Annotated in this window: 55 protein-coding genes and 2 riboswitches (2 of these 57 cut by a window edge); of the genes, 27 read left to right on the forward strand and 28 right to left on the reverse strand. The window is 71.4% G+C overall.

Translation table 11 applies throughout. The features are described 5' to 3' along the window. The 5 genes from ftsR to KIP79_RS01330 form a co-directional block, all read left to right on the forward strand. A protein-coding gene (ftsR, locus tag KIP79_RS01310; protein ID WP_214102785.1) for a transcriptional regulator FtsR crosses the window boundary here: on the forward strand, positions 1-47 show its 3' portion. The gene continues 610 nt to the left of window position 1, outside the view; only the last 47 of its 657 coding nucleotides appear in the window; its start codon lies beyond the left edge, outside the window; it ends in the stop codon at positions 45-47. Between the two features lie 71 nt (positions 48-118). Further along, a complete protein-coding gene (locus KIP79_RS01315) occupies positions 119-589 on the forward strand; it encodes a bifunctional nuclease family protein (protein WP_214102786.1) in 471 nt (156 codons plus the stop codon). Between the two features lie 165 nt (positions 590-754). Continuing rightward, entirely contained in the window at positions 755-1,372 is a 618-nt protein-coding gene (locus tag KIP79_RS01320) for a MerR family transcriptional regulator (RefSeq protein WP_214102787.1), read from the forward strand. Between the two features lie 63 nt (positions 1,373-1,435). Then, positions 1,436-1,529: riboswitch (glycine riboswitch) on the forward strand. Next, positions 1,530-1,638: riboswitch (glycine riboswitch) on the forward strand. A 57-nt stretch (positions 1,639-1,695) separates the two neighbouring features. After that, positions 1,696-4,479 carry an aminomethyl-transferring glycine dehydrogenase gene (gcvP, locus tag KIP79_RS01325; protein ID WP_214102788.1) on the forward strand — a complete coding sequence of 928 codons (2,784 nt, stop codon included), beginning with the start codon at positions 1,696-1,698 and terminating at the stop codon, positions 4,477-4,479. 127 nt (positions 4,480-4,606) lie between these two features. After that, positions 4,607-5,107: a hypothetical protein gene (locus KIP79_RS01330; protein ID WP_214102789.1), complete on the forward strand. Its 501-nt coding sequence runs from the start codon at positions 4,607-4,609 to the stop codon at positions 5,105-5,107. 37 nt (positions 5,108-5,144) lie between these two features. Here the strand turns inward: KIP79_RS01330 and KIP79_RS01335 are convergent, their stop codons facing one another. After that, positions 5,145-5,483 (reverse strand): hypothetical protein, encoded by a 339-nt coding sequence (locus KIP79_RS01335; RefSeq protein WP_214102790.1) that lies wholly within the window; start codon positions 5,481-5,483, stop codon positions 5,145-5,147. Between the two features lie 92 nt (positions 5,484-5,575). On the opposite strand from KIP79_RS01335, the gene KIP79_RS01340 reads away from it, so the two are divergent. Beyond that, positions 5,576-6,208 (forward strand): alpha/beta hydrolase family protein, encoded by a 633-nt coding sequence (locus KIP79_RS01340; protein WP_214102791.1) that lies wholly within the window; start codon positions 5,576-5,578, stop codon positions 6,206-6,208. Here the strand turns inward: KIP79_RS01340 and KIP79_RS01345 are convergent. Both KIP79_RS01345 and KIP79_RS01350 read right to left on the reverse strand, forming a co-directional pair. Further along, the gene (locus KIP79_RS01345; RefSeq protein ID WP_214102792.1) at positions 6,162-6,362 is read right to left on the reverse strand and encodes a DUF5999 family protein; all 201 of its coding nucleotides are present in this window, start codon (positions 6,360-6,362) and stop codon (positions 6,162-6,164) included. The two genes, KIP79_RS01340 and KIP79_RS01345, sit on opposite strands and share 47 nt — an antisense overlap. A 257-nt stretch (positions 6,363-6,619) precedes the next feature. After that, complete coding sequence (locus KIP79_RS01350) at positions 6,620-7,195, reverse strand: TetR/AcrR family transcriptional regulator C-terminal domain-containing protein (RefSeq protein WP_214102793.1); 576 nt, start codon at positions 7,193-7,195, stop codon at positions 6,620-6,622. Positions 7,196-7,326: 131 nt separating this feature from the next. Here KIP79_RS01350 and KIP79_RS01355 point away from each other — a divergent pair, with 131 nt between their 5' ends. Together KIP79_RS01355 and KIP79_RS01360 are read left to right on the forward strand one after the other, a co-directional pair. Beyond that, on the forward strand, positions 7,327-7,704 hold the full coding sequence (locus KIP79_RS01355; protein WP_308169502.1) for a hypothetical protein: 378 nt from the start codon (positions 7,327-7,329) through the stop codon (positions 7,702-7,704). A gap of 82 nt (positions 7,705-7,786) precedes the next feature. Beyond that, positions 7,787-8,569 (forward strand): VOC family protein, encoded by a 783-nt coding sequence (locus KIP79_RS01360; RefSeq protein WP_214102795.1) that lies wholly within the window; start codon positions 7,787-7,789, stop codon positions 8,567-8,569. 1 nt (position 8,570) lies between these two features. Here the strand turns inward: KIP79_RS01360 and KIP79_RS01365 are convergent, their stop codons facing one another. The 3 genes from KIP79_RS01365 to KIP79_RS01375 form a co-directional block, all read right to left on the reverse strand. Continuing rightward, positions 8,571-9,929 carry an RNA polymerase sigma factor gene (locus KIP79_RS01365; RefSeq protein WP_214102796.1) on the reverse strand — a complete coding sequence of 453 codons (1,359 nt, stop codon included), beginning with the start codon at positions 9,927-9,929 and terminating at the stop codon, positions 8,571-8,573. A 182-nt stretch (positions 9,930-10,111) separates the two neighbouring features. Continuing rightward, the gene (locus KIP79_RS01370; protein WP_214102797.1) at positions 10,112-10,438 is read right to left on the reverse strand and encodes a hypothetical protein; all 327 of its coding nucleotides are present in this window, start codon (positions 10,436-10,438) and stop codon (positions 10,112-10,114) included. A gap of 52 nt (positions 10,439-10,490) precedes the next feature. Then, complete coding sequence (locus KIP79_RS01375; protein WP_214102798.1) at positions 10,491-11,579, reverse strand: AMP-binding protein; 1,089 nt, start codon at positions 11,577-11,579, stop codon at positions 10,491-10,493. A gap of 107 nt (positions 11,580-11,686) precedes the next feature. On the opposite strand from KIP79_RS01375, the gene KIP79_RS01380 reads away from it, so the two are divergent. The 3 genes from KIP79_RS01380 (at position 11,687) to KIP79_RS01390 (ending at position 15,134) form a co-directional block, all read left to right on the forward strand. Then, positions 11,687-12,742, forward strand: coding sequence for an o-succinylbenzoate synthase (locus KIP79_RS01380; protein WP_256447095.1), 1,056 nt, complete (start codon positions 11,687-11,689; stop codon positions 12,740-12,742). A 16-nt stretch (positions 12,743-12,758) separates the two neighbouring features. Beyond that, on the forward strand, positions 12,759-14,420 hold the full coding sequence (gene menD / locus KIP79_RS01385; RefSeq protein ID WP_214102799.1) for a 2-succinyl-5-enolpyruvyl-6-hydroxy-3-cyclohexene-1-carboxylic-acid synthase: 1,662 nt from the start codon (positions 12,759-12,761) through the stop codon (positions 14,418-14,420). A 96-nt stretch (positions 14,421-14,516) separates the two neighbouring features. Then, on the forward strand, positions 14,517-15,134 hold the full coding sequence (locus tag KIP79_RS01390; RefSeq protein WP_214102800.1) for a DedA family protein: 618 nt from the start codon (positions 14,517-14,519) through the stop codon (positions 15,132-15,134). On the opposite strand, the gene KIP79_RS01395 is transcribed toward KIP79_RS01390, so the two are convergent. From KIP79_RS01395 to KIP79_RS01405, 3 genes are all read right to left on the reverse strand, one after another. After that, positions 15,115-15,858, reverse strand: coding sequence for a GntR family transcriptional regulator (locus KIP79_RS01395; protein ID WP_214102801.1), 744 nt, complete (start codon positions 15,856-15,858; stop codon positions 15,115-15,117). The two genes, KIP79_RS01390 and KIP79_RS01395, sit on opposite strands and share 20 nt — an antisense overlap. Positions 15,859-15,943: 85 nt before the next feature. Then, a complete protein-coding gene (locus KIP79_RS01400) occupies positions 15,944-16,666 on the reverse strand; it encodes an SRPBCC family protein (protein ID WP_214102802.1) in 723 nt (240 codons plus the stop codon). After that, positions 16,663-16,968, reverse strand: coding sequence for an ArsR/SmtB family transcription factor (locus tag KIP79_RS01405; RefSeq protein ID WP_308169503.1), 306 nt, complete (start codon positions 16,966-16,968; stop codon positions 16,663-16,665). Before KIP79_RS01405 ends, KIP79_RS01400 begins: the two co-directional genes overlap by 4 nt. Before the next feature lie 78 nt (positions 16,969-17,046). On the opposite strand from KIP79_RS01405, the gene KIP79_RS01410 reads away from it, so the two are divergent. Continuing rightward, positions 17,047-17,676: an IMPACT family protein gene (locus KIP79_RS01410; RefSeq protein WP_214102804.1), complete on the forward strand. Its 630-nt coding sequence runs from the start codon at positions 17,047-17,049 to the stop codon at positions 17,674-17,676. Here KIP79_RS01410 and KIP79_RS01415 read toward each other — a convergent pair. Further along, a complete protein-coding gene (locus tag KIP79_RS01415; RefSeq protein ID WP_214102805.1) occupies positions 17,651-18,871 on the reverse strand; it encodes an isochorismate synthase in 1,221 nt (406 codons plus the stop codon). The genes KIP79_RS01410 and KIP79_RS01415 overlap by 26 nt on opposite strands. A gap of 159 nt (positions 18,872-19,030) precedes the next feature. On the opposite strand from KIP79_RS01415, the gene KIP79_RS01420 reads away from it, so the two are divergent. Continuing rightward, positions 19,031-19,855, forward strand: coding sequence for a GDSL-type esterase/lipase family protein (locus KIP79_RS01420; RefSeq protein ID WP_214102806.1), 825 nt, complete (start codon positions 19,031-19,033; stop codon positions 19,853-19,855). Positions 19,856-19,859: 4 nt separating this feature from the next. On the opposite strand, the gene KIP79_RS01425 is transcribed toward KIP79_RS01420, so the two are convergent. The 5 genes from KIP79_RS01425 to KIP79_RS01445 all read right to left on the reverse strand — a co-directional run bounded on the left by KIP79_RS01425 (position 19,860) and on the right by KIP79_RS01445 (position 23,810). Then, positions 19,860-20,465 (reverse strand): response regulator transcription factor, encoded by a 606-nt coding sequence (locus tag KIP79_RS01425; RefSeq protein ID WP_214102807.1) that lies wholly within the window; start codon positions 20,463-20,465, stop codon positions 19,860-19,862. Beyond that, entirely contained in the window at positions 20,462-21,523 is a 1,062-nt protein-coding gene (locus KIP79_RS01430) for a sensor histidine kinase (RefSeq protein ID WP_214102808.1), read from the reverse strand. The genes KIP79_RS01425 and KIP79_RS01430 overlap by 4 nt, the downstream gene beginning before the upstream one ends. 18 nt (positions 21,524-21,541) lie before the next feature. Then, positions 21,542-22,267 (reverse strand): ABC transporter permease, encoded by a 726-nt coding sequence (locus KIP79_RS01435; RefSeq protein ID WP_214102809.1) that lies wholly within the window; start codon positions 22,265-22,267, stop codon positions 21,542-21,544. After that, on the reverse strand, positions 22,264-22,989 hold the full coding sequence (locus KIP79_RS01440; protein ID WP_214102810.1) for an ABC transporter ATP-binding protein: 726 nt from the start codon (positions 22,987-22,989) through the stop codon (positions 22,264-22,266). Before KIP79_RS01440 ends, KIP79_RS01435 begins: the two co-directional genes overlap by 4 nt. A 104-nt stretch (positions 22,990-23,093) precedes the next feature. Continuing rightward, the gene (locus KIP79_RS01445; protein WP_214102811.1) at positions 23,094-23,810 is read right to left on the reverse strand and encodes an alpha/beta fold hydrolase; all 717 of its coding nucleotides are present in this window, start codon (positions 23,808-23,810) and stop codon (positions 23,094-23,096) included. Positions 23,811-23,875: 65 nt separating this feature from the next. Here KIP79_RS01445 and KIP79_RS01450 point away from each other — a divergent pair, with 65 nt between their 5' ends. After that, positions 23,876-24,826 (forward strand): helix-turn-helix transcriptional regulator, encoded by a 951-nt coding sequence (locus KIP79_RS01450; protein ID WP_214102812.1) that lies wholly within the window; start codon positions 23,876-23,878, stop codon positions 24,824-24,826. A gap of 43 nt (positions 24,827-24,869) precedes the next feature. Further along, positions 24,870-25,466 carry an ArsR/SmtB family transcription factor gene (locus KIP79_RS01455; protein ID WP_214102813.1) on the forward strand — a complete coding sequence of 199 codons (597 nt, stop codon included), beginning with the start codon at positions 24,870-24,872 and terminating at the stop codon, positions 25,464-25,466. Between the two features lie 36 nt (positions 25,467-25,502). On the opposite strand, the gene KIP79_RS01460 is transcribed toward KIP79_RS01455, so the two are convergent. From KIP79_RS01460 to KIP79_RS01475, 4 genes are all read right to left on the reverse strand, one after another. Continuing rightward, positions 25,503-25,793 (reverse strand): DUF3040 domain-containing protein, encoded by a 291-nt coding sequence (locus tag KIP79_RS01460; RefSeq protein WP_214102814.1) that lies wholly within the window; start codon positions 25,791-25,793, stop codon positions 25,503-25,505. A gap of 217 nt (positions 25,794-26,010) precedes the next feature. Further along, the gene (locus tag KIP79_RS01465; protein ID WP_214102815.1) at positions 26,011-27,621 is read right to left on the reverse strand and encodes a penicillin-binding transpeptidase domain-containing protein; all 1,611 of its coding nucleotides are present in this window, start codon (positions 27,619-27,621) and stop codon (positions 26,011-26,013) included. A gap of 63 nt (positions 27,622-27,684) precedes the next feature. Then, positions 27,685-28,332, reverse strand: a complete 648-nt coding sequence (locus KIP79_RS01470; RefSeq protein WP_372453506.1) for a lysophospholipid acyltransferase family protein — start codon at positions 28,330-28,332, stop codon at positions 27,685-27,687. A gap of 313 nt (positions 28,333-28,645) precedes the next feature. After that, the gene (locus KIP79_RS01475) at positions 28,646-29,491 is read right to left on the reverse strand and encodes a PHP domain-containing protein (protein WP_214102817.1); all 846 of its coding nucleotides are present in this window, start codon (positions 29,489-29,491) and stop codon (positions 28,646-28,648) included. A 169-nt stretch (positions 29,492-29,660) separates the two neighbouring features. On the opposite strand from KIP79_RS01475, the gene KIP79_RS01480 reads away from it, so the two are divergent. The 3 genes from KIP79_RS01480 (at position 29,661) to KIP79_RS01490 (ending at position 37,582) form a co-directional block, all read left to right on the forward strand. After that, positions 29,661-31,859 (forward strand): DEAD/DEAH box helicase, encoded by a 2,199-nt coding sequence (locus tag KIP79_RS01480; RefSeq protein WP_214102818.1) that lies wholly within the window; start codon positions 29,661-29,663, stop codon positions 31,857-31,859. Between the two features lie 41 nt (positions 31,860-31,900). Next, entirely contained in the window at positions 31,901-33,025 is a 1,125-nt protein-coding gene (locus tag KIP79_RS01485) for a winged helix DNA-binding domain-containing protein (protein WP_214102819.1), read from the forward strand. A 123-nt stretch (positions 33,026-33,148) separates the two neighbouring features. Continuing rightward, complete coding sequence (locus tag KIP79_RS01490; RefSeq protein WP_214102820.1) at positions 33,149-37,582, forward strand: NACHT domain-containing protein; 4,434 nt, start codon at positions 33,149-33,151, stop codon at positions 37,580-37,582. 10 nt (positions 37,583-37,592) lie between these two features. On the opposite strand, the gene KIP79_RS01495 is transcribed toward KIP79_RS01490, so the two are convergent. Then, entirely contained in the window at positions 37,593-38,342 is a 750-nt protein-coding gene (locus tag KIP79_RS01495; protein ID WP_214102821.1) for an ABC transporter permease, read from the reverse strand. Positions 38,343-38,364: 22 nt separating this feature from the next. Beyond that, entirely contained in the window at positions 38,365-39,384 is a 1,020-nt protein-coding gene (locus KIP79_RS01500) for an ATP-binding cassette domain-containing protein (protein WP_214102822.1), read from the reverse strand. A gap of 638 nt (positions 39,385-40,022) precedes the next feature. Between KIP79_RS01500 and KIP79_RS01505 the strand changes: the two genes are divergently transcribed. After that, positions 40,023-40,184: a hypothetical protein gene (locus KIP79_RS01505; protein WP_214102823.1), complete on the forward strand. Its 162-nt coding sequence runs from the start codon at positions 40,023-40,025 to the stop codon at positions 40,182-40,184. Beyond that, entirely contained in the window at positions 40,177-40,968 is a 792-nt protein-coding gene (locus tag KIP79_RS01510; RefSeq protein ID WP_214102824.1) for an MBL fold metallo-hydrolase, read from the forward strand. The genes KIP79_RS01505 and KIP79_RS01510 overlap by 8 nt, the downstream gene beginning before the upstream one ends. On the opposite strand, the gene KIP79_RS01515 is transcribed toward KIP79_RS01510, so the two are convergent. Beyond that, entirely contained in the window at positions 40,969-42,039 is a 1,071-nt protein-coding gene (locus tag KIP79_RS01515; protein WP_214102825.1) for a TetR/AcrR family transcriptional regulator, read from the reverse strand. A 100-nt stretch (positions 42,040-42,139) separates the two neighbouring features. Between KIP79_RS01515 and clpX the strand changes: the two genes are divergently transcribed. The 3 genes from clpX to KIP79_RS01530 all read left to right on the forward strand — a co-directional run bounded on the left by clpX (position 42,140) and on the right by KIP79_RS01530 (position 45,862). Further along, positions 42,140-43,408: an ATP-dependent Clp protease ATP-binding subunit ClpX gene (gene clpX, locus KIP79_RS01520; protein ID WP_214102826.1), complete on the forward strand. Its 1,269-nt coding sequence runs from the start codon at positions 42,140-42,142 to the stop codon at positions 43,406-43,408. A 19-nt stretch (positions 43,409-43,427) separates the two neighbouring features. Next, positions 43,428-44,675, forward strand: a complete 1,248-nt coding sequence (locus KIP79_RS01525) for an RNA polymerase sigma factor (protein ID WP_308169506.1) — start codon at positions 43,428-43,430, stop codon at positions 44,673-44,675. Positions 44,676-44,953: 278 nt separating this feature from the next. Beyond that, the gene (locus tag KIP79_RS01530) at positions 44,954-45,862 is read left to right on the forward strand and encodes a helix-turn-helix domain-containing protein (RefSeq protein WP_214102827.1); all 909 of its coding nucleotides are present in this window, start codon (positions 44,954-44,956) and stop codon (positions 45,860-45,862) included. Between the two features lie 9 nt (positions 45,863-45,871). Here KIP79_RS01530 and KIP79_RS01535 read toward each other — a convergent pair whose 3' ends face one another. Continuing rightward, entirely contained in the window at positions 45,872-46,489 is a 618-nt protein-coding gene (locus KIP79_RS01535; protein ID WP_214102828.1) for a mycothiol-dependent nitroreductase Rv2466c family protein, read from the reverse strand. 73 nt (positions 46,490-46,562) lie between these two features. Between KIP79_RS01535 and pdxR the strand changes: the two genes are divergently transcribed. After that, positions 46,563-48,005, forward strand: a complete 1,443-nt coding sequence (gene pdxR / locus KIP79_RS01540) for a MocR-like pyridoxine biosynthesis transcription factor PdxR (RefSeq protein ID WP_250212488.1) — start codon at positions 46,563-46,565, stop codon at positions 48,003-48,005. Here pdxR and KIP79_RS01545 read toward each other — a convergent pair. Further along, the gene (locus tag KIP79_RS01545) at positions 47,982-48,890 is read right to left on the reverse strand and encodes a siderophore-interacting protein (protein WP_214102829.1); all 909 of its coding nucleotides are present in this window, start codon (positions 48,888-48,890) and stop codon (positions 47,982-47,984) included. The two genes, pdxR and KIP79_RS01545, sit on opposite strands and share 24 nt — an antisense overlap. Positions 48,891-49,040: 150 nt before the next feature. Between KIP79_RS01545 and KIP79_RS01550 the strand changes: the two genes are divergently transcribed. Further along, on the forward strand, positions 49,041-50,006 hold the full coding sequence (locus tag KIP79_RS01550) for a tyrosine-type recombinase/integrase (RefSeq protein ID WP_214102830.1): 966 nt from the start codon (positions 49,041-49,043) through the stop codon (positions 50,004-50,006). Between the two features lie 3 nt (positions 50,007-50,009). On the opposite strand, the gene KIP79_RS01555 is transcribed toward KIP79_RS01550, so the two are convergent. Then, positions 50,010-50,975: an ArsR/SmtB family transcription factor gene (locus KIP79_RS01555; protein WP_214102831.1), complete on the reverse strand. Its 966-nt coding sequence runs from the start codon at positions 50,973-50,975 to the stop codon at positions 50,010-50,012. A gap of 137 nt (positions 50,976-51,112) precedes the next feature. On the opposite strand from KIP79_RS01555, the gene KIP79_RS01560 reads away from it, so the two are divergent. Next, on the forward strand, positions 51,113-52,282 hold the full coding sequence (locus KIP79_RS01560) for an MFS transporter (RefSeq protein WP_214102832.1): 1,170 nt from the start codon (positions 51,113-51,115) through the stop codon (positions 52,280-52,282). A gap of 31 nt (positions 52,283-52,313) precedes the next feature. Here KIP79_RS01560 and KIP79_RS01565 read toward each other — a convergent pair whose 3' ends face one another. Next, complete coding sequence (locus KIP79_RS01565; RefSeq protein ID WP_308169507.1) at positions 52,314-52,733, reverse strand: pyridoxal-dependent decarboxylase; 420 nt, start codon at positions 52,731-52,733, stop codon at positions 52,314-52,316. Positions 52,734-52,963: 230 nt separating this feature from the next. On the opposite strand from KIP79_RS01565, the gene KIP79_RS01570 reads away from it, so the two are divergent. Further along, a complete protein-coding gene (locus KIP79_RS01570) occupies positions 52,964-53,761 on the forward strand; it encodes a putative protein N(5)-glutamine methyltransferase (protein ID WP_214102833.1) in 798 nt (265 codons plus the stop codon). Here KIP79_RS01570 and KIP79_RS01575 read toward each other — a convergent pair. Further along, a complete protein-coding gene (locus tag KIP79_RS01575; protein WP_214102834.1) occupies positions 53,742-54,404 on the reverse strand; it encodes a response regulator in 663 nt (220 codons plus the stop codon). The two genes, KIP79_RS01570 and KIP79_RS01575, sit on opposite strands and share 20 nt — an antisense overlap. Next, positions 54,401-54,596, reverse strand: partial view of a sensor histidine kinase gene (locus KIP79_RS49145; RefSeq protein WP_214102835.1) — the end only. Its footprint extends 935 nt past the window's final position; only the last 196 of its 1,131 coding nucleotides appear in the window; its start codon lies off the right edge, out of view; its stop codon occupies positions 54,401-54,403. The genes KIP79_RS01575 and KIP79_RS49145 overlap by 4 nt, the downstream gene beginning before the upstream one ends.

Consider the following 54,596-nt stretch of genomic DNA (forward strand, 5'->3'; position numbering starts at 1 on the left):
ACGCGGCTTTGCTGAATGGCGGTGTTCGCAACGTTCTTGGCCGCTGACAACGCGTGTCGCTCTCGGGTGTTACGTTGAAAGCCTGGTGATATGCCGCATCCCGGAGAGTGAGTCGCCCGTGTTGCAGATGCAGGTCGTGGGGGTCCGTGTGGAGATGCCCTCGAACCAGCCGATCGTGCTCCTGAAGGAGGCGAACGGCGATCGGTACCTGCCTATATGGATAGGCATGACCGAGGCGACCGCCATCGCGCTGGCACAGGCCGACGACCCGCCACCCCGGCCGCTCACGCACGACCTGTTCAGGGACGTGCTCAACGCGCTGGGCATCGAGTTGCGCACAGTGAACATCGTCGCGCTCCGTGACGGGATTTTCTTCGCCGACCTGGTGTTCTCCAACGGCGTAGAGGTGAGCGCCCGGCCCTCCGACTCCATCGCGCTGGCCTTGCGCACCGGCGCCCGGATCTTCGCCAGCGAGGAGGTGGTCCGGGAGGCGGGCGTCAGTATGCCCGATGACCAGGAGGATGAGGTGGAGAAGTTCCGAGAGTTCCTGGACAACATCACGCCAGAGGACTTCGGGCGCGCTGGCTGAGCCGGGTTAACATCGGGGGATTTTTCGGCTTCATGAGCTTCACGACGCGCCGGTGCCGGTCGTTGACTGAGACTGGCGCCGGTCCTACGGTGCAAGGGAAACCACGGTTGTAGTTCATGAACCCCCAGATCAGGCCGTGGGATGAGAGAAAGCCGGAGGTCCGCAGTGGCGGTCAGCAGCGGCGAGGGTAAGACGGTCGGACCTGATCCGGCTCAGCGCGAGTCGGCCCGGGAACGCGCCGGTGAGCAGGGCTTGCTGTTCGACGAGCGCCCGGCGGCGGTCTCCGAGGACATCGGGTACCGCGGCCCCACCGCGTGCGCCGCGGCCGGGATCACCTACCGTCAGCTCGACTACTGGGCCCGCACCGACCTGGTCGCGCCGACCATAAGAGCCGCGCAGGGGTCCGGCTCCCAGCGGCTCTACAGCTTCCGCGACATCCTCGTGCTGAAGGTCGTCAAGCGCCTCCTCGACACCGGAGTCTCACTCCAGCAGATCCGCACCGCCGTCCAGCACCTGCGCGACCGGGGGGTCAACGACCTGGCCCAGATCACCCTGATGAGCGACGGGGTGAGCGTCTACGAGTGCACCTCGGCGGACGAGGTGATCGACCTGCTCCAGGGCGGGCAGGGCGTGTTCGGCATCGCGCTCGGCCGGGTCTGGCGCGAGGTCGAGGGCAAGCTCGCGGAGCTGCCGGGGGAACGCGCGGAGGTCGGCCTCCCCGCTGAGACCGACCACCCGAGCGACGAACTGGCCCGGCGCCGCAAGGCCCGGCGTATCGGTTAACGCAGGCTTTACCCCCACCTCGGTGGGATGCCCGTGGGGTGGCGGTAAAGTTAGTTTCGCCGACGACCTTGTGCGGGAGAGTCCCCTTCGTACCGAGGGGGCGCCGAAGGAGCAAACCTCCCCGGAATCTCTCAGGCACCGGTACCGCATGGGCGAGGCGACTCTGGAAAGCGGGCCACCCGCCACGTGGTCTCACCGAAGGGGAAAACCGGGCGCCTCATCAGGCTCCGGTGAAGCTCTCAGGTTCAGATGACAGAGGGGGAGACCGCGGAGCGGCCGGAATTCACCGCCGCGCCGGTCTCGACGCCCTGGAGGCCCCTGTCATGACGAGCTTCGCCACCCGCCACATCGGCCCCTCCGACGCCGACCGGGCCCGCATGCTGGCCGTGGTCGGCTACCCCACCACCGAGGACCTGGTCGCCGCCGCGGTGCCCAAGGCGATCCGCACCGTGGACCCGCTGAACCTGCCGCCCGCCGTCGGCGAGACCGAGGCGCTGGCCGAACTGCGCGCCCTCGCCGCCAGGAACCGGGTGCTCACCTCGATGATCGGCGCCGGGTACTTCGACACCGTCACGCCCGGCGTGGTGCTGCGGAACGTGCTGGAGAACCCGGGGTGGTACACCGCGTACACGCCGTACCAGCCGGAGATCTCGCAGGGGCGGCTGGAGGCGCTGCTCAACTTCCAGACCGTGGTCACCGACCTGACCGGTCTGGACGTGGCCGGGGCCTCGCTGCTGGACGAGGCCACCGCCGCCGCCGAGGCGATGACGCTGGCCCTGCGGGCGTACAAGGGCAGGAGCAGGGTGTTCGCGGTGGACGCCGACGCGCTGCCGCAGACCAAGGCCGTGCTGGCCACCAGGGCCGAGCCGCTGGGCATCGAGCTGGCCGAGATCGACCCCGACGGGGAGCTGCCCGACTGCTTCGGGGTGCTGGTGCAGTACCCGGGCGTCTCCGGCCGGGTGGCCGACTTCCGCGCCCTGGCCGAGGCCGCGCACGCCCGGGGCGCGCTGGTGGTGGCCGCCGCCGACCTGCTGGCCCTGACCGTGCTGGAGAGCCCCGCCGCGCTCGGCGCCGACATCGCGGCCGGCTCCGCGCAGCGCTTCGGCGTGCCGTTCGGGTACGGCGGGCCGCACGCCGCCTACCTGGCGGTCCGCGACGGCCTGCAGCGGCAGCTGCCGGGCCGTCTGGTCGGGGTCTCGGTGGACGCCGACGGGCGGCGGGCCTACCGGCTGGCCCTGCAGACCCGCGAGCAGCACATCCGCCGCGAGAAGGCCACCAGCAACATCTGCACCGCCCAGGTGCTGCTGGCCGTGCTGGCCGCCATGTACGCGGTCTACCACGGCCCGCAGGGGCTGCGCGGCATCGCCGAGCGGGTGCGCGGGCACGCCGCCACGCTGGCCGCCGGGCTGCGCGCGGGCGGGGTCCGGGTGGTGCACGAGGGGTTCTTCGACACCGTGCTGGCGGAGGTGCCCGGCCGGGCGGCGCAGGTCGTCGCGGCGGCCCGCGAGCGGGGCGTCAACCTGCGCCTGGCGGGCGAGGACCTGGTGGGGGTGTCCTGCGACGAGAAGACCACCCGCGCGCATCTGGAGGCGGTCTGGGCGGCCTTCGGGGTGGCCCCCGTCGAGGACGTGACGCCCGGCGCGCCGGCGCTGCCGCGGACCTCGGACTACCTCACCCACCCGGTCTTCCACCAGTACCGGTCCGAGACCGCGATGCTGCGCTACCTGCGCAGGCTCCAGGACAAGGACATCGCGCTGGACCGGTCGATGATCCCGCTCGGCTCCTGCACCATGAAGCTGAACGCCACCACCGAGATGGAGCCGATCACCTGGCCGGAGTTCGCCGGCATCCACCCGCACGCCCCCGCCGACCAGGCCGAGGGGTACGCCGAGCTGATCGCCACCCTGGAGGGCTGGCTGGCCGAGGTGACCGGCTACGACGCGGTCTCCCTGCAGCCCAACGCCGGGTCCCAGGGCGAGTTCGCCGGGCTGCTGGCCATCCGCGCCTACCACCGGGACCGCGGCGAGCACGGCAGGGACGTCTGCCTCATCCCGTCCTCGGCGCACGGCACCAACGCGGCCAGCGCGGTGATGGCCGGGATGCGGGTGGTCGTGGTGGCCTGCGACGACGACGGCAACGTGGATCTGGCCGACCTGGACGCCAAGATCGCCAAGCACCGGGACGCGCTCGCCGCGATCATGGTCACCTACCCGTCCACGCACGGCGTCTACGAGGAGGCCATCATCGACATCTGCGCCCGGGTGCACGAGGCCGGCGGCCAGGTGTACGTGGACGGCGCCAACCTCAACGCGCTGGTCGGGCTGGCCAAGCCGGGCGAGTTCGGGGCCGACGTGTCCCACCTGAACCTGCACAAGACCTTCTGCATCCCGCACGGCGGCGGCGGCCCCGGGGTGGGCCCGGTGGCGGTCAAGGCCCACCTGGCGCGGTACCTGCCGGGCCAGGGCACCGGGGAGGTCAGCGCGGCGCCCTTCGGGTCGGCGGGGATCCTGCCGATCTCCTGGGCGTACGTGCGCATGATGGGCGCCGACGGGCTGCGGGCCGCCACCGAGCAGGCCATCCTGTCCGCCAACTACCTGGCCGTACGGCTCGCGCCGCACTACCCCGTGCTCTACACCGGCCGGGACGGGCTGGTCGCCCACGAGTGCATCGTCGACCTGCGGCCGATCACCAAGGCCACCGGGGTGACCGTGGACGACGTGGCCAAGCGCCTGATCGACTACGGGTTCCACGCGCCCACCATGTCCTTCCCGGTGGCCGGCACGCTGATGATCGAGCCCACCGAGAGCGAGGACCTGGCCGAACTCGACCGCTTCGCGGACGCGATGATCGCGATCAGGGGGGAGATCGACAAGGTCGGTTCCGGCGCGTACGACAAGGTGGACAACCCCCTGCGGAACGCCCCGCACACCGCCGAGAGCGTCACCGCCGACGACTGGAGCCACCCCTACACCCGGGCCGAGGCCGCCTACCCGGTGGCGTCGCTGCGGGAGGCGAAGTACTGGTCGCCGGTGCGCCGGATCGACCAGGCGTACGGGGACCGGAACCTGGTCTGCGCCTGCCCGCCGCTCGACGTTTACCAGGATTGAAATGCGACCCGTTTACGCATGTCTCCCGCGCCGAAGGGGCCCGAATAGTTAAGATCTCGGAGATCCTTTCCGACTCGTACCGATCTCAGGCCGGCTTCGGAGATCGGACCTTGGAGGCGCCCCCCTCATGACCGCCATCGATCCCCGGGCCGGCGCGGCCGGGCAGCTGGAGGAGGCTCGCCGGCTCTACGAGTCCGGGGAGCTGGACGCCGCCGCCGCGATCTTCGCGGCGGTGGCCGCCGACGACCAGGCGCCCGACCAGGCGCAGGCGGCGGAGGGGCTGTCGGTGACCGCCGAGCGCATGGCGGGGATCCTGCTGGAGGAGGGGGAGCCGGGGGAGGCGGCCGATCTGCTGCTCCAGGCGCTCAGCGTGCCCGCGGTGGCGGAGGCGCCCCGGCTGCGGGTGCTGCTCGGCATCGCCCATCTGGAGCTGGCCTGCGCCGAGTTCGCGGGCGCCATCGAGACCGGCCCGGACTCCGACACGGCCGCCCTGGCGATCGAACTGCTGGCCCGCACGCTGCCGCTGCGCGGCCGCGACGGCGACGCGGAGACGGTCTGGCGCTACGGCCTGGACCACGAGGACACGGTCCTGGCCGCCCAGGTGAGGGAGCGGCTGGACCGCCCGTGACATTGGCCGATCCTTCGGATCGGCGGGCTTGCCGCCCCTAGCGTCGGCGGCGGCTCAGTGCGTACGCCACGTTGATGACGACGATGCCGCTCCAGGCCAGGAAGAGGCCTGCGGCGCCCGCGAAGTTGGCGGCGATGGCGGTCAGCGGGATGCCGATGCCCATCGAGCCGAGGGCTATCGGGATGTGCGTCATGTCGGGCTTGGGCTGGACCTTGGGGCTTTGGCTGGCCACCTCGGCCTGGACCCGTGCGGTGATTTCCCGGTCCAGCTTCTCCAGGAACGACTCGACGAGCGCGTCCTCGTAGTCGGGACCGAGGTCCCGGCGGGCTTCGAGGGTGGCGCGCAGGTCCTGACGAGGCAAAGATGAGTCCGGCACGTAGTCAAATCTGGCACAACACTCTCCGGACGTCATCCTCCATTCGGACGACGCGGGCGTAGTGCCTCAGGTGGACCCGTTAACGTCACCGTATGGAAGTGGAAACCCCGCACGGGCCGGGGCGGGTCGAGTTGGACGAGGTCGCCGGGCCGTGGGGGCTGCTGGCGCTCACGCACGGGTCCGCCGGAGGCGTGGACGCGGTGGATCTGGTGGCGGTGCGGGACGCGGCGCTGGCGCTGGGGATGAGCGTGGCCCGGGTGGTGCAGCCGTTCCGGCTGCGGGGGGCGCGGGCGCCGGGGTCCGCCGAGAAGCAGGACGCGGCCTGGGTGGCGCTGATGGCCTGGCTGGGGGACCGGTATCCGGGGCTGCCGCTGGTGCAAGGAGGGCGGAGCAACGGGGCCCGGGTGGCCTGCCGTACCGCGCGGGAGACGGCGGCGGTCGGCGTGGTGGCGCTGGCCTTTCCGCTGCACCCGCCGGGGCGGCCGGAGCGGTCGAGGGCCGATGAGCTGCGCGGGGCGGGGGCGCCGGTGCTGGTGGTGAACGGCGACCGGGACCCGTTCGGCGTGCCGGCGGCGGCGGACGCCGACCGGCTGGTGGTGCTCCCAGGGGAGGGGCACGATCTCAAGCGGGACCCGGCCGGGGTGGGCGCGGTGGTGGCCCGGTGGCTGGGAGAACGGGTCAGGCCGCGCTGCTTGCCAGGTCGGTCGGCCGGTGCGGAGCGATGATGGCGCCGTTGGGGAGCAGTTCGCCGGTGTCCTCGAACAGCACCACACCGTTGCACAACAGGCTCCACCCCTGCTCGGGGTGGCACGCGATGGTACGCGCGGCTTCTCGGTCCAGCGCTTCCGCGCTGGGACAGGGCGTGTCGTGAGGGCACATCGCCGGGGCTCCGTGTTTGCTCTGGTCGCTCGTTCGGGGACGGGTCCCTCGCGGTAAGGGGGACGAGCGCTGGTTGACTCTGACAGTGGACTACACCAGTGTGCGGTAGGTCACTCTCGGAGGACATAGCCCGTTAGGACGATTTTCAACCGGTCCAGCTGGTTGGAGCCCCCGAGTGGTGTGATCTGCGACACAAGAGTGCCCCATGGACGATAACAGCCCAAGCGCGACACGCCGTCGTTCCGGTAAATGAGTGGTTACATGCCACCCGGGTGGGCCAGTCCGGTCAGCACCGCGTCCAGCCCCCGCTCGAAGTCCGCGTCGCCCGATTCGACCCGGGCGTGCTCGACGGTGGCGTCCGGGTCCGCCCAGCCCGAGCGCTGCATCTCCACCGCGACGCTGCCGAACACGTACGCCCGGAGCGTGCGCGCCGCGCCGGCCGGGTCGGGCAGGCCGGCCTCCCGCAGGTGCTCCACCTGGGCGGCGATGCTGGCCAGCGCCCTGCCCTTGGGCGGCTTGGTGAGCGCCAGCGAGAGCACCCCCGGGTGTGCCAGCAGCGCGGCCCGCCCGGCCCGCGCCCAGGCCCTGGCCACCTGCTGCCAGTCGCGCCCGTCCGCGTCCACCTCGACGGCGGTGACGTGCTCGGCCAGCGCGTCCATCAGCGCCTCCTTGCCCCGGGGCAGGTGATGGTAGATCGCCATCGCCTCCACCTGGAGGGCGTCGCCCAGGCGGCGCATGGTCAGCCGCCGCAGCCCCTGGCCGTCGGCGATGTGCAGGGCCGCGTCGATGATGCGCTCCCGGGAGAGCGGGACGGGTGGTCGCTTGGCGGGCATGTACGAACCTTACTTCGTACAGGGCGCCACCCGCGGGCTCGATGACAGAGTGTCGCAGGGAGCGCGTACGCTACCGGAGGACACGACGCACGACCTGGAGGGGCTGAGCAATGGCGTTTTTCCGTCCGCGTGTGAGCCGGGAGGCGGAGGTTCGCTACCACGCCGACCAGGAGGCCGCCAAGACCTATCCCGCGCTGCTGGAGACGGCCAGGGAGGCGGAGCGGGCGCTGCGCGCCAAGCAGGCCGCGCACGCCTCCGGGGTGGAGCTGCGTGAGGCGGGCGTGGCGCTGGACAAGGCCATCTCCGCCGTGCTGCGGGCCGCCGAGTCCGCCCAGCGCGCCACCTTCGGCGTGAAGGCCTACGACGACCGCATCCGCCGCCGCAAGGGCCGCGCCACGCCCGAGGGCGCCCGCTGGACCGACGAGGTGAACCGGCTGCGCACGCTCCGCGAGGAGCACCGGCTGACCGGCGTCGTCCGGCTGCCCCGCCAGTCCGCGATCCCCGGCTAGATCCGGCCATTCCCAATCGGTAAAGATCTGTTCACGCCGCGACGCCGGGGGCTTACCGTGAGCTGAGGGAGGCCGAGGCGCTATGGCACGGGTGCGGTACGCGGCGGGCAGGCTCTGCTGGGCGGATGTCGGGGTGGCCGAGCTGGCCGCCGCCGAGGAGTTCTACCGGCGGCTGTTCGGGTGGGAGTTCGAGCCCCGGGGGCGTACCCACTCCACCGCGTTACTGCGCGGGCAGCCGGTGGCGGGCCTCGGCCCGGCCAGGGACGGGACGCCGGCCTGGACCACCCATCTGGCGGTGGACGACCTCGACGAGACCGTCAAGGTGGCCGTGGACGCCGGTGGCCGGGTGGTGGCCGGGCCCGACCAGGTCTTCGACGAGGGCCGCGAGCAGGGCTGGGGCGCGGTGCTGGCCGACCCGGCCGGGGCGGCCTTCGGCGTCTGGGAGGAACGTGACTTCCCCGGCGCGGCGGTCACCGGGCTGCCGGGCTCCTTCTGCTGGCACGAGCTGGCCGTCCGGGAGGTGACCGAGGCGGCCGCCTTCTACGGGCAGGTCTTCGGCTGGAACGCGCGCACCGCGCCGCTGCTCCACGGCGACGGCAGCTACACCGAGTTCGACCTGCGCAGGTACCGGGGCGGCCGGGAGACCGTGGCGGGCATGGTGGAGATGACCGGGGTCTGGCCGCCGCAGATCCCGCCGCACTGGATGATCTACTTCGCGGTGGCCGACTGCCTGGCCGCCGCTGACCTGGTGGAGGAACTCGGCGGCAGCGTCGAGGTGCCGCCGTTCCAGCTCCCCACGGGCCGGACCACCGTGGTGGCCGACCCGCAGGGCGCCGTGCTGTCGTTGATCGAACTCGTCGGGTAGCTCAGCTGGCCCAGTCCAGCAGCGGGATCGTGTTGCTGGGGTGGCGGAGCTTGGACAGCGACTCCTTCTCCAGCTGGCGGATGCGCTCCCGGGTCAGCCCCAGGTGCTTGCCGATCTCGTCCAGCGTGTGCGGCTTGCCGTCGGCCAGGCCGAACCGGAGCGCCATGATCCGGGCCTCCCGCGGGGAGAGGTTGCCCAGCACGCCGCGCAGCTGCTCGGCCAGCAGCTGCCGGTCCACCACCTCGCTGGCCTCCAGCGAGTCCACGTCCTCGATCAGGTCGCCGATCCGGGTCTCCCCGTCCTCGCCGATGGTGGAGTCCAGGCTGATCGGCTGGCGGGCGGTGCGGAGCAGCTCCTCGATCTGGTCGGGGGTCTTGTCCAGCTCCACGGCCAGTTCCTCCGGCGTGGGCTCGCGGCCGAGCCGCTGGTGCATGTCCCGCTCCACCCGGGAGAGCTTGGAGAGCATCTCCAGCACGTGCACGGGCAGCCGGATGGTCCGCGCCGAGTCGGCGAAGCCACGCTGTATGGCCTGGCGGATCCACCACATCGCGTACGTGGAGAACTTGAAGCCCTTGGTGTAGTCGAACTTCTCGACCGCCCGGATCAGGCCCAGGTTGCCCTCCTGGACCACGTCCAGCAGCGCCATGCCGCGGTCGGTGTACTTCTTGGCCACCGAGACGACCAGGCGGAGGTTGGCCTCCAGCATGTGGTCCTTGGCGCGGCGGCCGTCCTCGATCACCCACTCCAGGTCCTCGCGGAAGCCCGGCGGCAGCGGGGTGTCGTTCTCCTCGGCCTCCTCCAGCTTGTACTCCGCGTACAGGCCGGCCTCGATGCGGCGGGCCAGCTCGACCTCCTGGGCGGCGGTGAGCAGGGTGCGCCGGCCGATGGACTTCAGGTACGTGTGCACCGAGTCGCCCATCACCGAGCTGTTGTCGTCGATGTCCACGGACGTGGCTTCGTCGGCCTCAGTGGCCTCGATGGCCTCGGGGGCCTCGACCTCGAGGTCCTTGAGGTCGCCGGGGTCGATCGTCTCGTCGTCCTCGGCGGCGACTTCGCTGGCTTCGTCGGTCTTCTTGCGGGTGGTCCCGGAAGTCTTGGCGGTCTTTCTGGCCGGCTTCTTCTTTGCCGTTCCCTTACCGGGGGAGGGGGCCTGGTCGGCCAGGCTCACCCCGGCGTCGGTGAGCTCGCGCAGTATCGCGCGGCCCTGCGCGGGGCTGACGCCCGCCTCGGCGAATGCCTGCCGTAGCTCGGTGAGGGAGAGGTGACCCTGCGTGCGCCCACGGTCCAGCAACTGGTCGAGCGTCGACGGGGTCGCCCCAGACGAGCGTGCGGACGGCGAGGCCACGGCGGTTCGGGGCATGAAGACACCTCCTCCTTGACGGCGCACATAAAGTGGGCACATAGCGTGGTTCTGGTAGCTGGGAATCTGGCGGCACGGAGTCGTCGGCGGGTGGCTTGACGCTCCGGCATGCCCTAGCAATAACGCCAGATACTGTGATTTGTTCCCGCGTTTAGCAAAGGACGGCGGGAAAACCTGAACCGCTAGTTCCGCGGCTTGATGCTGATCGACACCTCGGGAATGGGCATCGGCTCGGCGCCCTGGAGGCGCTCGGGGGTCCAGTACTCGCCGACCGCGGCGGGGTCCTCGGACATGTGCTTGGACACCACGTCCGGGTCCGGGCTGAAGCCGGGCGCGGGTCCTTCCTCGGGTTCGAGCGGGAGCGCCTCCGGGGTGGCCCCGGTGATCTGCTTCAGCTGGAGTTGCTCCTGGAGCCGGCCGGCCGAGGCGGTGTGGGCCACGGCCACCCCACCCACGAGGATGACGCCGACGACTCCGGCGGAGAGCAGCATCCTGGGCGTGGGGATCATGATGGCGTCCTCCCGAGTAGCCGCCTTCTTACAGACGTATGACGAGTGCTGGTCACATCTGGTTCCGCAAGGCGACCATATCGGGTTTGCCGTTGGGCAGCAGTGGCACCTGCCGAACGTGCATGACCGCCCGGGGTGCGGCATATCCCGGCAAACGTTCCTTTGCGTAGGCGCGCAGGTCGGCCAGGCTCGCCGTACCGGCGACCACGGCGACCACGATCTCGCCCCATTCGGGGTCGGGGCGGCCGAGCACGGCCACCTCGCGGACCCGGGGGTGGCCGGAGAGTACGGCGGCCACGGACCCGGCGGCGACCTTGTGGCCGCCGGTGTTGATCACGTCGTCGGCCCGGCCGAGCACGGTCAGCCGCCCGTTCTCCCAGGTCCCGAGGTCGGAGGTGACGAAGGGGCCGGTGGGGGGCGGGTCGAAGCGGTAGCCGGAGTAGAGCGTCGGGCCGTCGATCACGATCCGGCCGTCCGCCCGGATTTCGAGATCTACATTGTCAAGGGGGACGCCGTCGTACACGCAGCCGCCGCAGGTCTCGGTCATGCCGTACGTGGTGACGATCCCCGGATGCGCGGCCAGCAGGTCCGGGGGAGCCGCCGCGCCGCCGAGCAGGATGGTGCGGAAACCCGACAGATCGGCGTCGGCCAGGCGCCGCAGCTGGGTGGGGACCAGCGAGACGTGGTCGGCGCCGGACGCGGCCACCGCCGCCGGGTCGAAGCGTTCGTGGATCATCGGTTCTGTTCCGCCGAGCAGTGCTCTGAGCAGCACCTGCAACCCTGCCACGTGCGAGGTGGGCAGGCAGCAGAGCCAGCGGTCCCCGGCGCTCGCGCCGATCCGCTTGAGCGAGGCGGTGGCCGAGGCGATCAGGGCCGCCGCGCCCAGCCTGACCCCTTTGGGGGTGCCGGTGGAGCCCGAGGTCGCGATGATCACCGCCACCTCGCCGTCCACGCCTACGCCGTCGGGCAGACGCCGTACGCCGTCCGGAGTGACCAGGTGGGTGGGGCGCAGGTCCGCATACGACCCGCCGGGGGCCAGTGGCAGGATCGCGGGCCCGTCCTCGAACACGGCGGCCCGCAGCGCCTCCAGCAGCTGGGGACCCGGCGGGAGCAGCAGGGCGTGAACGGCACGATCAGGCACGGCCCTCAGCCTAACCGTGAAATTGGGCCCGCCTCCGGCAGGTCGGCCCGGCCGCTTCGGGCAAACCCCACATACGACTACGGAAGCCGGTTGCCGGGGTGAGGCCGATGTCCATGGCGGACCACGTGGGGATCGGCGCGGCGGCTCGGTGGGGTCGTCGGGGGAGTGCCAGGCTGGTCCTCGATGACCGCGCCCCCGGGAGGACAGCCCTGAACGACACGAACGTGGAGACGATCCCCCGGGTTTTCAGCATCCCGATGCGCCTGCGGTTCCGTGGCCAGACCGTAAGGGAAGGGATGCTGCTGCGCGGACCGGCCGGGTGGGGGGAGTTCTCGCCCTTCCCCGAGTACGGTCCCGCCGAGTGCGCCCGCTGGCTGGCCTGTGCCAGGGAGGCCGCGTTCGACGGCTGGCCGGAGCCGCTGCGTACCGAGATACCGGTCAACTCGACCATTCCGGCGGTGCCGCCTGAGCAGGCCTTCGAGCTGGTCAAGGCGGCCGGGGCGGGCACCGCGAAGGTGAAGGTGGCCGAGCGCGGGCAGTCCCTCGCCGACGACCTGGCCAGGGTGGAGGCGGTCCGGGACGCGCTCGGCCCCGGCGGCGCGCTCCGGGTGGACGCCAACGGCGCCTGGACGGTGGAGGAGGCGGTCCGCGCCATCGCCGAGCTGGACCGGTTCGGCCTGGAGTACGTCGAGCAGCCCTGCGCCACCCTCGACGAGCTGGCCAGGGTCCGGCGCCGGGCCGGAGTGCCGATCGCGGCCGACGAGTCCATCCGCCGCGCCGAGGACCCGCTCCGGGTGCGCGCCGCCGAGGCCGCCGACATCGCGGTGGTCAAGGTGCAGCCGCTTGGCGGGGTGCGCGCCGCGCTGCGCGTGGTGGAGGCGTGCGGGCTGCCCGCGGTGGTCTCCAGCGCGGTGGAGACCTCGGTGGGACTCGCCGCCGGCCTCGCCCTGGCGGCCGCATTGCCGGAATTGCCGTACGCTTGCGGCCTCGGGACCATGTCCCTCCTGACCGGGGACGTCGTCGCGGACCCACTGATCCCGGTGGACGGTGTGCTCACCGTACGGCGCCCGGAGGTGGACGAGGCCGCGCTGGCGGCAGTCGAGATCGAGTCGCCGCCGTGGTTTCGGCGGATGGAGGAAGCCGCCGCATGCCTGGCGCGCTGAAGGACGGAGGGGGCGCGTGAATCCCGCCACCGCGCTGGCGCAGGTGCTCGTGGACGAGTTGGTCCGCTGTGGGCTCACCGAGGTGGTGCTGGCGCCCGGGTCCCGGTCGGCGCCGCTGGCGCTGGCCGCGCACGCCGAGTCGCGGCTGCGGCTGCACGTGCGGATCGACGAGCGTTCCGCCGCCTTCCTGGCGCTCGGCCTGGCCAAACGCGCGGAGAAGCCGGTGGCGCTGATCTGCACCTCCGGGACGGCGGCGGTCAACTTCCACCCGGCCGTGGTGGAGGCGAGCGAGTCGGGGGTGCCGCTGCTGCTGCTCACCGCCGACCGGCCGCCGGAGCTGCGCGGCACCGGCGCCAACCAGACCATCGACCAGGTCAAGCTCTACGGCTCCGCAGTGCGCTGGTTCGCCGAGGTGGGGGTGCCCGAGGACCGGCCCGGCCAGGTGGCCTACTGGCGGTCGCTGGCCTGCCGGGCCTACCAGCGGTCGGCCGGGCCGATGGACCCGGGCCCGGTGCACCTGAACCTGGCCTTCCGCGAGCCGCTCATCCCCGACGGCGACGCCACCTGGTGCGAGTCGCTGGACGGCGACGTCACCGGGCCGTGGATCCGCGCCCGGGTGGCCCCGCCCTCGTCCGCCCTGCACATCCCGCCGACCCGGCGCGGCGTGCTGGTGGTCGGCGACGGCGCGGTCAACGTGCGCAGATACGTGGCGGCGGCGGGCATGGCCGGCTGGCCGGTGCTCTCCGAGCCCAGCGGCAACGGCCGGTACGGCGACCACGCCATCGCCGCCTACCACCACCTGCTGGGCGACCCGGGCTTCGCCGAGGCGCACCGGCCGGACGTGGTGGTCACCCTCGGCCGCCCGGGGTTGTCCCGGCCGCTGCTGTCCTGGCTGCGGCGGGCGCCGGAGCACATCGTGGTGGCCCAGGACCTGACCCGCTGGCCGGACCCGACCCGCTCGGCCACCCAGGTCGCCCAGGCCGTGGAGATCACCGGTACGGCGGGCGACGACGAGTGGCTGAGCTCCTGGCGGCACGCCGACCACCTCGCCCAGGGCGCCATCGACCGGGTGCTGGACGACGCGGCGCTGAGTGAGGGCCTGAGCGAGCCCCGGCTGGCCCGCGACCTGGCGGCGGCGCTGCCCAACGGCGCCCAGCTGTTCTGCGGCTCCTCACTGCCCATCCGGGACCTGGACCAGGCCATGCGGGCCCGCCGCGGCCTGCGGCTGCTGGCCTGCCGGGGGGCCTCCGGCATCGACGGCACGGTGTCGGCGGCGATCGGGGCGGCGCTGGCGCACAACGGCCCCTCCTACGCGCTGCTCGGCGACCTGACGTTCCTGCACGACCAGAACGGCCTGATCATGGGACCCCGCGAGCCCCGGCCGGATCTCTGCCTGGTGGTGGTGAACAACGACGGCGGCGGGATCTTCTCGATGCTGCCGCAGGCGTCGCTCGGGGTGCCCTTCGAGCGGATCTTCGGGACCCCGCACGGGGTGGACCTGGGGTACCTGGCGGCGGCCACGGGCACGCCGTACACACTGGTGGGGGAGGCCGACGAGCTGGCGCGGGCGATCAAGGGCGACGGGCTGCGGCTGGTGGAGGTGCGGACCGACCGGGCCGCCTCGGTGCGGGTGCGGGTGGCGATGCGGGAGGCCGTGCGCGAGGCCCTGGGGTATTGATACCGGTCTGCTGACAGTAGTCTGCAAGTCGGTTCTGACACGGTGTCCCTCGACGGCCGAGTCCCTTGACGTCCGACGCGATTACTGGGGTGAGTGATGCACGTAGACGAGTGGCTGCAGACGATTCCGTCTGTCTGGGTCTACGTGCTGGTGGGCGGGATCATCGGGCTGGAGAGCCTGGGCATTCCGCTGCCGGGAGAGATCGTGCTGGTGAGCTCGGCGCTGCTGGCGGCCAAGGGGGTGGTCAGCCCGCTGATGGTGGGGATCTGCGCCAGCGTGGGGGCCATCGTCGGCGACTCGATCGGCTATGCGATCGGGAGGAAGGGCGGCAAACCGCTCTTCGACCGGCTGGGGCGGCGCTTCCCCAAACACTTCGGCGAGGAGCACATCGACAAGGCCGTGGGCCTGTTCGCGCGGTGGGGCATGTGGGCGGTGTTTTTCGGGCGGTTCGTCGCGCTGCTGCGCATCCTGGCGGGGCCGCTGGCGGGGGCGCTGCGCATGTCGTACTGGCGGTTCCTGGTGGCCAACGTGCTGGGCGGCATCGTCTGGGCCGGGGGGACCACGGCGGCGGTCTACTACCTGGGGGTGGTGGCCGAGCGGTGGCTGAAGGGCTTCTCCTGGGTCGGCCTGGTGGCGGCCCTGCTGTTCGGCCTGGGCACCACCATTTTGGTGAAGCGGCGGATGAAGCGGGCGGTTAGCGTTCAATCAGGGTGACTTCCAGGGAGTAGTGCGAGGCGCGGTAGGAGTGCGAGCCGTGCTCGACCGCGCGGCCCTGGTCGTCGTAGGTGGTGCGGACCATGGTGAGCAGGGGGGCGCCGCGCCGTTCGCTGAGCAGCCGGGCCTCGGCCGGGGCGGCCGCGCGGGCGCCGATGCGCTGGTTGGCCACCCGCATCCGTACTCCGGCGGCGCGTAGCAGCTCGTACAGGCCGCGTTCGGTGAGGTCGTCGGCGGTCAGCGGGGCCAGGCCGAGGGGCAGCCAGTTGCGTAGCAGGGCCAGCGGCTCGCCGGCGGCGAACCGGAGGCGCTCCACGTGCAGCACCTCGGCGCCCACGGGCACGGCCAGTACGGCGGAGACCGTCTCGTCGGCGGCGACGGTGCCGATGGACAGCACCCGGGTGGCCGGGTTCTGGCCGGCGCGGCGCAGGTCGTCGTAGAGGCTGGTGAGCTCGACGGAGCGTTTGACCTGGCCGTGCACGACCTGGGTGCCGACGCCGCGCTTGCGGACCAGCAGGCCTTTGTCCACCAGGTACTGGATGGCCTGCCGGATCGTCGGCCGGGACAGGCCGAGGCGGTCGGCGAGCAGGATCTCGTTGTCCAGCCGGGATCCGGGGGCCAGTTCGCCGTTCCGGATCGCCTCCGAGATCTGCTCGGCCACCTGGAAGTAGAGGGGTACCGGGCTCGACCGGTCAAGGTCGATCTCCAGCCGAGTCGCGTTCACAGCGGCAGGTTAGCGGGGGCCAGAATGTCAAGACAAACTGCGCCCAGAAATATCGCGACTCGGCCAGATCCGCCGTTGCGCGGGCTCAGGTCAGGTTTCTGGCGAACTCCGCCAGCCGGGTCCGCCACACCGCCGCCTCCTCCTCGTCGGCGTCCTTGATGACGACGACCAGGCGGGCGCCGTGCCCGGTTCCGGATGACAGCTCCCATTCGATGGGCCAGCCGGTGGCCTCCAGGGCGGCCTGGACCTTCTCGATCGGCTTGGTCATCTGGCGTTCGAAGCGGACCCCGCCGGGCACGGACACGCCCTCGTCGAGGCCGAAGCGGGCCACGTAGTCCTCGTGCAGTTCGGCGAAGTTGCCCTCGATGACGGGGGCGGGGCGGCCGTCCAGCTGGGCGATCATCTTGTCCAGGCAGACCTGCCAGCCGGAGGCGTAGCTGGCGGCGCCGTACCGGTCGTCGAAGGTGTGGGTGAAGATGAGGCGGCAGCCGTCGTCCTCGGGGCGCAGCTCGAAGCGGACCAGGTCGTCGCTCTCCCGGTGGACCGAGGGCGGGGCGTGCTCACTGAAGGCGAAGACCCGGGGCGGGTCGAGCTCGGTGATCTCGGCCTTCAGGGTGGTGCCCGCGCCGTCGTCGAAGACGATCGTCCCGCCGGGGCGCAGGTCGAGTTCGACGGCGGTGAACGGGTACCAGCGGCTGAGGTGCTCGGGTTCGGTGATCGCGCGCCACACCTTGTCCACCGGGTGCGCCAGCAGGCGTTCCATCCTGAGCACGCTCCGCCCGTCCACCGTGTGCAGGGACTCGTTCATGGATCCTCCATCGTGTCGAGGTGCTTGGTGAGAGCGTCGAGGCTGCCCGCCCACAGTCGGCGGTAGGGAGAGAGCCAGGCGTCGATCTCGGCCAAGGGTTCTGGGCGCAGTTCGTACCAGCGGCGCTGGGCGTCGATGCGCACCCTGACCAGGCCGGCTTCGCGGAGCACGCGCAGGTGTTTGGAAGTGCCGGGCTGGGTCAGGCCGAGCCGGCGGGTCAGCTCGCCGACCGGGTGGGGGCGCTCCAGCAGCAGATCGAGGATCCGCCGCCGGGTTGGTTCGGCGAGTACGTCGAAGGTCACGTTCCTGAATATATCGAGGCAGGAATATTCCCTCAACCGGATATAAGACATACTTTGTAAAGGCGGTAGCCTGGACGGATGCCGTACAAGACCATCGACGAGGTCGTCGAGCACGAGACCGAAGTACGGCGCTCCCGGTTCATCTGCGCGCTGGCCCCCGCCCCCGACGAGGCGGCGGCCCGCGCGTTCATCGCCGAACGGCGCCGGCTGTACGGCGACGCCACCCACAACTGCACGGCGTACGTGCTGGGCACCCGAGCCCAGAAGGCCGACGACGACGGCGAACCGGGGGGTACGGCGGGCACCCCGATGCTGGAGGTGCTGACCCGGCGCGGGTACGCCGACATCGTGGCGGTGGTGACCCGCTACTTCGGCGGGATCCTGCTGGGCGCCGGGGGACTGGCGCGGGCCTACGGCGGGGCGGTCGGGGAGACCCTGGACCGGGTCTCGCCGATCACCATGGTGGAGGCGCGGCTGGTCACGGTCACCATCTCGCACGCGCACGCGGGCCGCCTGGAGAACGACCTGCGCGCGGCCGGGCACGCTCCCCGCGATGTCTCCTACGCCGCGGAGGTGGCGTTCCGGGTGGCGGTGGCCGATCTGCCGTCCTTCACCGAGTGGCTGGCCACGGCGACCGCCGGGCGGGCCGCGGCGTTCTCGGGCGAGGAGGTGTTCGTGCCGGTCAGCCCTCCAGCGCGTACCGCATGACCCGGAACTTGGCCTGGGCCTCGGCGAGCTCGCTCGCCGGGTCGGATTCGGCCATGATGCCGCAGCCGGCGAACAGGCGGGCGCGGTTGCCGCGGACCTGGGCGCAGCGCAGGGCGATGCCCCACTCGCCGTCGCCGCGCGCGTCGATCCAGCCGACCGGGCCGGCGTAGCGGCCGCGGTCCATCTCTTCCAGCTCCTTGATGACCTCCAGCGCGGTGGCGGTCGGGGTGCCGCCGACGGCGGCCGTGGGGTGCAGGGCGGCCACCACGTCCAGCACCGAGGCCCCGTCGGAGAGCTTTCCGGTGACGCGGGTGGCCAGGTGCTGCACGTTCGGCAGGACCAGGAGTTCGGGGCGCTCGGGCACGTCCAGGGTCTCGCAGAGCGGGGTGAGCGCGTCCCGCACCGAGGCGACGGCGCAGACGTGCTCATACTGGTTCTTCTCGGTTTCGAGGGCCTTGGGATCGCTGTCGGCGGGCGTCGTCCCGGCCAGGACGAGCGACTCGATGGCGCGCCCGGTGTGCCGGACCAGGAGTTCCGGCGTGGAGCCGATCAGGGCGTCGGTGTTCGGTCCGCTGATGGAGAAGGTGTAGCAGTCGGGGTAGCGGGTGCTGAGGCGGCCGAGTAACGCCCGGGGATCGATGCGGTGCGGGGCGGTGGCCATGAGATCGCGGGCGAGCACCACCTTGTCCAGCCGGCCGCTCCCGATCTCCTTCACGGCGGTGCCCACCGCGTGCTCCCACTCCATCGCACTGAGCGCGCCGTCGTTGTAGCGGATGGGCCCGGGCAGGCGCACCGGAGTGACCAGATCCAGCGTGTCGTCACCGATCGTGGTCAGCCACGCCTTGCCGTCGCGCCGCGCGAGCACGGTCCTCGGCACGACCAACGTCGAACCGGCGGCGCCGGGATCGAAGGTGAACGCCCCGAACGCGACCGGCCCCGACCCGGGCAGATCGACCGGGTCGTCAATGTCGGCGGCACCGAAAAGCGCACTCAGCCAGGCCCTCGCCCACTCGAAACGCCCAGGTCCTGGGGGAATGATCGCGCGGGCCGCCTCCCCCCAGCCGACCAGTCCGTCGCCCTGGCGTATCCAGGCGAAGGGGGCGGTGTCGGGAAGCCGGGCGACGAGGTTGCCGGGGTCGTTCACCGGGGTAGTGCGAACGACTAAAGGACGATGCAGTCCGAGGGCGACACTCACCCGACCCACTTTACGCAGAAACTGAACGTGTTCGACATTCGGGTCGTCGGTTGCGCCGGGACTCCAGGACGCCCGGACGTCCCGCGTCGTGTCAAGGCCCGGTCAGGGCAGGGCGTGCCTACCAGGGCAAATGCGGGCCCGCGGCTAGCTTGAGTGTCCATGATCAAAAAGGTCGTTCCGGCCCTGGCGCTTGCCCTGACATTTCCTGGTACGGCGTTCGCCGATACCCCTGAACGGGGCGAGACGCCCCCACGGGTGGTGCTGGCGGCGTTGGGTGATTCGATCAGTGTGGGGTTCAACGCGTGTGGGTTGTATCTGGCCTGCCGGTCCCGGTCCTGGTCGATCGGGGACGACAAGGACGTCAACAGTCATTTCCTGCGGCTGCGAGCGGATGGCGGGAAGGTCGGCCGGCGCGCGCTCGCGGTGCCGGGGGCGACGAGTGCCGATCTGCTCCGGCAGGTCCGGCGGGCGGTGCGGGCCAAGGCGACCTACGTGACGCTGCTGGTCGGAGCGCAGGACGCCTGCACCCCGACCGAGCAGCGGATGACCCCGGTGGAGACCTACCGGGAGCGCCTGGACATGGCACTGGCCGAGCTCTCTCCGACCGGCGCGCGGCTGGTGGTGGCCAGCATTCCAGATGTGTACCGGCTCTGGCAGGTCGCCAAGGACAAGATCACGGCCAGGGTGTTCTGGACAGCGGGCCGGGTCTGTCAGTCGATGCTGGCCCGCCCAGGCTCACTCGCGGCCCCCGACGAGGCCCGCCGGCAGCGGGTACGGGAGCGGGTGCAGGCCTACAACGCCGAGCTCGCGGCGGCCTGCCAGGCGTACGGCCCGGACTGCCGCTATGACGGCGGCGCGGTGTTCGACTACCCGTTCACGCTGGCCGAGGTGAGTCCCTGGGACTACTTCCACCCGAACACCAAGGGCCAGCGAGCCCTGGCGGAGGTCACGTTCCGGTCCTTGGACGTTCCGGTGAAGGTGTGACGGCCTAGAGCCAGCCGTTGTGGCGGGCCAGGCGGGCGGCCTCGATGCGGTTGCGGGTGCCGGTTTTGGCGATGGCGGCGGACAGGTAGTTGCGTACCGTGCTCTCCGAGAGATGGAGGCGGGTGGCGACGTCGGCGATGGTGGCGCCGTCGGCGGAGGCGGCCAGGACCTGGCGTTCCCGGTCGGTCAGCGGGTTGGGGCCGGTGCTGAGCGCGGTGGCGGCCAGGGCCGGGTCGACCACGCGTTCCCCGGCCAGCACCCGCCGGATCGCGGCGGCCAGTTCCTCGACCGGCCCGTCCTTGACCAGGAAGCCGTACGCCCCGGCCTCCATGGCGCGGCGCAGGTAGCCGGGCCGGCCGAAGGTGGTGAGGATCAGCACCCGGCAGGCGGGCAGCCGGTCGCGCAGGTCGGCGGCGGCGTCCAGGCCGCTGCGGCCGGGCAGTTCGATGTCCAGCAGCGCCACGTCCGGCCGGGCCGCCAGCGCGGCGGGCAGCACCTGGTCCCCGGCGCCGACCTGCGCGACGACCTCGATGTCCGGTTCCAGGCCGAGCAGCAGGGCCAGCGCGCCGCGCATCATGCCCTGGTCCTCGGCCAGCAACACCCTGATCATGCCGGTACGGTCACCACCAGCCGGAACCCGTCGGCGCCTCCGGCGGTCAGGCTGCCCCCGGCGGCCTCGACGCGTTCCCGCAACCCGCCGAGACCGTTGCCCTCCCGGGCGCAGGAGGCTCCCCGGCCGTCGTCGGCGATCTCCAGGGTGATCGGGTCGGCCGTGGTGAGGGTGATCCGGCAGGTGCGGGCGCCGCTGTGGCGGAGCACGTTGGTGACCCCTTCGCGGACCGCCCAGCCGAGCAGGGCGTCGGTCTCCGGCGTCAGCCGTACGGGCTTGTCGGGGGCGGTGAGGGCGACGCCGGCGTCGGTGAGGGTGTCGAGGGCGGCGGCGAGTTCGGCCGCCAGACCCCGGCCGCGGTAGCCGGTGACGGCGGCGCGGACCTCGGCGAGGGCCTCGCGGCCGATGCGTTCGATGTCGGCGGCCTGCTGGGCGGCGGCCTCGCCGTCGGCGGGGGCCAGGCGGCGCACCACCTCGGCCTTGACGACCATCACCGAGAGGGTGTGGCCGAGCAGGTCGTGCAGGTCGCGGGAGAAGCGCAGCCGTTCCTCCGAGACCGCCACCCGGGCCAGTTCGGCGCGGGTGGCGGTGAGCTCGGCGATGGTGTCCCACAGCTGGACGATGATCCACGGGATGAACCCGGCCAGGAAGACGCCCCATCCGGCGATCATCAGGCCGACCGCGTCCAGGTCCTGCTGGATCGCGACCAGCAGGGCCAGCCCGGTGAGGGCCAGCAGCACCATCATGCCCCCGGCCCCGCGCACGGTGGCTCCGGCGGCGACGGCGGTCATGGTCAGCAGGAACGACCAGGCCCCCTGGAAGGTGAAGGCGAGGGCGACCGAGGTGATGGCCAGGGCGGGCAGGGCCAGGCGGACGGCCTTGCCGCGGTCGGTGAAGGCCAGGGTGGTGGTGCGCAGGTAGAGGGCGGCCGTGACGACGATGCCCGGCCAGGCCAGCCAGAGCGGGTGGTCCCGGCCGGAGAGGATGTCCAGGATGGGGAAGGCGACGAGCAGCACCCACACGTGGATACCGGCCCGGTCGCTGCGCACGGCGTCCATCAGACCACATCTCGCATGTCAGGTCAGGCGGCCGGCGCGGCGGAAGGCGTACCCGGCGTAGAGGGCGAACAGGGTGGACCAGGCGAGCAGGACGGCGGCCGAGCGGAGGTTGACGGTGTGGTCGAAGGCCAGGCTCCAGGAGAGGTTGGCGTAGCCGTTGACCGGGCTCCACTCGGAGATCGTGCGCAGCCAGCCGGGGAAGGTGGCGCTGGGCACCCACAGGCCGCCCACGACGGACATGGCCAGGTAGCCGGCCAGGTTGGCGGCGGCGGCGTTCTGCGGGGTGAGCAGGTAGCCGTTGCCGAGGGCGAACAGGCTGAACGGGATGGTGCCGATCCAGAGCATGACGGCGATGGCCAGCCACTGGCCGGGGTTGAGGCGCACGTGGTGGACCAGGGCGCCGGCGGCCAGCACCAGGGCGAGGGCGGGGACGACGATGATCGCGGCGGTGGCGGTCTTGCCGGCCGGGACGCGCCAGGGGGCGATCGGGATGAGGCGGAGTTGCCGGAGCCAGCCGGTCTGCTTGTCCTCGGCGGTGCCGGTGCCGTTGCTGAAGACGCCGCCGAGCGCGCCGTAGGCGGCCATGGCGATCATGGAGTACAGGGCGCCGTCGGCGCGGACCTCGGCGGGGATGGTCAGGGTGCTGAAGATCAGGTAGAGGGTGACGGGGATGACCAGGCCCATCACCACGTATCCGGTGTCGCGGACGGTCTTGGCGGCTTCCAGGCGGATGTAGGCGATCATCGGTACCCCTCCGGGTCGGTCAGGGCGAGGAAGGCGTCCTCCAGCGGGCTGCCGGGGGTCAGGTGGGCAGCCTCGCGCAGGTCGGCGGCGGTGCCGTCGGCGACCACGCGGCCGTGGGCGAGGAGCACGATGCGGTCGGCGTGCCGGTCGGCCTCCTCCAGGTAGTGGGTGGCGAACACGATGGTCCTGCCGTCCTCGGCGAGGTGGCGCATGGCGGTCCAGAACTCGCGGCGGGCGGCCACGTCCAGGGCGGCGGTGGGTTCGTCCAGGATGAGCAGACGGGGGTCGCCGGCCAGGGCCATGGCCAGGCGCACGCGCTGGCGCTGGCCGCCGGAGAGGCGTTCCAGGCGTTTGCGTTCCAGGCCGCCGATCTGGGCGGTGGTGATCAGCTCAGGGAGGGGGAGGGGGGTGGGGTAGGTCGCGCGGGTGAAGGTGAGGAGCTCGCGGACGGTGACCCGGTTGGGGGTGCCTCCTTCCTGCTGCATCGCCCCGACCAGCCCGTTCCGTACGGCGTTCGCCGCCGTTTGCCCATAAACCGTGATCTGGCCTTGGTCCGGGGGGAGGAGGCCGAGCATCAGGGCGATGGTGGTGGACTTGCCGGCGCCGTTGGGGCCGAGGAGGGCGATGGTCTGGCCCTGGGGGATGGCGAGGGAGACGCCGGCTACGGCTCTCACGTCCTGATAGGACTTGTGCACACCGGTGAGGGTGACTGCGTCTGTCATGGTCAGGACGGTATTTCGGGGGGTGGTGGCCGGGGCAGGCCGTGGTCTCCCGAATCTCCTGGGACAAATGTCCCAAGCGAATCTGGGCGCTCGGCTGGCGTCGTTTAGAAACCCCTCAGCAAGGTGGCCAGCTCGATCGGGCGGGAGAACATCGGCCAGTGGCTGGTGGGCAGTTCCCTGATGTCCCACTCCGGGCCGTTGATTCCGGTGAAGAAGGGGTGTCCCTGGGCCATCAGCTCCTGGATCTGGGGGAGCGGGAACGTGCAGCTCACCAGGGTTTTGGGGAGTTTGTCGACGGCGCCGGTGAGCGTGCAGGGCTGGTTGAGCGGGCCGAGCGGGTGGTCGGTGGCGCGGGCGGTGATCAGGGCTCTGGCCTCGGGGGTGAGGCCGTCGAGGCGGGTGCCGGCACGTTCGTGGGTTTCCAGGGGGACGAAGGGGACGCGGTAGCCGTCCACGACGGCGACGTTCTCCCGGCCCATGAGGTCGATCTGGGCCAGGCCGTTGGGTACGGGGCCGCTGTCGACGTACACCAGGCGGGCGATCCGGCCGGGGATGCGGTCGGCGGCGGCGGTGACCAGGCCGCCGTTGCCGCTGTGGCCGACCAGGACGACGTCGTGCAGGTCCTCGTAGGTGATGAGGTTGACCAGGTCGGCGATGTGATCGTCGAGGGTGAGGGCGGGGGAGTTGAGGTGCTCACGGTCGGCGACGCCGGTCAGGGTGACCGGGTAGGCGGTGTGGCCGTGGCGGCGGAGTTCGTGGGTGACCTGCTGCCAGGCCCAGGCGCCGAGCCAGAGGCCGGGGACGAGGACGTAGGTGCTCATTCGCTGCTCCTTTGCTGGATGGTGGCTCGACTGTAGGGATATATCCGGACAGAATCGGTCCTGATATGTCGACGAATCGGGTTCTCGCGTTGCTGGAGTTGCTCCAGGCCCGGCCTGGACTGACCGGGCCGGAACTGGCCGCGCGGCTGGCGGTGGACGAGCGGACGGTACGGCGGTACGCGGCGCGGCTGACCGACCTGGGCGTGCCGGTCGAGGCGGATCGGGGGCGCTATGGGGGTTACCGGTTGTCGCCGGGCTACCGGCTGCCGCCGTTGATGCTGACGGAGGACGAGGCGGCGGCGGTGGTGCTGGGGTTGCTGGTGGGGCGGCACAGCGGGGTGGCCGCGGGGACGGAGAGCGCGCTGGCGAAGATCGAACGGGTGTTGCCGCGGGGGCTGCGGGAGCGGGTCCGGGCGGTGGAGGAGACGGTGGGGCTGACCTCCCGGCGTTTCGAGGGAAGGGCGTCCGGGTCGGTGTTGCTGTCGCTGGCGGAGGCGGTGCGCGGGTCACGGCGGGTGCGGGTGGCGTACCGGTCGTTCGGGGGGCGGGTGAGTGAGCGGGAGGTGGATCCGTACGGGCTGGTGTTCCATTCGGGGCGCTGGTACGTGACGGGGTTCGACCATGCGCGGGGCGAGGTGCGGACGTTCCGGGTTGATCGGGTGGGTGCGCTGGAGGTGCTGGGGGAGGGATTCGAGGCCCCGGAGGAGTTCGACCCGGTGGCCGCGGTGATGGACGGGCTGGCCAGGGTGCCGTACCGGTATGAGGTGGAGGTGGTGGTGCATGCGGAGCCGGCGGAGGTGCGGCGGCGGCTTCCGGCGTCGCTGGCGGTGCTGACGGAGGTGGAGTCGGGGGTGCGGCTGGTGGCCCGGGTGGAGCGCCTGGAGGGGATGGCGCAGGCGCTGGCGGGTTTGGGCTGGCCTTTCACGGTGGTACGACCGGCGGAGTTGCGGGTGGCGGTCGCGGAGCTGGCGGAGCGGTTGCGGTCGTGGGCGGGCGAGCCTGATCCCGACAAATAGGATGTCCTTGACGAAAAGACTTGTCGGTGTCAGGCTGCCTGATATGGAAGAAGTGGCGGTCATTGAGGATCCGGCGGCGGCGGAGGCCTCACTGGACCCCATCCGCGCCCGGCTCCTCGCGGAGCTGGCGGTTCCCGGTTCGGCCACGATGCTGGCGGCGAAGACCGGTCTGCCCCGGCAGAAGGTGAACTATCACCTGAAGACGCTGGAGCGGCATGGGCTGGTCGAGTTGCTGGAGGAGCGGCGGAAGGGGAACGTCAACGAGCGGGTGATGCGGGCGACGGCCGCCGCGTACGTGATCTCTCCGGCGGCACTGCCGACCGTCCAGCCGGACCCGGCGCGGTCTCCGGATCGCCTGTCGGCGCGCTGGCTGCTGGCCGTGGCCGCGCAGCTGGTCCGCGACGTGGGGGCCCTGATCACGGGCGCCACCGCGGCTCGCAAGCGCCTGGCCACCTTCGCCATCGACGGCACGGTCCGTTTCGCCTCGGCGGCCGATCGCGCGGCGTTCGCCGACGAGCTCGCCACCGCGGTCGCCGCGCTGGTCAGTAAGTACCACGACGAGTCCGCCGAGAACGGCCGTGACCATCGCATCGTGGTCGCGGTGCACCCCAGCGTCCCGCCCGAGAGCAGACCGGGCTAGGCGTCGGCCGCCTGTGGTTCAAGCGTCCTGGACAAGCTAGAGCGGGAAGGGGGCCGCGACGGGGAAGGCAGCTGCCGCATCGTGGCGAAAGGCCATGATCAGCAGCGTGGCGATCAGGGTGGCGATCAACAACCAGCTGACGGCGATGACCACTGTCGACCGGCGGGGGCGCCGCCGCCGGCGGCGGTCGCCACGGCGCCGTCCGTGTTCTCCGCGCGCCACGCGCTCGTTGAATGACTCCAGGCGCGCGGCGAGCCGTGGATCCTCATCGCTGAGGTGCCGCTCGATCATCGCCAGCATTCGCTCTTCATCCTGCGACCAGGCCATGGCGCACCTCCCCGGGATGCAAGGTGTGTGCCGACGTTCTGCCCAATCGGGAAGATCGTTAGCCGTTTGTCGGGCGGGTATTTACCGCGTGTTGACACCACCGGGCAGCTCGGCCCGTAAAGCCGGTCTGCCGCTGAACCGCCCTGGCATACAGCAAAAACTCGGTGTGATCATGCCGACGCGGAACGCGGTTGAGCCCGGGGGCGGGTTGTCGCGATCAGAGGGCGTTGAGGAAGCGGGCGGCGATCGGGGCGGCGACCTTGCCGCCTCCGCCGCCTCCTTCCACCACCACGGCGAAGGCGAGGTCGCCGCGGAAGCCGTGGAACCAGGCGTGGGACTCCAGGACGTCGCCGGTGCCGAATTCGGCGGTGCCGGTCTTGCCGTGGGTGCCGGAGGGCAGGCCGGCGGCTTTGGCGGTGCCCTTGGTGACGACGGCGCGCATCATGGTGCGGAGCTGGTCGGCGACGCCGTCGGGGAGGGGCTGTTCGGTGGCCTTCTGCTTGAGGCCGGGGACGAGGGTGGGCGGGCGCCAGGTGCCGTCGGCGACGGCGGCGGCGACCGTGGCCATGATCAGGGGGCTGGTGGTGATCTTGGCCTGGCCGAAGGATTCTGCGGCGAGTTCGGCGTCGCTGGTGGCGCGGGGCATGCTGGCCGTGGTGGCGGGGACGCCGATGTTGAGGGGCTGGTTGAAGCCGAGCGCGGTGGCGGTGGCCTGCAGCTTGGCGGCGCTGAGGTGGTCCTTGGTCAGGGGGGCGAAGGTGGTGTTGCAGGAGTGGGCGTAGGAGTCGAGGAAGGTGAGGTTGCCGTAGGCGGCGTGGTCGCTGTTGCGGATCTTGAGGCCGCCGACGTTGGCGTCCTTGGGGCAGGTGACCTGCTCACCGGAGGTGAGGCCGTTGGCGAGCAGGCCGACGGCGGTGACGGTCTTGAAGGTGGAGCCGGGGGCGTAGTTGCCGTCCAGGGCGCGGTTGAAGCCGCCGACGTTGTTGACGACGGCGAGGATCTCGCCGGTGGAGGGGCGCACGGCCACCAGGGAGGTGGGCTTCTCCACGGCGGTTACGGCGTTGGCGGCGGCCTGCTGGATGGTCAGGTCGAGGCTGGTTTTCAGGGGTTTGCCGTCGGTGCCGTCGATGGTGGCCAGGGTTTGCTCGCCGGCCAGGATGTGGGTGGTGGGGGTGCCGGCGAGGCGGCGCTGGAAGGTCTCCTGGAGTCCGCCGCGGCCGACGGCCTGCCCGCGCCGGTAGGCGGGCCCGAGCTTCTTGACGTCCTTGTCGTCGGCCTTGTCGAGGAAGCCGACGAGTTGCTGCACGGATCCGCCGACGTTGCCGCCGTCGATGCGGGCGCCTGCGGCGTCGGTGACGGCGGCGCGGGTGGGCCAGGTGGTCTTGAGTTTGAGGTGGGTGTTGCCGTCCAGGGCGGGGTGGACGGCTTTGGGGGTCCAGTCGACCTTCCAGTGGCGGTCGGCGACGGTGAGGTCGAAGGTGCCGTCGTAGGTCCACTCGCCGATGTTCTTGAGGGTGGCGGTGGCGGTGTACGCGGCGCTGGCGCGGTCGTCCTGGCCGGGGGTGACCTGGCCGAGGGTGATCTTGACGCCGGTGGCGTTGAGGTTCTTGGTGAGTTCGGCGTAGGCGGCGTCGAAGCCGGTGGTGGCCGGGGTGGCCAGTTCGGCCTTCATGGCGGTGAGGTCGCCGCGGGACCAGGCGGCGGTGAAGCGCTGGGCGGTTTCCTGGGGGGTGCCACGCGTGTGCAACAGGTACCAGGCGCCGCCGGCGGCCCCTCCTGCGACGAGTACGGCTGCCGTCGTGATGATGGCGATGGTGCGTCCGCGCATTAAGGCCCCCCTGTTATGTCGGTGGAGAGCCTACCTTGCCCGTTTCGTTATCTTGGCTATTTGTCAGGCATTGGGGCGTTTCGCGTACGTGGGGACGTATTCCTGGCCGGAGAGGCGCTGGATGGCGGCCATCACCTCGTCGGTGACCTGGCGGCGGTCCCGGGCGCGCCCGGGGTCGCCGGTGAAGGCCAGCGGTTCACCGATGCGTACGGCGATGCGGTGGAGCCGGGGGAGGCTGGAGCCGGGCGGGAGGACCTTCTCGGTGCCGATCATGGCGACGGGGAGGACGGGGGCGCCGGTGGTTAGGGCCAGCCAGGCGACGCCGATCTTGCCCTTGTAGAGGCGGCCGTCGGGGGAGCGGGTGCCCTCGGGGTAGATGCCGAAGAGCTCGCCGGCCTTGAGCACGCCGGCCGCGGCGTCCAGCATGTCCTGGGCGGCGGTGGCGCTGTCCCGGTCGATGGCGAGGTTGCCCTGCATGATCATCTTGGTGATGGGGTTGCCCGAGGTGAAGTACTCGTTCTTGGCCACGAACGTCACCCGGCGGGGGAGCAGCGCGGGCAGGAAGAAGGAGTCCAGCACCGACAGGTGGTTGGAGGCCAGAATGGCCGGCCCCTGTGCCGGAACGTGCTGCCGCCCGTCGATCCTCGCCCGCCACAGCACATGCACGGCCGGGGTGCTGAGAAATTTGGCGACAGTGTAGAACACGGGCACTCCTCCGAAAGACGACCAGGTCAAGCGTAGTTCCCCACACCGCCCACCACCCGCCGCGCCTATCCCGGCGCGCCGAATGCCGCGCCAGACGCCGAATGCCTCCGCGCACCTGGTGCGCGGAGGCATTCACGAAGTTCAGGCCGGTGTGGTGGTCGCCTCCTCGGCGAGATGCACAACACGGCTCCAGCCGAACGGTATTCCGTGAAGGCGGTAAATGCGGCCCGGGGGACACATCCACACCGGCACATGTAGTTAACCACACAGCCAAAGTCCTTGTTCCCAGCAACATCCCGTCCGGCGCGCCGCGCCCGGATCAGTTCACCCGGGCCCAGAGGCCGTACGGGTCCCGTCCGGGGCGGAACCCGCAGGCCTCCGCCAGGTCCGCCGCCTCCCGGAAACCGTGCGCCACGGCCGAGGGGACATGGGCGTCGCTTCCGAAGCTGACCGCTTCGCCGCCTTCTTCGTGCCACCAGGTCACGAGAACCGGGTGCAGGGGCACCCTTGTGTTGATCTCAAGAGCTCTGCCCGACTGCGCGGTCATCCGCAGCGCGTACCGAAACTCCTCCTCGAACGCCGTGGGGTCGAACGGGCCGACCTCCCGGCTCGGCCAGTGGCGGACGGGATAGTCGATGTGGGTCAGCACGGAGAACACCTCGCTTCCGGCCACAAGCTTGGCGATCTCCGCCAGGTACTCCCGGACGACCTCGGCCGCGGGCCGCTGCCCGTACAGGTGCGACGGCTCGGCGAACCCGCCCCCGTCCGGAAGGCAGTGCAGGGAGCCGAGCACGCGATCGAACCGCCCGGCGGCGAGCAGCTTCGCGGTGGCCGCCGCGTGCCAATGAGGCTCCCCCAGCTCCAGGCCGCTGAGGATCCGAAGGTCCGGAAACCGTTCGCGGCACCTTTCGATCGCCTCCAGGTACCCACCCGCGTCGAACGCCGGCGGAGTCAGCAGCCCGTCCGGCGTGCTCAAAGCCAGGAGATGGTCGTTTTCCTCCAGAACATCGGGCGTGACCCTCAAGACCGTGTAGTCGACGTGCTCGGTGAAGGCGATCGCGGGCAGCCCGAGCTCCACCGCCCGCGCGCAGGATCGCTCCATCGAGGCCAGTGGAGCGTCCCAGGACCATTCGCTGTGCACGTGGCTGTCCGCAGGCAACATCATCGGAATCTACCGTTCTCGGCATATCAACCGTCCAGCGTTGCTTCGCCCCCCATGCGGTGATCCGCGTTAGGCCGTCCACAGTGCGTGAGCATTGGATGCTTTCCCGGTGAGTAATCCGATAATCTCGCGAGACCGACAGGGCCGGGAGCGGCTGGGCGAGGCGTAGGGGATGATGCGGGAGGACGGGCAGTTCACGCCGAGGGAGGCGAACGCGCTCTGCCGGAGCGCCGAGGAGCTTCTCGCCAAGGCCGGAACTCTCCTACGGGACCACGAGGTCGTACGCGGGCTCGCCGCCAGGACGCTGGGGGCGCTGCGCGTCGAGCGTGCCAGGGCGGAACTGGCGACGGTGCCGGTGGCGCGCATCAAGGATGTCACCGAGGGTCGACTGCGGATCAGTGCCCTGGAAGAAGCCGGATACGCGACGGTTCTCGATGTCTGCGACGCCTCGGTGTACCGGCTTCATCAGGTTCCCGGTATCGGGGTGCGCAGCGCGAGGCAGATTCTGGCGGCGGCCAACCAGATCGCCCAGGCCGCCGTCGACGCCGTGAGCATCCGCGTCGACGCCGACCGCCGTGATACCCCGACCACCGATCTGCTGATCGCGTTACAGACGCTGGTGCAGGCCGGCCCTGATCTGAACCGCACGGTGCGGGTCGCCCGCCAGTTCAGCGACCGGCTGGGGCCGCTGCTGGCCGTCACCCGCCCCGCCCGCAGTCGGCTGCGCGGCTGGATCGCCGGCTCGCGTCGCCGGGAGCGCGCTCAGGCGGCGCTGTCGGAGATCGCCGAGGTGCTGGCCGGAGCGCCCTCCGACATCGGGCTCCTGCTTGCCCAGGTCACCGCGGATCTGCTGATCCCGCCGGTGCCTGACGTGGTGGCGTGGGCGGACTTCGCGTACCGTCCAGCCGAGTATTACGCGCTGCTCACCGAACTGGCCGGTGAGCCTGTCACCGCCGGCCTCGGCCTGCTCCCCGACGATCTTGTCGCGCGTGTGATCGCGCAGGAACTCGACGATACGCATCGGCGGGTGTCCCTGCGCGGCTACCAGGCGTTCGGTGCACGCTTCGCGCTCGCCCAGGGGCGGGTGATTCTCGGAGACCAGATGGGTCTGGGAAAGACGATCGAGGCCATCGCCGCACTGGCGCATCTGAGAAGCGAGAACGCGACCCATTTCCTGGTCATCTGCCCGACCAGCGTGCTGATCAACTGGGTGCGGGAAATCGAGAACAGAAGCGCCTTGCCCGCCTACGGGCTGCACGGCCCGTTCGCGTCGGAGGCGCAGGCGGAGTGGGTACGGCGGGGCGGGGTGGCCGTGGTGACGCTGGGAAGCGTACACCGGCTGGAGATCCCCACCGAGGTCGCCGTCGGCATGCTCGTCGTGGACGAGGCGCATCTGGTGAAGAACCGGCAGGCCCGGCGGTCCAAGGCGGTCGAACGGTGGTGCGGCCGGGTCGAACGGGTGCTTTTCCTCACTGGTACGCCGATGGAGAACCGCGTCGAGGAGTTCCGCACGCTCATCTCCTACCTGCGGCCCACCCTCGCCGAGAACTTACGGGCCTCGGACGTCGTCGCGGGCGCTCAGGCGTTCCGGAAGGCGGTCGCCCCGGCCTATCTGCGGCGTAACCAGGAGGACGTGCTCGCGGAACTACCCATGCGTGTGGACTCCGAGGACTGGATCGAGCTCAGTGACGCGGATGTGGCCGCCTACCGGGCGGCGGTGGTCCGGCGGAACTTCATGGCGATGCGACGCGCGGCCTACGCGGTGCCGGCCACGTCGGCGAAACTCAGGCGGCTGCTGGAGTTGGTGGAGGACGCGCGTGACAACAGTTTGAAGGTGCTGGTCTTCTCCTATTTTCGCGACGTGCTGGCCACAGTGGCCGAAGCGTTGGGCGGCGCCGTGCACGGCCCGATCTCCGGCGCTGTGACGCCCGCGCGCCGTCAGCAGATCGTCGATGCCTTCTCCGCCGCGGCCGGGCATGCGGTTCTGCTGAGCCAGATCGAGGCCGGTGGCACCGGTCTCAACATCCAGGCCGCCTCAGTGGTGATCCTTTGTGAGCCGCAACTCAAACCGAGCGTGGAAAGCCAGGCCGTGGCCCGGGTGCATCGGATGGGACAGATCCGCACGGTCCAGGTTCACCGGCTCCTGGCGGTGGACTCGGTGGATCAACGGCTGCTGGAACTGCTCGACGCGAAGGAGAGGCTTTTCCAGGAGTACGCCCACCGTAGCGACCTCGCCGAACGTACGCCCGACGCCTTGGACATCTCCGATCAGTCGCTCGCCCAGCAGATTATCGAGGAGGAGCAGCGCCGCCTCATGATCACTTCGGATGATCTTAGGAACGCTGAGGCGCAGGACGCCGGGTCGGCGTAGGCCGGCCGGTTTTTGTCGGGGGCGGCTCGTAGGGTTCGAGCGTGGATGTGTTGGGTGAGCGGGCGTTGAACCGGGCCCTGCTGGCGCGTCAGGGGCTGCTGGAGCCGTTGGCCGGTGGGGTCGGCGAGGTGGTGGGCGCTGTCGGGGCGCTGCAGATGCAGTACTGGCCCGCGCTGGGTCCGGCGTTGTGGAGCCGGATGGCCGGGGTGGAGCCGGATGCGGGGTTCCGGGCGCATGCCGATGGGGCTGTGCTGACCGGGACCTTGTTGCGGGGGACGATTCACACGGTGGCGGCCGGGCAGTACGGGGCGTACGCGGCGGTGGCGGCGGCCTCGCGGGTGGCGCAGTGGCGTGCCGGAGGCGACCCTGGGCCGGGGGTCGGGGAGTTGCTGGCGGTGCTGCGCGAGCGGGGGACCTCGGCGCGGCCGGTCGCCGAGTTGGTGGAGATCGTCGAGAAGTGGGTGGCCGATCATCCCGGGGCGGTGAGTGAGGCCGAGGCGGCGGCGCAGCGGCAGTACAAGTGGTTCGGGCTGATGATCAGGGCTGGTTTCGTTCGGGTCCCCGCCGACGGGGTCTGGAGTCCCAAGACGCCCGCGCATTTCCTGCTGTCACCGGTCGTCGACCGGCCCGTCCTCGATGAGGCGCTGAAGTCGGTCATCCGCCTGCATCTGGCGGCCTTCGGCCCGGCCGCCGCCGAAGACGTCGCCCACTGGATCGGCTGGAACATCACGCCCGTGCGTGCCGCCCTCCGTCAGATGACCGAGTTGCTCCAATTCTCCGACGAGTCCGGCCGCACCCTGTACGACCACCCCGACTCCCCACGCCCCGGCCCCGACACCCCCGCCCCGGTCCGCCTCCTGCCGTGGTTCGACAGCACCCTGCTCGCCTACGCCCCCGGACACCGCACCCGCCTGCTCCCCGAGCCCTACCGCGACTCCGTCTACGTCAAGGTCAACGGCCAGATCCGCCCCACCTTCCTGGTCGACGGCATGGTCGCCGGAACCTGGTCGCTGGCCGCGACCCGGCGCACCGCCACCCTGACGCTGACTCCCTTACAGCCCATCCCGCCCGCCACGCGCAGGAAATTGACCACCGAAGCGGAAAGGCTGACCGCGTTCTGCCATCCCGAAGCCGGTGACCATCAGGTCATTCTGGAATCCCAATAAAACCTGACGTGGCTGAAACGAAGGCAGAGAATTCGGCGAATCTCTGCTGATGCCTGATTTCGGGCATCGCCGGCTTCGGCAGCGGTCGGCCAGGTCAATCACGAAGCACCAGGAGTGGGTGTGATGTGGGCAGTCGTCCGGGTGATTGCTCTGGGATTGTTGACCGGAGGCATGGCGCTCGCCGCCAATCAAGTCCTCAACAACGGGCAACTGAGCTGGGCCTGGGTGGCTGTCGCCTTGTCGCTCGCACTTCTCACTGCCCTGTTCGCCGAGACGTTCACTCCGGCTCGAACGCCCGCTTCAGCAGCACAGGCTGAGCGGGATCTGGCCAGGGCCGTTCAGCGGCAGTGGCAGGAAGCGGCGACGAGGTCGGGCCTGATCGGGTCAGGGGAACTGCCCATCAGATGGGTGGTCGACGGGGAAGCCGGTGGGTCTACCGTCGCCGACCTCGAGGCGAGGTTCTGGTCATCGCCCGGCAAACGAATGGTGATTACCGGCGGGCCGGGTTCAGGGAAGACGAGCCTGGCCATCCTGCTGTTGCTGCACATGCTGGAACGGCAGGAGAATGCCGGCCAGCCGGTACCTTTCCTGCTCGGGCTTGCCGATTGGAACCCGGACAGGGAGCCGTTTCATGATTGGCTGGCGGGCCGGATCATCGCCGAGCACCCCTGGCTGGCCAGTGCGACATTCGGCACCGACATGGCCAAGGTGTTGGTGGGTGCTCGCCGGATTCTGCCGATTCTTGATGGATTCGACGAGGTTCCTCCATCCAGGCAGCGGTTGGTGGTCAGCGCGATTGAGGGGGCCTTGACGCCGGCCGATGCGTTGATCATCGTCAGCCGGTCCAGGAATGGCCGGCAAGCTGAGCGTTTTCTCCGGAACCTGCGGCGCAGCGATCGCCTGGTGGTCAGGACGGTGCCGCTTCCGCCGCAGGAGGTGGCCAGGTATCTGCGGGAGACGCGTCCTGCGTCCGCCGGGTCCGAGGCGGGGTGGTCCGAGGTCCTGCGGGTTCTCTCCTCCCTCGAGATCGGCCCGCTGTCCCGGGCGCTGGCCAGGCCGCTCACGCTCCAGTGGTTCCGCGACGTCTACGGATCCGGCGAGGACTCTCCTGGCGAACTGCTCGATCCTGGCCGTTTCCCCCATGCCAGGGACATCGAGCGGTATCTGCTGAGCCGCTACTTCGCCGTGCGGTCCAGCGTGTCCTTCAAGCGGCGGTACGAGCCGGAAGCCGTCCAACGCTGGCTGCAGTTTCTTGCCGGTCACATGAGCGCCGGTCAGACGAGGGAACTGGAGTGGTGGCGGCTGCCCCAGGCGGTCTCCCGCTACGCCTACCTCGCCACCGGGTGGATCTCCGCCACGACCTGCCTGGTGCTGATTGGGACCTGGCTGGGCGCCTGGATTGATGCGCTGTCCATCCTGCCTTTGGCCGCGGCGGGCGGGTATCAGATCGCGTTCATGGCCGGGCGCCGGGCGACCCTCTTGGGCCATCGCCCCCGCAGTCTGCGGGGGACGGGCGGTCCGCGGTCCGAGGTGCGCAGGAGCCTGGGGGAGAGCGCGGCGTGGCTGTTCGGCGCCGGTGGTGCCGCAGCCGCTGTCATCGGCGCCCTCCAGTGGTCGATCCCCGATTTCGGCTACGGCTGGAACGTGGGGCTAATGGTGGGCTTGGCCGCCGGTTTGGCCGCCGCGATGGGAACGCCCGGCTTGCAGTACCTGCTGGCGGTCGGCCTGCTCGCGGCCAGGGGAAAGATCCCCTGGCGGTTGATGGTGTTCCTCGAACAGGCCGAACGGCAGGGTCTGCTTCAGCGAGTCGGATCGGTCTACCGATTCCGCTACCTGGAGCTTCAAGACCTGCTGGCCTACCGGCATGTCGACGCGGCCGACGTTGATCCCCTACTGGATCCGCGCGGGGAACGGAGTGAGCGCGACGCTGGGGAGCCGGCCGAGGTGAGCGCCGGGGAACCCGGCTCGCTGACCGCCCGACCGCCGGTTGACACTCCGGATGCGGGCGAGCCCGCCGTTGCGACGGAACCGAGCGACATTCCGGGCCTTGTACCGCTTCCCGAGGTGGCTTTCCCCCGCACGAGCAAGATCGATCATGTCGTACGGGAGAAGGTCCGCGACGAGATCATGGTCCTGCCGGAGGTACGGCTGAAGATCGTCGAATCCGGGCGGGGATGGCGCCGCGAGGCGATGGACGGCCTGGTCCGGCGGTTGCTGGCGGCCAACGCCGAGGCGATCGAACTGGCCGCGCAGTTCCACTACCAGCGGTACGCGAAGGCACGCGATGGCCTGGTCGAGGCGGCCCGCCTGCCGGCCTGGAGCCGTCCCGCCCACCTCTACCGGTGGCTGGCCTGGTGCGCGGGCGCGTCCGCGGCCTGGCTGGCAGGCATGATCTGGTTGCCGCTCCCGACCTTCCGGCTGCTGCTGGGAATCGCCTTGGCCGGGTACGCCGTCTTGGCCCTGATCATGTTCCTCTGGCGGAGTCTCCTCGCGGTATGGTCCTCGCGCGTCCGCAGGCCGGTTGAATCGGGTGGCGACCCGGAACAGGTTCGGGAACCCCGCCCGAGTTCCCTGCGGGACGGTCTGCGGGATGGTGCCCGGGCCACGGCCAGGATGCTGGCGCAGCCCCTGCCGCCGTTGCTGGCTGTGGGCCTGATCGTCACCTTCCCGTTTTCGGCGCCCGGGCCCGGGGCGGTGTGGTTCTGGGCGGCGCTGGCCGTCGCCGTGCTGGCCATCCTGATGTGGTGGGTGAGCGCCCCTTCCGCGCGGGTGCGGGTGATCCTGGCCGACCCCGACCCCGCCTCGTGGTTGCAGTTACCGCCCGGTCTGGTGCGGTTCCGGGTGGCCGCCCAGCAGGCCCACCAGGACTGGGTCCGAGCCCTGGTACGGGAGGGCCTGCTGCCCCTGATCCGGGCCGAACTCGGCGAAGAACGCGACGCGATGTCCACCACCCTGCCCGACATCGACCCCGGCCGGCTCGGCCGGTGGAGCAGGATCGACGAGTTCGTCCGCACGGCGGGCAGTGACTTCCTGGACGAGGTGATCGCCAGGCACGGCAGCGCCAGCATCGGCCTGAGCGGCGCGCGGGGGGCGGGCAAGAGCACCGCGCTGCGCCGGCTGTGCTCCCCGGACCGGCCGCAGACCGGCGGCCACCTCTGCGTGCTGGTGCACGCCCCGACCGCCTACGATCCCAAGGAGTTCATCACCCACCTGTTCCTGCGGGTGTGTGAGCAGGTCACCGGCGAGACCGGGGAGCGGGAACCCCGCTCTGCCCTGCGCGCCCGGCTGGTACGGGCGGCGCCGCTGGTGGCCGCCTTCGCCGGCACGCTGCTGCTGGCCGGCGCGTTGCAGTGGCAGCGCCTCCAGGCCGTGCTGGCCGGGGCGACGCGCGATCCGCTGGTGCTGGTCGGCGCGGCGGGGGTGGCGCTGATCCTGGCCGGGCTGGCCGTGGCGTGGCGCAGGGCCCGCCGGTCGCCCCAGGCGCTCGGGTCCAGCGCCTCGGAGGTGGCGGCCCGCGCCCAGCTGCGGTCGCTGCGCTACCTGGAGGCGGTCACCCAGAGCAGCGGCGGGGAAATGGGCCTGCCGGGCGGTTCGAAGGTGGCCAGGCAGGCGGCCGTGCAGCGTACCGAGCACACGCGCGGCTACCCGCAACTGGTGGCCGACCTGCGGGAACTGCTCGGCCAGATCGCCCTGGACCGGCAGGACCGCAAGGGCAAGGTGATCATCGGCATCGACGAGCTGGACAAGATCGGCAACGCCGAGGAGACCGAACGTTTCCTCAACGACCTGAAGGTCATCTTCGGCGTGTACGGGTGCTTCTTCCTGGTCGCGCTCTCCGAGGACGCCATCGCCGGGTACGAGCGGCGCAGCCTCGGCGTCCGCAACACCTTCGACAGCGCCTTCGACCGGATCATCCGCATTCCCGCGCTGAGCAGCGGCGAGTCCCACGCCCTCCTGGCCCGCCGGAACGTTCCCCTGCCGCTGCCGTTCGTCTGGCTGTGCCACGCCCTGACCGGCGGGGTGCCGCGCGACTTCCTGCGTACCGTGCTGGACCTGACCACGATCGCCGCGGCCGAGGACGAGACCGGGCTGGACTCGCTGGCGATCCGGCTGATCCGCCAGGACCGCGCGACCGTGCTGGCCGCCCAGCTGCGGGTGGCGGCGCGGCTGAGCGGCGGGCAGGCCGCCGAGGTCACCGGCTGGCTGGCGGAGTGCGCGGACGCCCCGCTCACCTCCGCCGCCTTGGACGACCTCGCGGAACGGCGTCTGCCGGGCGGGGAGCCGGGCGAGGCCGTGGTGGTTCAGTCCCGCGCCTACCTGTCGATTCTGGCCATGCTGATCCGGATCTTCATCGAAGCCCCGTGGTACGCGCTGGAGGAGTTGCGCACCGATCCCCGGCCGATCGACGACGTCGCCGAGACCCGCCTGCTGCTGGCGACCGATCCGCACCTGGCCTGGCACACCATCCAGCGGATCCGCAGGCAGGTGCGGTACGCCGCACCTGCGCCCCCGGCTGAGCCCGCGGAAGCGCCGGCCGGGTCGGAGCGGTCGGAGTGACCGGTCAGGGTCAGATGCCGCGGCGCATCGCGCGGGTGCCGAGGGTGAGGCCGAGGGCGGCCACGGCGGTGGCGGCGAGGGTTCCGTACAGGACGGCCGGGGTGGTGAAGGCGCCGGTGAACAGGGCGCGTTCGGCTTCGACGATGTAGGTGACGGGGTTGAGGGCGGCGGCGGTCTGGAGCCAGGCGGGCCCGGCGTCGACGGGCAGGAGGACGCCGGACAGCAGCAGGAGGGGGAAGACGGTCAGCTGGGTGACGGCGTAGAAGAGTTCCCCGCCGGGGGCGGAGACGATGGCCAGGACGAAGGAGAGGGCGCCCAGGCCGACGCCGAAGACGATCAGCAGGGCCAGGCCGGTCAGCACGCCGGGCAGGTGCAGGTCCAGGCCGAGCGGGATGGCCAGGCCGATGAGGAGGCCGCCCTGGGCCAGCAGGACGACGAATTCCTTGAGCGTGCGGCCGACCAGCATCGCGGTACGGCTGAGCGGGGTGACCAGCATGCGTTCCATCGAGCCGCCGATCAGCTCCACCAGCAGCGTGTATCCGGCCATCATCGGGCCCGACAGGCACATCATGATCAGAATGCCGGGGACGAACCATTCCCAAGGGGCGCCGCCCAGGTCGGTGCTTCCGGACAGGACCGGGCCGAACAGGTAGAGGAAGAGCAGCGGCTGCACCATCGTGAACAGCAGCCCGAACGGGTTGCGCCACGTGGGCGCCATCTCCCGCTCGAAGACCGTCACCGTGTCGCGGACAAATGACATGATCTATCCCTTTCGCGGGTGTTCAGGGGGTCGGCTCGGGTACCTGGGTGCCGGTTTCGCGGAGGCTGCGGCCGGTCAGGGCCAGGAAGACGTCGTCGAGGGTGGGGCGGGTGGTCTCGGCGGCGGCCACCTTGATCCCGGCCGTGTCCAGGGCCCGCAGGTACTCCGGCAGCGCGGTGTCGGCGCGCGTCACCCGGATGCGCAGCACGGGCGAGGTCGCGGAATGCGACCTGGTTGGGGGATCCGGGGTGGTCGCGGGGTCCGGGGTGGTCACGGTGCCGTTGAGGCGTTCGGCGATGGTGGCGGCGGGGGCCAGGTCGGCTTCGGTGGACAGGGTGAGGGTGAGGTGGTCGCCGGCGAGGTCGGATTTGAGTTGGGTGGCGGTGCCGTCGGCGATGATGCGGCCGTGGTCGATGATGATGACGCGTTCGGCCATGGCGTCGGCTTCCTCCAGGTAGTGCGTGGTGAGGAAGAGGGTGGTGCCGTGCTCGGCGCGCAGGCGCAGGATGTGCTCCCAGATGTTGGCGCGGCTCTGCGGGTCCAGGCCGGTGGAGGGTTCGTCGAGGAAGAGCAGGGCCGGCCGGTGCACCAGGCCGAGCGCGATGTCCAGGCGCCGGCGTTGCCCGCCGGAGAGGGTGCCGGGTTTGCGGGTGGCCAGCGGTTCCAGGTCCAGCTGGGTGAGCACCTCGTCGGCGCGGGTTCTGGCCTGGGCGCGGGTCAGGCCGTAGCAGCGGCCCTGGGTGATGAGTTCGTCGCGGACGCGGAAGTTCTCTCCGGCGCCGTTCTTCTGGCCGATGTAGCCGATTCGGGCGCGTACGCCTGCCGGGTCCTTGACGATGTCGCGGCCGGCCACGGTGGCGGTGCCGGAGGTCGGGGGCAGCAGGGAGGTGAGCATCCGCAGGCTGGTGGATTTGCCGGCGCCGTTGGGCCCGAGGAAGGCGACCAGCTGGCCGGCCGCCACGTCCAGGTCCAGGCCGCGTACGGCGTCGACGGCACCTCCTCTGACCTTGAACCGGCGGGTCAGTCCGCGGGCATGGATCATCGCCCCTCCTCGGGTCGGTTACGTGGGCATGCGGAAGAAAGCCCTGGTCGGGCTGTTGTGGTGGAGTGGATTCAGTCTTGAACAGCCGAATGCGCTTTGGCAAACGTGTAACGTACATTCACGTTTGGCGTGACCTGCGAAAACGTCCCCATGGCGCGAGTGCCGTCACGCGACAGCCTCACGTCGAAACCCCCTTCGACCTGCGAACTCACGAAATATCGAAGAATTTTCGGAAATTTCCGTGAGGAGCGGCGGGAGGCCCCAAGGAGAGCGACGGGCACCGGGCAAACAAGGTGACGGTTAAGCGGGTCCGGCAAGGCAGGCCGGGCAAGGCAGGTCCGGCAAGGCAGGTCCGGCAAGGCAGGTCCGGCAAGGCAGGTCCGGCAAGGCAGGCCCGGCAAGGCAGGCCCGGCAAGGCAGGCCCGGCAAGGCAGGCCCGGCAAGGCAGGTCCGACAAAGCAGGTCCGACAAAGCAGGCCCGACAAAGCAGGCCCGACAAAGCGGGTCCGGACGCACATGCGATATGCCGGATTGGACTGCTGAGGCCGGGTTTGGGTGGTGGCGCTGGGAGGTTAGCCAGGTGAAGAAGTACCGTCGGCGGTGAGGGTGGCGTGGGGTCGCCCGATGCTGGGGGTCCGGTGCTGGAGTTCGATACCGACATGCTGTGCGGCCGCTCGCGCGGCACATCGACGCTGGGGGTGCTGGAGTTCGATGCCGGATTGCAGGGCCGGAATCCAGGGCTGGAGCCAGGGCTGGAGTCGGGCCGGAGCCGGGGCTGGAGGAGAGCCGCGCATGACTGAGATGCGCCTCACGCACATCGGCGGGCCGACGGTTCTGATCGAGATGGGCGAGTGGCGGCTGCTCACCGACCCGACCTTCGACCCGCCGGGGCGGCGCTACTTCTTCGGCCTGGGCACCAGCTCGTACAAGGTGGCCGGCCCGGCCATGCCGGCCAACGAGCTGCCGCCCATCGACGCGGTCCTGCTCAGCCACGACCACCACGGCGACAACCTCGACGACACCGGCCGCGCCCTGCTGCCCTCGGCCCGTACGGTGATCACCACGGTGTCGGGGGCGCGGCGCCTGGGCGGGCGGGCACGCGGCCTGAAGCCGTGGGCGGCCACCCGCCTGGAGGCCCCCGGCCAGCCCACGATCGAGATCACCGCCACCCCCGCCCGGCACGGCCCGCCGTTCACCCGGGCGATCACCGGGGACGTGATCGGTTTCGCGCTGACCTGGAAGGGCCAGCGCCACGGCGCGCTGTGGATCTCCGGCGACACCGTCCTGTACGACGACGTGCGCCGGATCCCGGACAGGCTCCAGGTGGGCACGGCCCTGCTCCACCTGGGCGGCGTGCGTTTCCCCGTCACCGGCCCGATCCGGTACACCATGACCGCCGCCGACGCCGTCGAACTGTGCGGCCTGATCCGCCCGCACACGGCGATCCCGATCCACTACGAGGGCTGGCACCACTTCCGGCAGAGCCGCGAGTCGATGGAACGCGACTTCGCCGCCGCCCCGCCCGACATCCGCGACCGCATCCGCCGGCTCCCGATCGGCGTCACCACCGACGTCACCGCCTGATCACCGGAGGTGGGGCGCGGCGGGTTCCGCCGGCGCGGCGCCGCCCGCGGCGGCGTGGCAGGCGCCCCGGCCTTCGGCGAGGAGCACGAGGCGGCCGGATTCCACGCGGAGGGCCACTTCGGTGTCGTCACCGGCGTCGGGCAGCCCGGTGGCCGCGGCGAAGGACGGGTCGAGGATCACCTGGAGGCGGGGCAGGCAAGTGTGGGGAACGGCCTGGCGCAGGCAGGCGCACAGGTCGGCGATGGTGAGGCGGGCCAGGGGGGCCAGCTCGTCGGGGTCACCGGTGACCAGCACGGCGGTGACTTCCCGGACGCCTTCCCCGCGGACGGCCTCCTCCAGGGCCTCCAGGCGGTTGACGCCGAGCACCGCGACCACCCCGTCCCGCACCGGCCGCGCGGCCCCGCCCGTCACCACGTCCCGCCCGTACGGCAGGCTCCACGCCTGGTCGAGCGGGGTGATCCGGGGAATCCACGGCAGCACCGGCCACCAGTCGTCCAGTTCGAGGCCGGCCAGGTGCCGGCAGGCGGCGACGACGTTGAAGGGTTCCACGAAGCCGGGCGCGGTGGCGGCCAGCTGGGCGGCGCCGTACAGGATGGTGAGGGTGGACTCGGCGAGCCGGACGCGGCGGCCGGGGGCGGGGGAGAGGTTCTCCAGGGTCAGGCCGAGCAGCAGGGCGTTGAGTTTCATCAGCTGGGCGTAGGCGCGCCGGGTGGGCTCCTCGGCGAGGATCTCCGGCAGCAGGTCCTGCCCGAGGCGGGCGGCGCCCTCCGACAGGGGCAGGCGGCCCAGCCAGGCGCGGGCCAGCCCGCCGAGCGCGTCGGCGGGGCCGGATAACCCGGCGGGGGGCGGCTCCGGGGCGGTCTGCTCGGCGAGGTCGGCCAGGACGGAGAAGTAGAGGGCGCGTTTGCCGGGGAAGTTGGAGTAGACGGCGCCCCGGGTGAAGCCGGCCCGTTCGGCGATGCCGTCGATTTTCGCGCCGCGGAAACCGCGTTCGGTGAATTCGTCCCTGGCGGCGGCCAGCACTTTCGCCCGGTTGCGCTCCTGGAGCTGCGCCCTGCTGAGCCGGCCCAATCGTCCTCCTCATCGTGCCGCTATCCGGGAGTCGCTTTGCCGTACCCGGAACTTCAGGATACCGTGGCCATCTGGATGATGAGATCATTTGGGGAGTGGTGTGGCGCGCATCGGTGACGGCGGCGAACTGCTGAAGTGCACGTTCTGCGGGAAAAACCAGAAGCAGGTCAAGAAGCTCATCGCGGGCCCCGGCCGGATCTGCATCTGCGACGAGTGCGTGGAGCTGTGCAACGAGCTGATCGAGGAGGAGCGCCAGGAGGCCTCCCAGCACGAGCGGCCGGAGCTGCCCAAGCCCCGGGAGATCTTCGAGTTCCTCGAGCAGTACGTGGTGGGCCAGGAGCAGGCCAAGATGGCCCTGTCGGTGGCCGTCTACAACCACTACAAGCGCGTCAACGGGGGCAAGGCGGCGGCCGGTGAGGAGCCGGTGGAGCTGGGCAAGTCCAACATCCTGCTGATCGGTCCGACCGGCAGCGGCAAGACCTACCTGGCGCAGACGCTGGCCCGGATGCTGAACGTGCCGTTCGCGATCGCCGACGCCACCGCGCTCACCGAGGCCGGTTACGTCGGGGAGGATGTCGAGAACATCCTGCTGAAGCTGCTGATGGCGGCCGATTTCGACGTCAAGCGCGCCGAGCGGGGCATCGTCTACATCGACGAGATCGACAAGATCTCCCGCAAGAGCGAGAACCCGTCGATCACCCGGGACGTCTCGGGGGAGGGCGTGCAGCAGGCGCTGCTGAAGGTGCTGGAGGGCACCGTGGCCAGCGTGCCGCCGCAGGGCGGGCGCAAGCACCCGCACCAGGAGTTCATCCAGATCGACACCAGCAACGTGCTGTTCATCGTGGGCGGCGCGTTCGCCGGCCTGGAGAAGATCATCGAGCAGCGCACCGACCGGAAGGGTGCCGGGTTCGGAGCGGTGCTGCGGCCGAAGGACCGCAAGGACGCGCTGGTCGGGGTGATGCCGCAGGACCTGGTCAAGTTCGGGCTGATCCCGGAGTTCGTGGGCCGCCTGCCGGTGGTGGCGACCTTCCAGGCGCTGGACGTGACGGCGCTGTCGCGCATCCTGACCGAGCCGCGCAACGCGCTGGTCCGGCAGTACCAGCGGCTGTTCGAGCTGGACGGGGTGGAGCTGGAGTTCGAGGAGGAGGCGGTGGCGGCCATCGCCGAGCAGGCGCTGCTGCGCCGCACCGGCGCCCGCGCCACCCGCGCCATCCTCGAGGAGGTCCTGCTCAACGTCATGTACGAGGTGCCGAGCCGGACCGACGTCGCCCGGGTGGTGGTGACCCGCGACACGGTGCTCAACAACGTCAACCCGACCCTGATCCCGCGCGGCCACCAGGAGGACTCGCCCCACGAGAAGACCGCCTGATCCGCCTAGGATCGGTGGGGTGGAATCCGACTCCCCGCCGGCCGCCCTCGATGGGTTCGATCCGGCCCTGGTGGCGCTGTTGCGGGAGCTGACCCCCCAGGTGCTGGGGGTGCTGGTCCACCGTAACGGCCGTTTCGACGCCTGCGAGGACGCCGTCCAGGAGGCCCTGCTGGCGGCCGCCGTGCAGTGGCCAAAGGAGGGCGTCCCGGACAGCCCCAAAGGGTGGCTGATCACGGTGGCCTCCCGCCGCCTGGCCGATCAGTGGCGCAGCGAGCAGGCCCGGGCCCGCCGGGAGGCGGCCGTGGCGGCCATGGAACCCCCGGCCGCCGAGGAGCGGGGGCCGGACCGGGACGACACGCTGACGCTGCTGCTGCTCTGCTGCCACCCCGCCCTGTCGCCGCCCTCCCAGCTGGCGCTGACCCTGCGCGCGGTCGGCGGCCTGACCACCGCCGAGATCGCCCGCGCGTTCCTGGTGCCGGAGGCGACGATGGCCCAGCGCATCAGCCGCGCCAAGCAGCGCGTCAAGGCGAGCGGCGCGGAGTTCCACCTGCCCCCGCCGGAGGAGTTCGGCGAGCGCCTGCGGGTGATGCTGCACGTGCTCTACCTGATCTTCAACGAGGGTTACACCGCCAGCTCCGGCCCCGACCTGCACCGCGCCGAGCTGACCGGGGAGGCGATCCGGCTGGCCCGCGCGGTCCACCGGCTGCTGCTCGAGGACGGGGAGGTCGCGGGGCTGCTGGCGCTGATGCTGCTCACCGACGCCCGCCGCGCGGCCCGTGCCGACGCCACCGGCGGCCTGGTCCCGCTGGCCGAGCAGGACCGGGCCCGCTGGGACCAGGAGATGATCAAGGAGGGGGTGGCGCTGGTCTCGGCCACGCTGCGCCGCGCCCCGCTGGGGCCCTACCAGCTGCAGGCGGCCATCGCCGCCGTGCACGACGAGGCCCCCCGCGCCGACGACACCGACTGGCCGCAGATCCTGGGCCTGTACGAGCTGCTGGCGCGGATCGCCCCCGGCCCGATGGTGACCCTCAACCAGGCGGTCGCGGTGGCCATGGTGCGCGGCCCGGCGGCGGGCCTGGAACTGCTGGCCACCCTGGACGGCGATACGCGGGTGGCCGACCACCACCGGCTGCACGCCGTCCGCGCCCACCTGCTGGAGATGGCGGGGGAGGGGGCCGCCGCCCGCGAGCACTACCGGCGGGCGGCCCGCCGCACCACCAGCCTGCCCGAGCGGCGGTATCTGGAGTCGCAGGCGGCGCGCGGGTAGTCCCGGGTCAGTCGGTCCCCTCTCCAGGCAGGTCAGCCAATCATGACCGGCCCGTGCCCGCCAGCTGACCCGTGCCCGACAAATCTGAAGATATGGGGACAAGTCAGAATCAACTGGTTGAGTGTTTGCGGGCGGTGGACAACGAGCTGATCGCCCGGCTGGGCGCCGAGGTGGAACGCGAATGGCGGCTGAAGCTGCAGACGGCCCAGGAAGTGGTGGAAATCCTGTTGGCCGAAATGGGTTGAGTCTCCAGTAGGTGGAGGGTTGAGGCTGTCGTGGTGAGCGATCGGGAGGAACTTGTCACCATCGGGCAGCTCGCGCGGGGCACCGGCCTTTCGGTGCGCACCATCCGCTTCTGGTCCGACCAGGGCGTGCTGCCACCGGCCCGCCGTACCACGGGGGGCTACCGGCTCTACGACGTGGCGGCGTACGGGCGGCTGGAGCTGGTGCGCACGCTGCGCGAGCTCGGCCTGGACCTGGACACGGTGCTGGCGGTGGTGGCGGGCAAGGAGAGCGTGGCGGAGATCGCCGCCGTACACGCCGACGCGCTGGACGCCGAGATCCGCACCCTGCGGCTGCGGCGTGCGGTGCTGCGCTCGATCGCCCGGCGAGGAAGCGACACCGAGGAGCTGAGTCTGATGCACCGTCTGGCCCGGCTGTCCGCGCGGGAGCGGCAGCACATGATCGACGAATTCGTGGCCCGTACCTTCGCGGGCCTGGATCCTGACGCGCCCGGCGCGCACATCGCCGACGCGATGCGGCGGCTGCCGCCCGAACTGCCCGACGACCCGAGCGACGCCCAGGTGGACGCCTGGGTGGAGCTGGCCGAACTGGTCGGCGACGCGGATTTCCAGGCGCGGGTACGGCAGATGGCCGAAGCCGGGGCGCGTCCCGCCGAGCCGGAGTTCGAGGCCGGCGACCCGGCGGTGATCACCGCACGGGCCGGCGCCGCGCTGGCCGCCGGCATCACCCCGGACTCGCCGGAGGGTCAGGACATCGTCGGCCAGATCGTCGGAGCGGACCGGTCGCGCGAGTGGCGGCTGGAGGTGGCCGACCGGCTGGAGACCTTCACCGACCAGCGGGTCGAGCGGTATTGGGCGTTGCTGGGCGTGCTCAACGGTCTGGACCCGTTCCCGCCCGCCGCGGCGGCCTTCGAGTGGTTCATCGCCGCCCTGCGCGCCGGATGATCCGGCCGGTCAGGTGAACTCAGGTGACCGGGTGCGGCTGCGCTTCAGCTCGTAGAAGCCGTCCGTCCCGGCCACCAGCAGCACCCCGTCCCACAGCCGCCCGGCCGCCTCGCCGCGCGGGATCGGGGTGACCACCGGCCCGAAGAAGGCGATCAGGTTCCCGTCGGCGCCGGGGATGTGGATGACCGGCGTGCCGACCTCGTACCCGACCGGCTCCATGCCGGCGTGGTGGGAGGCGCGCAGGTCCTCGTCGAGGTCGTCGCGGTCGGCGGCCTCGGCCAGTTCGGCCGGCAGCCCGGTCTCGGCCAGCACCGCCGCGTACAGGTCGGGGCCGACGGGGACCTTGTCGTGGTGGATGCGGGTGCCGAAGGCGGTGTAGAGGTCGCGCAGCACGGCGTTGCCGTACTTGCGCTCGGCGGCGATGGCCACCCGGACCGGCCCCCACGCCTTGCTCATGAACTCGAGGTACTGCTCCGGCAGGTCGCGGCCCTCGTTGAGCACCGACAGGCTCATCACGTGGAAGTCGATGTGGACGTCGCGGACCTTCTCCACCTCGAGCAGCCAACGGGAGGTGATCCACGCCCACGGACACGCCGGGTCGAACCACATGTCCGCCGTCGTCGTCATCTGTCCCCCTCACCTGCGCCAATGATCCCGAATCACCCTATGAAAGGACATTGGCTGAGTGTAAGGTCCAATAATGGCAAATCCGATTGGGCCAATCGAGCTGCACGTGCACCCGGGCGGGGACCTGGCCGGGCAGATCTACCGGCAGCTGTTGGAGGCCATCCTGGACGGGCGGCTGCGCCCGGGTGAGCGGCTGCCCCCCACTCGCGACCTGGCCGACCAGGTCGGCGTCTCGCGGAACACGGTGACCGTGGCCTACGACCGGCTCTCCGCCGAGGGCTTCCTGACCGCCCGCACCGGCGCCGGCACCTTCGTCTGCCCCCGGCACCTGATCCACGAGCGCCCGCGCGCCGCCCCGCCGGGACCGGGCCTGCGCCCCCGCCCGCTGTGGGAGTCCCTGGCGGCGGAGTACGCGCCGGACCCGCCGGAGGAGGTCAGGTACGACTTCCGCCCCGGCCTGCCCGACCCCGAACTGTTCCCGCTGGCCACCTGGCGGCGCCTGATCGCCCGCGAGCTCCGCCACTCCGCCATGCGCGCACCCGGCTACGCCGACCCCGCCGGGCACCCCGCGCTGCGCGAGGCCATCGCCCGCTACGTCGGGATGTCCCGCTCGGTACGCGCCGGAGCCGGCGACGTGCTGGTCACCCAGGGCGCCCAGCAGGCCATCGACCTGGTGGGCAGGGTGCTGGTGGAACCAGGCGACCGGGTGGTGGTGGAGGAGCCCGGCTACCCGCCCGCCAGGGCGCTGTTCCAGTCGCTGGGCGCCGAGGTGGTGGGCGTGCCCGTGGACGCCGAGGGCCTGGACGTGTCGGCACTGCCCGAACGGGCCCGGGTGGCCTACGTCACCCCCTCCCACCAGTTCCCGTCCGGCGCGCCGCTCTCGCTGGCCCGCCGGGCCGCCCTGCTGGCCTGGGCCCAGCGGGCGGACGCGGTGATCGTCGAGGACGACTACGACAGCGAGTACCGGTTCGAGGGCCGCGCCCTGGAGCCCCTGCAGAGCCTGGACCGCTGCGGCCGGGTCGTCTACGTGGCCTCCTTCGCCAAGAGCCTGCTGCCGGTGCTGCGGCTCGGCTTCCTGATCGCGCCCGCCTCGCTGCAACCCGCCCTGCGCGCGGCCAAGCGGCTCACCGACTGGCACGGCGACCCCGCCTCCCAGGGCGCGCTGGCCGCCTTCATCGACGAGGGCCTGCTGGCCCGGCACATCCGCCGCACCACCCAGGAGTACGGGCTGCGCCGCGAGGCCGTACGGGCCGCGCTGGCCGAGCACCTGGGCGGCGTGCTGGAGGTGATGCCCTCGGCGGCCGGGCTGCACCTGTGCACCCGCCCGGCCCCGGGAGCCCGCGTCGACATGGCCAAAGGGGTGGTCCGGGCCCGCCAGGCCGGGCTGCTGATCGACAGCGTGGCCCGGTTCTGCCTGCGCGAACCGGACCGGCCCGGCCTGATCATCGGGTACGGGCTGATCCGCCGGGAGGACATCGGCGACGGCGTGCGCCTACTGGCCGAGTGCCTCCGGTGAGGCCGCCGTCTTTGGTGAAGCCCCGTCCACCCATTCGGCGGCCTGGGCCTGCTCGGCCTCGGTGAGGGAAGCGGCCGCGATCTTCTCCCGCGCCTCGGCCAGATCCTCCTCGGTGGGGGCGTCGTCCTGGGTCAGGCGGGCCCGCCAGTAGCCGGTGAACTCGATCGAGCGCCGGTCCAGGCCACGGTCCCCGATCAGGTGGCGGCGCAGCGTCCGTACCGTACCGGCCTCCCCGGCCAGCCAGGCGAAGGCCGAGCCAGGCGGGAAGCCGGCGGCGCGCACGGCGGTGGCCAGGTCGCCGCCGGCCGAGCGGTGCACCCAGGTGACGGCGGCGTGCCCGGGCAGGGGCTGCTCCTCGGCGGGGTCGGCGACCTCGGCGAACACCAGCGCCCTGGCCGTCTCCGGAAGGGCCGCCAGATGGGTGGCGATGGCCGGCAGGGCGGTCTCGTCCCCGGCCAGCAGGTACCAGTCGGCTGCGCCGAGGGCGCGTGAGTAGATGGCCTGCGGGCCGACCATGCCGAGGGTGTCGCCCACCTGGGCCGCCGCCCCCCAGCGGCCGGCCGGGCCCTCCTCGCCGTGGAGGACGAAGTCGATGTCGACGGTGCGGTCGCGCGGGTGGTGGGCGCGGATGGTGAAACTGCGCATCCAGGGGCGTTCCGGTTCGGGGATCGCCAGGAAGGACTGGTACCAGCGCATGCTGTCGGGATCGGGCTCCGGCAGCCTCGGCACCTGCTGCCCCGGCCTCGGGAAGCAGAGTTTGACCTGCTGATCGGGCGCCTCGAAGCCGAGATCGCCCAGGGTTTCCCCGGTGAAGGTGATCCGGGCCACGCGCGGCGTGACGCTGCGTACCCCCACCACGTGAATGAGCGCCACCGGCAGATCCATCGTCTTTCCCCTCTCTGTTCGGCTGTCCGGCGGAGAGGTTTACCAGGTGAGGCCGCGAAAATGTCAATAGGGTGCCGCGATTTTTCGCGGTGATTTTTCGGGTGTGCGCGGCTGCGGCGGGTTCGGTGGCCCGGCCGGTACGATGCCGGCGTGACCCAGGTTCCGGAGCCGGTGGCCGTCGCGGAGGTGGCGCTGCCCGGCGATCTGCCGCCGCTGCTCGACCGGCTGAAGAAGGCCTGGCTGGTCTCCTTCACCTCACCGCACACCAGAGCCGCCTACGGCGCCGACCTGGACCAGTGGCTGGCCTTCTGCGCGGCGGCGGGCCTGGATCCGCTGCGCGCGGCCCGGGTGCACGGCGACGCCTTCGCCCGCTGGCTGGACGCCGGGCCCGCCCCCCTGGCCCCCCGCACCCTCGCCCGCAAGCTGTCGGCGATCTCCAGCTGGTACGGCTACGCCACCGAGGAGGGTGTGATCCCCGCCAACCCGTTCGCCCGGGTGCGCCGCCCGAAGGTGGAGCGCTTCCAGTCCGAGACGGCCGGGCTGACCGAGGAGGAGGCCCGGGCCATGGTGGCCGCCGCCGACGCCGCCCCCGGCCTGACGGGGCTGCGCACCGCCGCGTTCATCCGGTTGATGATCGAGCTGGGGCCGCGGGTGTCGGAGGCGCTGGCGGCCACCCTCGCCGACCTGGGCCACCAGCGCGGGCACCGCACGCTGCGCATCGTCGGCAAGGGGCAGAAGACCCGGGTGCGGAACCTGCCGCCCGCCACGGCCGCCGCACTAGACGCCTACCTGGCCGCGCGGGCCGACGCCGCCGGGATCACGGTCGCCGAGTTGTCGGGGCCGCTGTTCGCCACCGCCTCCGGGCGGCCGTTGGACCGGGCCGACGCGTACCGGCTGGTGGTGAAGGTCGCGAAATCCGCCGGGCTGGCCGCCAAAGTCACCCCGCACGCGCTGCGGCATACTTTCGCCACCGTGGCCAGTGATCGGGGCGCCTCGGTGAAACAACTCCAGCATGCGCTCGGCCATGCCAGCTCTTCCACCACCGACATCTACATCCACAGCCGTGACCAGGTGGAACGTGATCCCTCCCAGCTGGTCGCCGCCGTCATCGGCTGACGCTCAGCGGGACGCGGCCACCAGGGCGTCTCCGGCCGGGTGCCGGTAGTACAGGACCGAGCGGCCGGATCTGCGGCGGCCGATCAGGCCCGCTTCGGAGAGAATCCTCAGGTGGCGGCCCACCGAGCCGAGGCCCTGGCCGGTGAGGGCGACCAGCTGGGTGGTGGTCTTAGGGGTGGCGAGCAGTACCAGGACGGCGGCCCTGGCCGGGCCCAGCAACCGGCCCAGGGCGTCCGGCACCGGGGGCCGGTCCGTGGCGGCCAGGGAGCCGGCGCACGGGTAGACCACCGAGAAGCGGCGGTCGGCGTCCCAGGACACCCAGCCCTGCCGGGGCGTCACCGGTACGAACATCAGCCGCGCGCCGGTCACGTCCCGGGGCGGATAGTCGTGGGTGTTGATCTGGAGCCGTTCCCCGCCCAGCCAGCGCATGCCCGGCCGCATGTCCGCCAGCGCCGCCGCCCAGCCGCCCTGCCCCAGCCGCCCGGTCCGCGCGACCACGTCGGCTTCGAGTACCCGTCGGCGCCGCGCCCAGTAGGGGGCGACCGTCTCCGTCCACACCCAGGTGATCAGCTCTGCCGCCCGGTGGGCCACATCCTCCCGGCGTAGCCCTTCCGGCACCGGGCCGCGCAGTGTCACTTCCAGATCCGCCTGGACGACCTCCGGTGGCGTGTCCCGTACCCGCGCGATCTCCTCAGGGAAGTCCGGGTTGCCGTCGCCCGGCGGGGTCGGCGTGAGGAAGTCCGGAATCCAGTTGCCGGAGCGGGCGACCCGTACCAGCAGGTCGGTGACCGGGTCGGCGGCCAGCCGGGCCCGGTAGGCGGGCAGGTGCGCCGCCAGCCAGGCCCGTTCCCCGGGATGGGCCGGACTCGCCTGGTCCAGCGCGAACAGGCACGCGGTCGCCTCCGCCGCAGCCGAGATCACAAACCGGCTCCCGGCCAGGGTGTCCGCGTCGACCTGCCACAATCCCATGCCATCCCTCCCCGGGGAGGATAGGCGTTCCGGCAGCCGGGTCCGTCTCTTTCGCCGACCCGCGAAACCACGCGGGCGGTTTCGCCGTGGCGCGTAACGTTGGCGAGTCTCGGTGGGAAGGCCGGAAACTTCGCCGCATGCGTACCTATCAGGAGCTTTTCCGGACCCGGGAGTTCGCGCCGTTCTTCGCGGTGGTGTCGGTGCAGATCGCGGCGTCCACGGTGAGCGGGCTGGCCCTGGGAACGTTGGTGTACGCGGCGACGGGTTCGCCGTTGTTGTCGGCGTTGAGCATGTTCGGGCCCTCGCTGGCCCAGCTGGCGGGGGCGGTGGCGCTGTTGTCGGCGGCCGACCGGCTGCCCCCGCGGGGGGCGATGGCCGCGCTGGCGTTGACGTTCGCGGCCGGTACGGCCGTGCTCGCCGTGGACGGGCTGCCGGTCTGGGCCATCTTCTTGATCATTTTCGGTCACGGGCTGGCGGCCTCGGTGGGCGGCGGCGTGCGGCTGGGGCTGCTCAACGAGATCCTGCCCGCGAACGGGTACCTGCTGGGGCGTTCGACCGTGAACATGGCGGTGGGCGTGCAGCAGATCGCCGGATACGCCGTCGGCGGCCTGCTGGTGACGGCGTTCTCCCCTCGGGGCACCCTGCTCACCGGCGCCGCACTGTACGCGCTGGCCGCTCTGATCGCCCGGTTCGGGCTGACCGCCCGCGCCCCCCGGGCCACCGGCCGCCCGTCCATCCGGCAGACCTGGCGCACCAACCGGCAGCTGTGGTCCTCCCGGCAGCGGCGCGTGCTCTACCTGGCCCTGTGGGTGCCCAACGGGCTGATCGTCGGCTGCGAGTCGCTGTTCGTCGCGTACGCGCCGGACCGGGCCGGGCTGCTGTTCGCCGGGGCCGCCGCCGGGATGCTCGCCGGCGACCTGGCGGCGGGCCGGTTGCTGCCGCCGCGCTGGCGGGGCCGGTTGGGCGCGCCGCTGCGGCTGCTGCTGGCCGCGCCCTACCTGCTGTTCGCGGTCGGCCCGGCCTTCCCGGTCGCGCTGGCGGCCGTGACCCTGGCCTCGGTGGGGTTCGCCGCGAGCCTGCTGCTCCAGGAGCAACTGCTGGCGCTCACCCCGCAGTCCATGACCGGGCAGGCGCTGGGCCTGCAGTCCTCGGGCCTGCTGGCCATGCAGGGCGTCGGCGCCGCGCTGGCCGGCGGTATCGCCCAGCTCGGGTCACCGGCGACGGCCATGACCGTGATGGCCGTCGCCTCGCTGCTGGTCACCCTGGCCCTGGCGCCAGGGCTCAGTGGTGGAACCCGATCCGGCTGACGCGCGGGCCCCCGGTCAGCTCGCTGACGCTCTACCGGATGTCGTCGGCCAGCAGGGCGGCGGTGTCCCGGCTGACCCCGTGCCGGATCAGCACCCGCTGCACCACCGTCTCCTCCCGGTCGGCTGGCAGCGGGTAGGACGGCACCTGCCAGCCCTTGATGCGCAGGTGGGTGGACAGGTCGTACAGGGAGAAACCGGCGTCCTCGGCGGCGGTGTAGCAGATCGCGGGCAGCGCGCCCCGCCCCTCGTACAGCGGCTCGAAACAGCCCATCCGGGCCAGCTCTCCGGCCAGGTAGGCCGCAGTGTCGGCGCAGGTCTGGTGGATGGCGCGGTAGCCCTCGCGGCCCAGCCGGAGCAGGTTGTAGTACTGGGCGACAATCTCGCCGGCCGGGCGGCTGAAGTTGAGGGCGAAGGTGGGCATCTCGCCGCCCAGGTAGTTGACCTTGAACACCAGCCCGACAGGCTGGGGCCGGGCGAGCAGGCGCCTCTGCGGCGCGGCCGGACGTCAGCTTCGTGTTTCTGCGGCCGGTGCGGGGATCCCGTCGGGTAATCTGGTCGCACCAACGCGTCCGAGGAGGTGAGACCGATTCCCGACAGGTCAAGGCCGGGTGCTCTCATCTCATTGGCTGCCGTCATCGGCGCGGTGAGTGCCTGAGCGCCCTTCGGCTTCGAAAGGCACTCATGTCACTCGACATCTCTTCACTGGATCATTCCGCCGTCGCCGGGCGGTTACGTGCCGCCGGGTGCGTCTTCGCCGAGGACGAGGCGGGGCTGCTCATCGCCACCGCGACCGGCCCTGAGGAACTGGCCGTCATGGTCGGACGCCGGGTCGCCGGCGAGCCGCTGGAACACGTTCTGGGCTGGGCGGAGTTCTGCGGTTTGCGTATTTCCGTCGGCCCCGGCGTTTTCGTACCGCGCCGCCGTACCGAGTTTCTTGTCGAACAGGCCGTGTCCCTCGCCCACGACGGCGCCGTGGTGGTGGACCTGTGCTGCGGATCCGGCGCGGTCGGCGCCGCGGTACTGGCCCACCGCCCCTCGATCGAGCTGCACGCCGTCGACATCGACCCCGAGGCCATCCAGTACGCCCGCCGCAACCTTCCCCACGGCCACGTCTACCGGGGCGACCTCTACACCCCGCTGCCGGAGGGACTACGGGGACGAGTGGACGTGCTGGTGGCCAGCACACCGTACGTTCCCACCGGCGCGATCGGCCTGCTTCCCCCGGAGGCGCGACTACACGAACCGCACCTGGCCCTGGACGGCGGCGCCGACGGTCTCGACATCGTCCGCCGGGTGACCGCCGCCGCCCCGGACTGGCTGGCCCCCGGTGCCCACCTCCTCCTGGAAACCAGCGCGGGCCAGGCGGCGGCCGCGGTGACGGCGGTGACCCGCAGCGGCCTGATCCCCCACGTGGCCGGCTGCGACGAACTGGACGCCACCGTGGTGACCGGAGCCGTCGCTACCGCCCGCCCGGTGTGACCAGCCCGGACTCGTAGGCGTGGACGACCAGCTGGGCGCGGTCCCGAGCGCCCAGCTTGGCCATCGTCCGGCTGACGTGGGTCTTGACCGTGGCGTGGCTGATCGTCAGGTGCCGGGCGATCTCCTCGTTGGACATCCCGGTCGCGACCAGCGAGAGGACCTCCCGTTCCCGGTCCGTCAGCCGGTCCAGGCCAGGCCCGGACGTGGGCCTGGGCGGGGTGGCGACGTACTCCTCGATCAGTCGTCTGGTGACCGAGGGCGACAGCAGCGCCTCGCCCTTGGCCGCCACCCGTACCGACTGCAGCAGGTCGGCCGGTTCGATGTCCTTGACCAGGAATCCGCTGGCCCCGGCGCGCAGCGCGGCGAAGACGTACTCGTCGAGGGCGTAGTTGGTGAGGATGACCACCCGCACCGAGTCGAGTCCGGCTTCGGCGCCGATTCTCCTGGTCGCCTGGATGCCGTCCAGCAGCGGCATGCGCACGTCCAGCAGAGCCACGTCGGGCAGCAGAGCGCGGCACAGCTCGACGGCCTCGCCGCCGTCGCCGGCCTCCGCGACGACGGTGATGTCGTCGGCCATCTCCAGCAGCGCCCGGAAACCGGCCCGGATCAGTGGCTGGTCGTCGGCCAGCAGCACCCGGATCACGGCGCGGCCACGGTCGGCAGTACGGCCCGTACGGCGAAGCCGCCACCGGTCCGCGCTCCGGCGGTGAGCGAGCCGCCGAGGGCGACCGCGCGCTCGCGCATCCCGATCAAGCCCATGCCGTGCTCCGCCGTACCCGCATCGGTCGCTCCGTCGTCCTCGACAGTCAGCGTGATCATCTCAGGACCGTATTCG

Origin of the sequence: Acrocarpospora catenulata, from assembly GCF_018476525.1 — a bacterium.
GTDB classification, from domain to species: Bacteria; Actinomycetota; Actinomycetes; order Streptosporangiales; family Streptosporangiaceae; genus Acrocarpospora; species Acrocarpospora catenulata.

Excerpts from the sequence above, each read along its gene's own strand:
- gcvP (WP_214102788.1), top strand. The coding sequence starts at position 1,696 with ATGACGAGCTTCGCCACCCGCCACATCGGCCCCTCCGACGCCGACCGG.
- KIP79_RS01330 (WP_214102789.1), top strand. The coding sequence starts at position 4,607 with ATGACCGCCATCGATCCCCGGGCCGGCGCGGCCGGGCAGCTGGAGGAG.
- KIP79_RS01340 (WP_214102791.1), top strand. The coding sequence starts at position 5,576 with ATGGAAGTGGAAACCCCGCACGGGCCGGGGCGGGTCGAGTTGGACGAG.
- KIP79_RS01345 (WP_214102792.1), bottom strand. The coding sequence starts at position 6,362 with ATGTGCCCTCACGACACGCCCTGTCCCAGCGCGGAAGCGCTGGACCGA.
- KIP79_RS01350 (WP_214102793.1), bottom strand. The coding sequence starts at position 7,195 with ATGCCCGCCAAGCGACCACCCGTCCCGCTCTCCCGGGAGCGCATCATC.
- KIP79_RS01360 (WP_214102795.1), top strand. The coding sequence starts at position 7,787 with ATGGCACGGGTGCGGTACGCGGCGGGCAGGCTCTGCTGGGCGGATGTC.
- KIP79_RS01365 (WP_214102796.1), bottom strand. The coding sequence starts at position 9,929 with ATGCCCCGAACCGCCGTGGCCTCGCCGTCCGCACGCTCGTCTGGGGCG.
- KIP79_RS01370 (WP_214102797.1), bottom strand. The coding sequence starts at position 10,438 with ATGATCCCCACGCCCAGGATGCTGCTCTCCGCCGGAGTCGTCGGCGTC.
- KIP79_RS01380 (WP_256447095.1), top strand. The coding sequence starts at position 11,687 with ATGTCCATGGCGGACCACGTGGGGATCGGCGCGGCGGCTCGGTGGGGT.
- KIP79_RS01390 (WP_214102800.1), top strand. The coding sequence starts at position 14,517 with ATGCACGTAGACGAGTGGCTGCAGACGATTCCGTCTGTCTGGGTCTAC.
- KIP79_RS01400 (WP_214102802.1), bottom strand. The coding sequence starts at position 16,666 with ATGAACGAGTCCCTGCACACGGTGGACGGGCGGAGCGTGCTCAGGATG.
- KIP79_RS01410 (WP_214102804.1), top strand. The coding sequence starts at position 17,047 with ATGCCGTACAAGACCATCGACGAGGTCGTCGAGCACGAGACCGAAGTA.
- KIP79_RS01420 (WP_214102806.1), top strand. The coding sequence starts at position 19,031 with ATGATCAAAAAGGTCGTTCCGGCCCTGGCGCTTGCCCTGACATTTCCT.
- KIP79_RS01425 (WP_214102807.1), bottom strand. The coding sequence starts at position 20,465 with ATGATCAGGGTGTTGCTGGCCGAGGACCAGGGCATGATGCGCGGCGCG.
- KIP79_RS01430 (WP_214102808.1), bottom strand. The coding sequence starts at position 21,523 with ATGGACGCCGTGCGCAGCGACCGGGCCGGTATCCACGTGTGGGTGCTG.
- KIP79_RS01435 (WP_214102809.1), bottom strand. The coding sequence starts at position 22,267 with ATGATCGCCTACATCCGCCTGGAAGCCGCCAAGACCGTCCGCGACACC.
- KIP79_RS01440 (WP_214102810.1), bottom strand. The coding sequence starts at position 22,989 with ATGACAGACGCAGTCACCCTCACCGGTGTGCACAAGTCCTATCAGGAC.
- KIP79_RS01445 (WP_214102811.1), bottom strand. The coding sequence starts at position 23,810 with ATGAGCACCTACGTCCTCGTCCCCGGCCTCTGGCTCGGCGCCTGGGCC.
- KIP79_RS01450 (WP_214102812.1), top strand. The coding sequence starts at position 23,876 with ATGTCGACGAATCGGGTTCTCGCGTTGCTGGAGTTGCTCCAGGCCCGG.
- KIP79_RS01455 (WP_214102813.1), top strand. The coding sequence starts at position 24,870 with ATGGAAGAAGTGGCGGTCATTGAGGATCCGGCGGCGGCGGAGGCCTCA.
- KIP79_RS01460 (WP_214102814.1), bottom strand. The coding sequence starts at position 25,793 with ATGGCCTGGTCGCAGGATGAAGAGCGAATGCTGGCGATGATCGAGCGG.
- KIP79_RS01465 (WP_214102815.1), bottom strand. The coding sequence starts at position 27,621 with ATGCGCGGACGCACCATCGCCATCATCACGACGGCAGCCGTACTCGTC.
- KIP79_RS01475 (WP_214102817.1), bottom strand. The coding sequence starts at position 29,491 with ATGATGTTGCCTGCGGACAGCCACGTGCACAGCGAATGGTCCTGGGAC.
- KIP79_RS01480 (WP_214102818.1), top strand. The coding sequence starts at position 29,661 with ATGATGCGGGAGGACGGGCAGTTCACGCCGAGGGAGGCGAACGCGCTC.
- KIP79_RS01490 (WP_214102820.1), top strand. The coding sequence starts at position 33,149 with ATGTGGGCAGTCGTCCGGGTGATTGCTCTGGGATTGTTGACCGGAGGC.
- KIP79_RS01495 (WP_214102821.1), bottom strand. The coding sequence starts at position 38,342 with ATGTCATTTGTCCGCGACACGGTGACGGTCTTCGAGCGGGAGATGGCG.
- KIP79_RS01500 (WP_214102822.1), bottom strand. The coding sequence starts at position 39,384 with ATGATCCATGCCCGCGGACTGACCCGCCGGTTCAAGGTCAGAGGAGGT.
- KIP79_RS01510 (WP_214102824.1), top strand. The coding sequence starts at position 40,177 with ATGACTGAGATGCGCCTCACGCACATCGGCGGGCCGACGGTTCTGATC.
- KIP79_RS01535 (WP_214102828.1), bottom strand. The coding sequence starts at position 46,489 with ATGACGACGACGGCGGACATGTGGTTCGACCCGGCGTGTCCGTGGGCG.
- pdxR (WP_250212488.1), top strand. The coding sequence starts at position 46,563 with ATGGCAAATCCGATTGGGCCAATCGAGCTGCACGTGCACCCGGGCGGG.
- KIP79_RS01545 (WP_214102829.1), bottom strand. The coding sequence starts at position 48,890 with ATGGATCTGCCGGTGGCGCTCATTCACGTGGTGGGGGTACGCAGCGTC.
- KIP79_RS01555 (WP_214102831.1), bottom strand. The coding sequence starts at position 50,975 with ATGGGATTGTGGCAGGTCGACGCGGACACCCTGGCCGGGAGCCGGTTT.
- KIP79_RS01560 (WP_214102832.1), top strand. The coding sequence starts at position 51,113 with ATGCGTACCTATCAGGAGCTTTTCCGGACCCGGGAGTTCGCGCCGTTC.
- KIP79_RS01570 (WP_214102833.1), top strand. The coding sequence starts at position 52,964 with ATGTCACTCGACATCTCTTCACTGGATCATTCCGCCGTCGCCGGGCGG.